Here is a 57351-nt window from a genome sequence, read left to right as displayed (position 1 = left end):
CCGGAGTCGGCCGTCGGCTTGTTGCGCAGGGCGGTGATCAGCAGTCCCACGGCGGCGGTGAGGATCGCCGCGGCGGTCACGGCGCCGAACACCCATCCGGTGGTGAGCATGGTCTGGGCGAACGCCGGCTCCGGGTCGAGCATCTTCAGGATGTAGCCGACGAGCAGGAAGATCGCCGCCGCTGTGCCGGCCAGGACAGGTGCCAGGACCGCGACGACGGCGACGGCGCCCGCGCCGGCGGTCTCGGCGACCTCACCCATGGTGGTGGCGAGCCCCACCGTGCTCGCACCCGGCTCGGACGAGCCGGACTCCCGCACGGACGACGGGGTGGACGGCGCCGGCCGGCGCAGTTCCTCGCGGACCTTGACGTAGTGCTGGTACTCGGTCGCCGCGGCCGCCGTGATGAGCGCGGTGGCGTTCAGCGCCATGGTGCGCAGCTGTTCGGGGTTGAGCCGCTGTCCGACAGCGGCCAGTTCCGGTCGGTGTGGTGCGGAGCGCAGCGCCTCATCGAGGATCCGCTCGAACTCCGGGCGGTCCTCGCTCAGCAGGTGCTGCGGAACGCTGTTCATGTGCATCCCCCGATGCTCCGTAGGGCTTGGGGCTCGGCATGCTGACGAGCCGTCGGGCAGAAACGGAGGGGAGCCTGCTACGGATAAGCCGATGGTAGAGCGGTGACGGCATGCGGTGACAGGGGGTTTGCCGAAATTGGGCCTTGCCCGGCACAGTCCACTGTCGGTGGAACACCTGCTCGCCGAACGTTCACATGTCGAGCGGCAGTTGCTGGACCAGCAGTTTTCCGGCCATGGTCACGCCGCCGTCCATCGCGATGGCGAGTCCGTCGGCGTACACGTGCGGTCCCGCGACGACGGGCCCCGAGCTGTCCTCGCCCTCCTCGGAGCCGACCTCGCCCAGCAGATACGGAATCGGGCTGTGGCCGTGAACGATGCGGGTGCCGCCGTACGTATCCAGCAGTGAGCGCACGGCGTCGGCGCCGCCCTCGTCGCGGAAGGAGAACCGCTTGGTGAACTTGCGGAACAAATCCCACACCTCGTCCGCGTCGTTGCGCGTGAGCGTCTCGCGGACGGTGTCGTTGACCTCTTCGATGGACCGGCCGTAGTCGAGGTAGGCGGTGGTGTCGGAGTGGACCAGCAGGTGCCCGTCGACCTCCTCGAGGGCGTCCAGGCGGGCCATCCACTGCAGGTGGTGGTCCTGGAGGCGGTCCATGTCGGTCTTCTGGCCGCCGTTGAGCAGCCAGGCCGCCTGGAAGGTGGCGGTGCCCGCGCCGGAGTTGACGGGCGTGTCCCCGAACCGCTTGGCGCCGAGCAGCAGCAGCTCGTGGTTGCCCATCAGCGCCTTGCAGTAGCCGCCGGCCGCGGCGGCCTCGGCCGACAGCCGCATCACCAGGTCGATGACGCCGATGCCGTCCGGGCCGCGGTCGGTGAAGTCGCCGAGGAACCACAGCCGCGCGGTGCCCGCGCACCAGTGACCGGCAGCGTCGATCAGGCCCTTCTCCTGCAGGGCGGCCAGCAGCTCGTCGAGGTAGCCGTGCACGTCGCCGACCACGTACAGCGGGCCCGGGCCGTCGGCCGGCTGCGGGGCTGCCACGACAGCCGGGTCGACGGTGACCTGCACCGTGTCGCCGCGGTTGATGACGGGCAGGTCGCGCTCGGTCGGCGTGTACCCCTCCGGGTAGGTCTCCCCGGCGGGCGGGACCACCTCGCCCGGGTGCGTGCTGTGGGCGTACGGACCGGTCTCGTGCACGTACGCGGGCACCCGGAAGTCGCGCAACGTCGCCGTCCGCTCCACCTCGGGTCCCTGACCGGCCCCCTGAGTCATCGACCCCTCCACCATCGCCCGCATCTGCACCGCATCGGACCGCCTGGTCGCAGCAGCCGCCGGTGTCGTGGGCCCATCATAGGAATGCGAATCCCGCCATGTGATGACCCAGGGGTGGTGAATCAGAGCAAGAGTCCAGTTCACCGTGGCTTTCGCCCCGATTGGGCCGGGCTTTGACCACCCTGCGACCGTCCTCACACGCCTGCTCTTCGCGAGACCGGCCCCTCCCCTCCGGGAGACCGGCCCCGGTTCTCCCCAGAAGTGTGGGTCCGTCGCGCACGAGGGCAGGTCCCTCGTCTGCCGGGCGCGCGTGTCGCCGCGCACCGTGCACGGGTCCCCAGCGAGGACCGGTCCCGCGCCCCTCCGAGGACTGGTCCCGGGCTGCCATCCGGTCCCCCGCTCCATCGGAACCGGTGCTACGTCTCGTCGGACGACCGCGGCGGGCTGACCGTGGTACGCGGCGAACGCCGCTGCGACGAGGTGCGCACGATCAGCTCGGTAGGTATCACCTGCTCCACCGGCTGCTCCGACTCGACCCCCTCGATGGCGTCGATGAGGAGCTGCACGACCGCCGTGCCGATCCGGCGAGGCTTCAGCGACAGGGTTGTGATGGGCGGTTCGGTGGTGGCGTACACGGTGGACTCGCTGCAGCAGACCAGAAGCAGGTCGTCCGGTACGCGCAGACCGTAACGACGGGCGGCGGCGAGCAGGTCGGTGCCGTTCGGGTCGAACAGGCCGTAGACCGCGTCGGGCCGGTCCGGGCGGGCGAGCAGCCGGTCGGCCGCGACGGCGCCCGCGCACGGATCGTGCGCCGGATAGGCCTCGTACACCGGGTCCTGGCCGACGCGCTCGCACCAGCGCAGGTAGGCGGTGGTCGACAGGTGGGTGTACGTGTCCGTGCTCGTGCCCGTGAGCAGGCCGATCCGGCGGGCGCCGGCGTCGGCCAGGTGGTCGAGGATGCCGAGGACGGCGGCTTCGTGGTCGTTGTCGACCCAGGCGGTGACGGGGAGCGAGCCGGCCGGGCGGCCGTCGGAGACCACCGGCAACCCCTGCCGGACCAGCTCGCTGACCACCGGGTCCTGGTCGGAGGGGTCGATGACGACCGTGCCGTCCAGGGCGACGTTCGACCACACGTCGTGGCGGGAGGTCGCGGGCAGGATGACGAGGGCGTAGCCGCGGGCCAGCGCGGCTGAGGTGGCGGCCCGTGCCATCTCGGCGAAGTACGCGAACTCCGTGAAGGTGAAAGGTTCATCCCCGTACGTCGTCACGGTCAGGCCGATGAGTCCCGACTTGCCGGTACGGAGTGTCCGGGCGGCGGCCGAGGGGCGATAGCCCAGCCGGTCGGCGACCTCGCGGACATGGCGCCGGGTGGCGTCCGGGAGCCGGCCCTTGCCGTTGAGGGCGTCGGAGACGGTCGTGATGGAGACTCCGGCGGCGGCGGCCACGTCCCTGATGCCCGCCCGGCCCGGCCGGCTGCCTCTGCGTGAGGTTTCCGCGCGGCTCACCTGGTGCTTCCCTGCTGCTGTCATGGCGAGCCGATAGTAGGGCTCATGCGGTGGGGTAGGGCGGACGCATATGCACGCGTTGACAGGCACGTTTCTGCATGATCAGAAATGGTCAATTCCCTTGGAACACCAGGGAGTTGACCGGCCCCATGCCAGGACCTGACTTGTCTGCGGGTGCGGGCCTGTCCCGTGGCCGATGTTGCGAAGAGGTCTCAACTCACCCTCACGGGGGACGCGCGCCACGGCGTGAGACATGGGCGCGTAGATATATGTACGGCGCGCCCCCTGAGTTCGTGCGCCTTCGGACGGTGATGCCCCTGATGCCGTCGGGGTGGGCGGGGCGAGCTCCCGCCTGAGGGAGGAGACAGGTCACACCTATACGCAGCGACGGCGAATCCTCATAAGGTGAGGAGTATTGGATGTCGGCGGCGGTCATGGGCCGCCGGTCTTCGCGAGGAGGACTGCGGTGAGCGAGACGAGCCCGAAGCTGCGCGCCGAGCTGGAGGGTATCCCCACCTACAAGCCGGGCAAGCCCGCCGCGGCCGGCGGTCCGGTGGCGTACAAGCTGTCCTCCAACGAGAACCCCTATCCGCCGCTGCCGGGCGTGATGGAGACGGTGACGGCCGCGGCCTGCAACTTCAACCGCTACCCGGACATGGCCTGTACGGGACTGTTGAACGAGCTGTCCGAGCGGTTCGCCGTCCCCGTTTCCCACGTGTCCACCGGCACCGGCTCGGTGGGTGTCGCCCAGCAGCTGATCCAGGCCACCTCCGGCCCCGGCGACGAGGTGATCTACGCCTGGCGGTCCTTCGAGGCGTACCCGATCATCACGCAGATCAGCGGGGCGCGCTCCGTTCAGGTGCCGCTGACACCCGGTGACGTGCACGACCTTGACGCGATGGCCGACGCGATCACCGACCGGACCCGGATGATCTTCGTCTGCAACCCGAACAACCCGACCGGCACGGTGGTGCGGCGGAGCGAGCTGGAGCGCTTCCTCGACCGGGTGCCCGGCGACATCCTGGTGGTGCTGGACGAGGCCTACCGCGAGTTCATCCGCGACCCCGAGGTACCGGACGGCATCGAGCTGTACCGCGACCGGCCGAACGTCTGTGTGCTGCGGACGTTCTCCAAGGCGTACGGCCTGGCAGGGTTGCGCGTCGGTTTCGCGATCGCCCATGAGCCGGTGGCCGCCGCGCTGCGCAAGACGGCGGTGCCGTTCGGGGTGAGTCAGCTGGCGCAGGACGCGGCGATCGCCTCGCTGCGTGCCGAGGACGAACTGCTCGGCCGCGTCGGCTCATTGGTGTGCGAGCGCACGCGCGTGGTCGACGCGCTGCGCGCCCAGGGCTGGACGGTGCCCGAGACCCAGGCCAACTTCGTGTGGTTGCGGCTGGGCGAGCGTACGGTCGCGTTCGCCGAGGCCTGCGAGCAGGCGGGCGTGGTCATCCGGCCGTTCCCCGGCGAGGGTGTGCGGGTGACGGTCGGGGAGTCCGAGGCGAACGACATCTTCCTGAAGGTGGCGGAGGGCTTCCGCAAGGAGCTCTAGTCACGAGGAGCTCCAGTCACAGGGAGCTCCAGTCACAGGGAGCTCCAGTCACGGGGAGCCCCAGTCACAGGGGGCTTTAGTCACAAGGAGCTCAGTCACTCACCAGTTCCACGCGTACGGGGTCGCCGTTGCGCACGGTCGCCAGGAGGCGGGGGTCGCCGTCGAGGCGGCCCAGGACATTGCACGGGCTCGCGAGGCGGCACTCGTCGCCTCGCGAGATCGGAGTCGGTCCGTAGGGGAGCGCCAGGGCATCGCCATCGGTCCAGAAGGCGACCGTTCCCGGCTCCACGACCTGCCGTGCGTCCGTTTCACGTGAAACGGACACTCCTGTGTCGAAGTACACCTCCTCGCCCCAGGTGCGGGCGGAGGAGGCGAGTGGCAGCGCCGTGATGAGGGCCTGCGTCGTCGGGGTGTCGTCCAGGGTCGCGGTGAGGTGCCCTGAGGGCCAGGAGAGCCGTATCCGGGCCTGTGATGGCTGTGTCTGCATGGCGCGGATTCAACAAGATGTTGAAGTTCCCGCCAAGGGGTTGACGGAAAAGGGACCCCCCGTGCGTGTGCCGAAAATCGGTACGTCATAATGGCTTGTGAATGTGAACGCTTTCACAAGCGCGTCCCGGTTGATCCCGATATGTACGGACAAGCGGGGCGAACTGCCGCTGTGACCACGGCGATGTAAGGAGAGACGACGTGGACCTGGCTCTGGCGCCGGAGACCCTGGCGCGATGGCAGTTCGGCATCACCACCGTCTACCACTTCCTCTTCGTGCCCTTGACGATCTCCCTGGCGGCCCTCACCGCCGGGCTGCAGACCGCCTGGGTGCGCACCGAGAAGGAGAAGTACCTCCGGGCGACGAAGTTCTGGGGGAAGCTCTTCCTGATCAACATCGCGATGGGCGTGGTCACCGGCATCGTGCAGGAGTTCCAGTTCGGCATGAACTGGTCCGACTACTCCCGCTTCGTCGGTGACATCTTCGGCGCACCGCTGGCCTTCGAGGCCCTGATCGCCTTCTTCTTCGAGTCCACCTTCATCGGCCTGTGGATCTTCGGGTGGGACAAGCTGCCCAAGAAGATCCACCTGGCGTGCATCTGGATGGTCTCGATCGGCACGATCCTGTCGGCGTACTTCATCCTCGCGGCCAACTCGTGGATGCAGCACCCGGTGGGCTACCGGATCAACGAGGCGAAGGGGCGGGCCGAGCTCACCGACTTCTGGCTGGTCCTCACGCAGAACACCGCCTTGGCCCAGGCCTTCCACACCCTCTCGGCAGCCTTCCTGACGGGCGGTGCCTTCATGGTCGGCATCGCGGCCTACCACCTGCTCCGCAAGAAGCACATCCGCGAGATGAAGACCTCGTTGCGGCTCGGCCTGGTCACCGTCGCCGTCGGCGGCCTGCTCACCGCGGTCAGCGGTGACGTGCTCGGCAAGATCATGTACGAGCAGCAGCCGATGAAGATGGCCGCGGCCGAGGCGCTGTGGGACGGCGAGAAGCCGGCGCCCTTCTCGGTCTTCGCCGTCGGTGACGTCGACAAGGGCCACAACAAGGTCGCCATCGAGATCCCGGGCCTGCTCTCCTTCCTCGCCAAGGATGACTTCAGCTCGTACGTGCCCGGCATCAACGACGTCAACAAGGCCGAGCAGGAGAAGTACGGTCCAGGGGACTACCGGCCCAACATCCCCGTCGCCTACTGGGGCTTCCGCTGGATGATCGGCTTCGGCATGACGTCCTTCGCGATCGGCCTCGCCGGACTGTGGATGACCCGGAAGAAGTTCCTGCTGCCGCAGCACCTGAGGGTCGGCGAGGACGAGGTCCCGCGCCTCGTGCCGCTGCCCACCAAGGCCCTCGGCCCGAAGCTCACCACCTGGTACTGGCGCATCGCGGTCCTCACCCTGGGCTTCCCCCTGATCGCCAACTCGTGGGGCTGGATCTTCACCGAGATGGGACGCCAGCCGTGGGTCGTCTACGGCCTGTTCCAGACCCGGGACGCGGTCTCCCCCGGCGTCTCCCAGGCCGAGGTCCTCACCTCGATGATCGTCTTCACCACGCTGTACGCGATCCTTGCCGTCATCGAGGTGAAGCTGCTGGTCAAGTACGTCAAGGCCGGGCCGCCCGAGCTCACCGAGGCCGACCTCAACCCGCCCACGAAGATCGGCGGCGACACCCGTGACGCCGACAAGCCGATGGCCTTCTCGTACTAGGCCGAGGGAGCTGCACCGTCATGGAACTGCACGACGTCTGGTTCGTCCTGATCGCCGTCCTGTGGATCGGCTACTTCTTCTTGGAGGGCTTTGACTTCGGGGTCGGCGTCCTCACCAAGCTGCTCGCCCGGAACCGTCCTGAACGGCGGGTGCTGATCAACACGATCGGGCCCGTCTGGGACGGCAACGAGGTGTGGCTGCTCACAGCGGGAGGCGCGACCTTCGCCGCCTTCCCCGAGTGGTACGCCACGCTCTTCTCCGGCTTCTACCTGCCCCTGCTGGTCATCCTGGTCTGCCTGATCGTCCGGGGCGTCGCCTTCGAGTACCGGGTGAAGCGGTCCGAGGAGAACTGGCAGCGCAACTGGGAGACCGCGATCTTCTGGACCTCCCTCATCCCCGCGTTCCTGTGGGGCGTGGCCTTCGCCAACATCGCCCGGGGCGTGAAGATCAACGCCGATCTGGAGTACGTGGGCGGTGTCACGGACCTGTTCAACCCGTACGCGCTGCTCGGTGGCCTGGTCACGCTCTCGCTGTTCACCTTCCACGGCGCGGTGTTCACGGCGCTCAAGACCGTCGGTGACATCCGGGAGCGGGCACGGAAGCTGGCGGGGCGTGTGGGTCTCGTCACGGCCGCGCTGGCGCTGCTGTTCCTGCTGTGGACCCAGGCCGACCACGGGGACGGCAAGAGCCTGGTCGCGCTCGTCGTGGCCGTCGCCGCGCTCGTCGCCGCCCTGGCCGCCAATCAGGCCGGGCGTGAGGGGTGGTCGTTCGCGCTGTCCGGCCTGACCATCGTGGCCGCGGTGGCGATGCTCTTCCTGACGCTGTTCCCGAACGTCATGCCGTCCACGCTCGACCCGGGCTGGAGCCTGACCGTCACCAACGCCTCCTCCAGCCCGTACACCCTGAAGATCATGACCTGGCTCGCGGCGATCGCCACACCGGTGGTCGTGCTCTACCAGGGCTGGACCTACTGGGTGTTCCGCAAGCGGATCGGTACGCAGCACATCGCCGAAACCGTCCACTGAGGTGTGTTTCACGTGAAACCAATCGATCCACGGCTCCTGCGGTACGCCCGTGCCACCCGGCTCTTCCTGGTGGCGATCGTCGGCCTGGGGGCCGTGGGCGCGGGACTGGTCATCGCGCAGGCCATGCTCATCGCCGAGGTGGTGGTCGGTGCCTTCCAGCACAGGATGCCGGTCACCGAACTGCGGACACCCCTGCTGCTGTTGGCCGCGGTGGCGGGCGGACGTGCGGTGGTCGGCTGGCTCACCGAGCTGGCCGCCCACCGGGCGAGCGCGGCGGTGAAGTCCGAGTTGCGCGGGCGGTTGCTGGAGCGGGCGACGGCGCTCGGTCCCGGGTGGCTGAGCGGGCAGCGGACCGGATCGCTGGTCGCCCTGGCCACTCGGGGCGTCGACGCCCTCGACGACTACTTCTCGCGTTATCTGCCGCAGTTGGGACTCGCGGTGGTCGTGCCGTTCGCGGTGCTGGCACGGATCGTCACCGAGGACTGGGTATCGGCGGCCATCATCGTCGGCACACTGCCGCTCATTCCCCTCTTCATGGTCCTGATCGGCTGGGCCACCCAGTCCCGGATGGACCGCCAGTGGCGGCTGCTGTCCCGGCTGTCCGGGCACTTCCTGGACGTCGTCGCGGGACTGCCGACGCTGAAGGTGTTCGGACGCGCCAAGGCGCAGGCCGAGTCGATCAAGCGGATCACCGGTGAGTACCGGCGGGCGACCATGCGCACGCTGCGGATCGCCTTCCTGTCGTCGTTCGCGCTGGAACTGCTCGCGACGATCTCGGTGGCGCTGGTCGCCGTGACGATCGGGATGCGGCTCGTGCACGGCGAGATGGACCTGTACATCGGTCTGGTCATTCTGATCCTCGCGCCCGAGGCATATCTGCCGCTGCGGCAGGTCGGGGCGCAGTACCACGCGGCGGCCGAGGGGCTCGCGGCGGCCGAGGAGATCTTCGAGGTCCTGGAGACGCCGGTGCCGACGACCGGCACCGGCGCCGTCCCGACGGGTGCGGTTGCCTTCGAGGGCGTCACGGTCCGCTACCCGGGGCGGTCGGCGGACGCCGTGTCGGACGTGTCCTTCACCGTCGAGCCGGGGGAGACGGTCGCCCTCATCGGGCCGAGCGGGGCGGGCAAGTCCACGCTGCTCGACGTGCTGCTGGGGTTCGTCCGGCCGACTGACGGGCGGGTGAGCGTGGGGGGAGTCGATCTCGCCGACGTCGATCTGGCGCAGTGGCGGTCGCGGATCGGGTGGGTGCCGCAGCGCCCCCACCTGTACGCAGGGAGTGTCGCCGAGAACGTACGGCTGGCGCGTCCGGAGGCGGACGACGACGCAGTACGGCGGGCGCTGGCCGACGCCGGGGCGCTGGAGTTCGTCGCGGCACTCCCCCACGGCGTCGACACCGTGCTGGGTGAGGACGGGGCCGGGCTGTCCGCCGGGCAGCGGCAGCGGCTCGCGCTGGCCCGGGCGTTCCTCGCGGACCGGCCTGTGCTGCTGCTGGACGAGCCGACGGCCGCTCTGGACGGGGCAACCGAGGCCGAGGTCGTGGCGGCGGTGCGCCGGCTGGCGGCCGGGCGGACCGTGCTGCTGGTGGTGCACCGGCCGGCGCTGCTGGCGGTCGCGGACCGAGTGGTGCGGTTGGAGATGGCCGAGCACCCCGAGCGGGCCGAAGAGCCCAGCCGTCCCGTTCGTGGCGCAGCCGCGGGCTCCGCCGCGCGTGCGGTCGAGGCGGAGCCCGTGCCGGTGGGGACTCCCGCCGAACCCGTCCCGGAGCCCGTGTCGGGCGGCGTCCTGGCCCGGGTCCGCCTTCTGGCCGGTGCCCGGCGCGGCCGGCTCGGTCTCGCGCTGCTGCTCGGAAGCCTGGCGCTGGGAAGCGCCGTCGGGCTCATGGCCACCTCGGGGTGGCTCATCTCGCGGGCCTCGCAGCAGCCGCCCGTGCTGTACCTGATGGTGGCCGTGACGGCGACACGTGCCTTCGGGATCGGGCGGGCCGTCTTCCGGTACGCCGAGCGGCTCGTATCGCACGACGCGGTGCTGCGGATGCTGGCCGACACGAGGGTCGCCGTGTACCGGCGGCTGGAGCGGCTCGCGCCCGCCGGTCTGCGTCACGCCCGCCGGGGCGACCTGCTCTCCCGGCTGGTCGCCGACGTGGACGCGCTGCAGGACTACTGGCTGCGGTGGCTGCTGCCGGCCGGTGCGGCCGTCGTGGTCTCCGCCGTTTCCGTCGGTTTCACGGCATGGCTGCTCCCCGAGGCCGGAGCGGTGCTGGCGGTCGGGCTGCTGGTCGCGGGGGCCGGTGTGCCGCTGGTCACCGGTGCCGTGGCGCGGCGCGCGGAGCGCCGACTGGCCCCCGCTCGCGGGCAGTTGGCGACGCGCGTGACCGACCTGCTCACGGGCACCGCCGAGCTGACCGTCGCCGGTGCCCTGCCCGCCCGAGCCGACGCGGCACGGCGGGCCGACGGCACCCTCACCCGGATCGCCTCGCGCGCCGCCACCGCCACCGCGCTCGGCGACGGCCTCACCGCGCTGATCTCCGGCCTGACCGTCACGGCCGCCGCCCTGGCCGGCGCGCAGGCGGTCGCCGCCGGAAGGCTGGACGGCGTCCTGATGGCCGTCGTCGTCCTCACCCCGTTGGCCGCCTTCGAAGCCGTCCTCGCACTGCCACTGGCCGTGCGGTACCGGCAGCGGGCCCGCAGGAGCGCCGAGCGCGTGTACGAGGTGCTGGACGCGCCCGAGCCGGTGCGGGAACCGGAGCAGGCCCGCCAGGCGCCCGGGTCTCCGTTCCCGCTCGTCGTCCAGGGCCTGGCCGCCCGCCACGCCGGACAGGACCGCGAGGCGCTCACCGCGCTCGACCTGACCCTGGAGCGGGGCCGCCGGATCGCCGTGGTCGGCCCGTCCGGGTCCGGCAAGACGACCCTGACGCAGGTGCTGCTGCGGTTTCTCGACGCGGAGGCGGGCTCGTACACGCTCGCCGGTGTGGACGCCAACGCCCTGGACGGCGACGACGTACGACGGCTCGTCGGGCTGTGCGCGCAGGACGCGCACCTCTTCGACAGTTCGGTGCGCGAGAACCTGTTGCTGGCCAGGCGGGACGCCACCGACCAAGAGCTGCGTGACGCCCTCGCGCGGGCCCGGCTGCTGGAGTGGGCCGACAGTTTGCCCGACGGGCTCGACACGCTGGTCGGTGAACACGGGGCGCGGCTGTCCGGCGGACAGCGGCAACGGCTGGCGCTCGCGCGCGCACTGCTCGCCGACTTCCCCGTCCTGGTCCTCGACGAGCCCGCCGAGCACCTCGACCTGCCGACCGCCGACGCGCTCACCGCCGACCTGCTCGCCGCCACCGAGGGCCGTACGACGCTGCTCATCACCCACCGCCTGACCGGGCTCGAGGCGGTGGACGAGGTGGTCGTGCTGGACGAGGGCCGTGTGGTGCAGCGCGGGCCGTACGCCGAACTGGCCGTGGTGGACGGGCCGCTGCGGGAGATGGTGGAGCGGGAGGCGGAGTCGGAGGAGTTGGTGGGAGCGGCCTGACCGGGCGACGGGCGGACGCCCGGTGATGCCATGTCACCGTGGCTCGGCCAGACGCCCGTTCGGCCGTACAGCTGATCCGTTCGTGGCGTGCGTTCCCCCAGCCGTACGACGTGAGCAGGCCCGTGTACCGGAGCGCGGGCCACGATCGCTGGCATGCGCCTCTCCCGTCGCCGCCCCGTGCTCGTCGCCGTGCTGCTGTGCGCGCTCGCCGTGCTCGCGGCCCGGCCCGCCGAGGGGGACGACCCGCACGGCTCGGACACCGGCTCCGGCATCAGCGCCGAGGTGGCCCGGCTGTACGAGGACGCGGCTGTGGCGACGCGGCGGTACGAGGAGGGGCGGCGGGAGGCCGAGGCGCAGCGGGCGCGGGCGCAGCGGCTGGAGGACCTCCTCGACCGCCGGCGGCGCGAGATCGCGGCGCTGCGCGCGGACATGGGCCGTATCGCCAGCGCCCAGTACCGCAGCGGTGGCGGGCTACCGATCGCCGCCCAGATGATCCTGGCGAAAAACCCCGACGACCTGATGCGCAGTCACCACGTCTTCTCCCAGGCGCATCTCGCCCTGAACAACACGATCGTCAAGAGCCGCCGCGCCGAGGCCCGGCTCGCCGCGGACGAGGCCAGGGCATCGGCGGCGTGGCGGGCGCTGGAGGAGCGCAACGCCGAGCTCGCCGAGGTGAAGCGGGGCATCGAGGCGAAACTGGAACAGGCACGGCAGCAGCTCCAGGGGCAGGCGGACGCCTCGGTCGCGGCGGGCGCCTGCCGGGGGGCCGTCCGCCTCGACCAGCCGGCCATGCGCTTCTCCAAGCCCTGGGTCGCGCCGGTGGAGACCTACCAGCTGTCCGCGTCCTTCGGCAGCGGCGGCGCACGCTGGGTGAACCGGCACACCGGGCAGGACTTCGCGGTGCCGATCGGCACGCCGGTGCGGGCGGTCGGCCAGGGGCGGGTGGTGAAGGTGTCGTGCGGTGGCCCCTTCGGCATCGAGATCGTCCTGGAGCACGCGGGCGGTTACCACACGCAGTACGCGCACCTCGCCGCTGTCGCCGTCGACCAGGGCGAGCACGTCGTCACCGGGCAGTGGATCGGCCAGTCGGGCACGACCGGCAACTCCACCGGACCGCACCTGCACTTCGAGGTACGGGTCACTCCTCAGACGGGCTCGGCGGTTGACCCGGTGCCGTGGCTGGCGGCACGCGGAGTGCCGCTCGGCTAGGACGAGGGCGCACTGGGCCCCGGCCCGGCCACGGCGAGCGCACGACGAGGGTCGGCGAGGGAGCCGGTCGGGCAGCGATCGGGGAGCCGATCAGGCGAAAGAGCCGGTCGCCGAGCGGGCCGGGGAGCCGATCAGAGAACGATCAGGGAGCGCGGCAGCGCTACGCCCGCTCCGCCAGCAGCTGCTCGATCACGACCGCGACCCCGTCGTCGTTGTTGGCCACCGTCCGCCCCGAGGCCGCGGCGACCACGTCCGGGTGCGCGTTGCCCATCGCGAACGACCGGCCCGCCCACGTCAGCATCTCGACGTCGTTCGGCATGTCTCCGAAGGCGACGACCTCCTCGTGCGAGATGCCCCGCTCGGCGCAGCACAGAGCGAGTGTGCTCGCCTTGGACACATCGGGCCCGCTGATCTCCAGCAGGGCGCTGGGGCTCGACCGCGTGACGTTGGCCCGGTCGCCGATGGCGAGCCGGGCCAGGGTGAGGAAGGCGTCGGGATCGATCTCGGGGTGGTAGGCGAGGATCTTCAGCACCGGCTCGGCGGCGGCTGCTCCGTCCTCGGCCAGCAGTTCCTCGGCGGGCGCGAGGCTGTCGGGGATCTCCATGTGCAGCTTCGGGTACGCCGGCTCCTGGTAGAAGCCGTACGTCTGCTCGACCGCGTACACCGTGCCCGGCGCCGCCTCACGCAGCAGCCGTACGGCGTCCAGGGCGTTGTCCCGTGCGAGCTCGCGCACCTTCACGAACCGGTGGGCGCCGGGGCCGCCGTGCAGGTCGACCACGGCGGCGCCGTTGCCGCAGATCGCCAGGCCGTGGCCGTGGACGTGGTCGCTGACGACGTCCATCCAGCGGGCCGGGCGGCCGGTGACGAAGAAGACCTCGATGCCCGCCTCCTCGGCGGCGGCCAGCGCGGCGACCGTGCGTGGGGACACCGACTTGTCGTCGCGCAGCAGGGTGCCGTCGAGGTCGGTGGCGATCAGCCGCGGCGGAAGGGCGGCGGCCGGTATCTCGGGCTGTCGGGTCGCTGAGGTCACCCGGCCATTGTCCCGCATATGCCTGCACGGGCGTGCGGGGGTCCGCACAACTGAGTACCGGCATCCGTATAGACATGCACAGCCGTATCCGCATGCACGGCCGTGCACTGGCGGCTCACAGCCGCGCCGACGCAGCAGGGGCGCTCAGGCCAGCTGGGCCGGAGCCTCCATGGCGATCTGCTCGAAGACCTTCTCGTCCGCCGCGAAGTCCGAGTCGGGGATCGGCCAGTGGATCACGATTTCGGTGAAGCCCAGCTCCTGGTGGCGGCCCGCGAAGTCGACGAACGCGTCCAGTGACCGTAGCGGACGGCCACGGTCCGGGGTGAACCCGGTGAGCAGGACCCGGTCGAGCTCGGTCACGTCCCGGCCCGCCGCGGCGCACGCGTCGGCCAGTTTCTCGGCCTGTCCGCGAAGGGCCTGCACCGACTGCTCGGGCGTGCCGTTCTCGAACAGTTTGGGGTCGCCGGTGGTCACCCACGCCTGCCCGTACCGCGCGGCGAGCCTGAGCCCGCGCGGCCCGGTCGCGGCCACCGCGAACGGCAGCCGGGGACGCTGCACACAGCCGGGGATGTTGCGCGCCTCGTGCGCCGAGTAGAAGTCGCCCTCGTAGGAGACGGAGTCCTCGGTGAGCAGCCGGTGGAGCAGCGGCACGAACTCGGCGAAGCGGTCGGCCCGCTCGCGCGGCGTCCACGGTTCCTGGCCGAGGGCGGTGGCGTCGAAGCCGGTGCCCCCGGCGCCGATGCCCAGCGTGACGCGCCCGCCGGAGATGTCGTCGAGGGAGATCAGCTCCTTGGCCAGGGTCACCGGGTGCCGGAAGTTCGGCGAGGTCACGAGCGTGCCCAGGCGTAGCCGGTCGGTGACGGCGGCCGCCGCCGTCAGCGTGGGCACGGCACCGAACCACGGCCCGTCGCGGAAGCTGCGCCAGGACAGGTGGTCGTAGGTGTACGCGGCGTGGAAGCCGAGCTGCTCGGCACGCGTCCAGGCCGAACGGCCACCTTCGTGCCAGCGGCGGTAGGGCAGGATCACGGTGCTCAGACGCAGACTCATGCCGACGAGCCTAAGCGGCGGGCATGTTTCACGTGAAACGGTCAATGGCTCTGGGGAAAGCGCAGGTACCGCGCCGGTACCGCCCGGGTCAGCCACACCCCGTTCGCGCTCACATGAAAGACGTGGCCGTCGCGGTGCATGGCGCTCGCGTCCACCGTCAGAACGACCGCGCGGCCCCGGCGGGCGCCGACGCGGGTCGCCGTCTCACGGTCGGCCGAGAGGTGCACGTCGTGCCTGTTCATGGGCCGGAGGCCCTCCGTGCGGATCGCGTCCAGGAAGCGGGCCACGGTGCCGTGGTAGAGGTACGGCGGCGGGGGGGGGGGCGGGCGGCAGGCCGAGATCGACCTCGATGCTGTGGCCCTGGCTGGCCCGGATCCTGCTGCCTTCCACCGCGAAGCGCCGCTTGTCGTTCGTGGCCACGACACGGTTGAGTTCCTCGCGCGTGAAGGGGAAGCCGTGGGCGACCGCGGCCGCCATCAGTACGTCGATCTCCACCCAGCCGCTCTCGTCGAGCGTGAGGCCGATCCTCTCCGGCTGGTGGCGCAGATGTTTCGAGAGGTACTTCGACACCTTCACGGTGCGTCTTTCGTCCATGCCACCAGCCTGCCGGGAGAGACAGGAATCACGCGATCGATTTCGCCCAGGAGGTTTGATCCACACCTCTCGGCAGTTATCCACAGGACGGGGAACCGTCGCTGTGGACAACTGGCCTTGACCGCACTGCCGTTGACGTCACAGCGGCGGCCTCATGCGGGCGATCGCCCGCAACGCCCCGGGCGTCAGGCGCGACAGCACCCGCGCGACACGGGCCTCCGGCGTCACCGCGACCACCGCCTCGTCGCGCACCACCGCCCGCAGGACGGCGTCCGCGACCTTCTCCGGCGGGTAGCTGCGCAGGCCGTACAGGCGGGCCGCGCGCTGCTGGCGGCGGCGCTCCTCCGCCGGGTCCACGCCCGCGAAGCGTGCCGTGGAGGTGATGCCGGTGTTGACGAAGCCGGGGCAGACCGCCGTCACGCCGATCCCCTGCCCGGCCAGCTCGGCGCGCAGGCACTCGCTCAGCATGAGCACGGCCGCCTTGCTGGTGCAGTAGGCCGGCAGCGCCCTGGAGGGCTGGTACGCCGCCGCCGATGCCACGTTGACGATGTGGCCGCCCTGCCCGCGTTCGGACATCCGCCGTCCGAAGAGCCGGCAGCCGTGGACGACGCCCCACAGATTGACGTCGAGGACCTTCTTCCAGTCCTCGGCGGTGGTGTCGAAGAAGGAGCCGGACAGGCCGATCCCCGCGTTGTTCACCAGCACGTCCACCACGCCGTACTCGGTGGCGACCTTCTCGGCGAGCTTCTCCATGGCCTGCTCGTCGGATACGTCCACCGTCTCCGCCCAGGCCTCGGGCGCCCCGCTCAGTCGGCACCGTTCGGCGGTGCGGACCGCGGCCTCGGCGTCCCGGTCGACGGCCACCACACGCGCGCCGGACTCGGCGAAGGCGAACGCCGTCGCCCGCCCGATACCGCTGCCCGCGCCGGTGACCAGGACGAGCTGCCCGCCGAACCGGTCGGCGTACGCGCCGGAGGCCGGCGCCGGCGAGCCGCCGCCCTCGACGGACGTCACGAACTGCGTGATCCAGGCCGCCAGCTGGTCGGGCCGGGTGCGGGGGGCCCAGTGCCCGGTCGGCAGCGTCCGGCGGGTGAGCCGCGGAACCCACTCCTCCAACTGGTCGTAGAGCCGCTCCGACAGAAAGCGGTCCCCCAGGGGGGTGATGAGCTGCACGGGCGCGTGCGCGTACGCGTCCGTGCGCGGGCGGCGCAGCCTGGCCCGGACGTTGTCCCGGTACAGCCAGGCGCCGTGCGCCGCGTCCCTCGGCAGCGACGAGCTCGGATAGCCGCCGCCCGGCACCTTCTCGGCGCGCTCCAGGATCCTCGGCCAGCGCCTGCCGAGGGGCCCGCGCCAGGCCAGTTCGGGCAGCACGGGGGTGTGCAGCAGACAGACGTACCAGGACCTGGCGCCCTGGCCGAGGAGCTGGCCGACCCGGCGCGGGGTGGGGCGCCTCAGACGCCGGTCGATCCAGTGGCCGAAGTGGTCCAGGGACGGCCCGGACAGGGACGTGAAGGAGGCGATGCGGCCCTCGGTGCGGGCCGTGGTGACGAACTCCCAGGACTGCACCGAGCCCCAGTCGTGCCCCACCAGGTGCACCGGCCCGTCCGGGCTGACGGCGTCCGCGACGGCCAGGAAGTCGTCCGTCAGCTTCTCCAGCGTGAAGCCGCCCCGCAGCGGCTGCGGGGCCGTGGAGCGGCCGTGGCCCCGCACGTCGTACGCCACCACGTGAAAGCGGTCGGCCAGTCGCGCCGCGACCTCGGACCACACCTCCTTGCTGTCCGGATAGCCGTGCACGAGCACGACCGTCGGCTGCTCAGGGTCCCCCAGCTCCGCTACGCACAGTTCGACCCCGCCCGTGCGCACCCAGCGCTCGCGCGCCTCCTTGAGCACCGTCACTCCTCCTCCGCCCAGCGCCGCGCGTTCCCGCCGACTGCGGTACGTGCCCGTCCCGTGACACCGGCGAATGTGGCACCTTGTTAGAGCTCGCGTCAATAGGGTGGTGCCCGGCCGGGGAGCTCCGCGGTCGACCGACCGTGGTAACTCTCAAGCAGCACATCCCCTACGGGCCCGTACGACTGGAGGGGGACGCCGAGACAGCTCTGCGGTCTGACGACGTGCGTGGTCTGCGTCACTACTGTCGACGACGTGACTGTGATCGCGACCGAAAGCCTGAGCAAGCGGTTCCCCAGGGTGACCGCGCTTGACCGGCTCTCCGTGGACGTCGGGCCCGGTGTGACCGGACTCGTCGGAGCCAACGGTGCCGGCAAGTCGACACTGATCAAGATCCTGCTGGGCCTGTCCCCGGCCACCGAGGGCCGCGCCGAAGTGCTCGGACTCGATGTCGCCACCAAGGGCGCCGCCATCCGTGAGCGGGTCGGCTACATGCCGGAGCACGACTGCCTGCCCCCGGACGTCTCGGCCACCGAGTTCGTCGTCCACATGGCGCGCATGTCCGGCCTGCCGCCCACCGCCGCGCGCGAGCGCACTGCGGACACCCTGCGCCACGTCGGCCTGTACGAGGAGCGCTACCGCCCCATCGGCGGCTACTCGACCGGCATGAAGCAGCGGGTGAAGCTCGCCCAGGCCCTCGTCCACGACCCGCAGCTGGTCTTCCTGGACGAGCCGACCAACGGACTCGACCCGGTCGGCCGCGACGAGATGCTCGGCCTGATCCGCCGCATCCACACCGACTTCGGCATCTCGGTCCTGGTCACCTCCCACCTGCTGGGCGAACTGGAACGCACCTGCGACCACGTCGTCGTCATCGACGGCGGCAAGCTCCTGCGGTCCAGCTCCACCACCGACTTCACGCAGACCACGACCACGCTCGCCATCGAGGTCACCGACACCGACGAGCACCCCGACGGCACCCGCGCGGTCCGCGAGGCGCTGCACGCGCGCGGGGTGACCACCGAGGACGGCAGCGGCCTGCCGGGCTCCGGCCACGTCCTGCTGCTCACCGCGCAGGGCGAGGGGACGTACGACCTGGTCCGGGACGTGATCGCGGACCTGGGCCTGGGCCTGGTGCGCATGGAGCAGCGCCGGCACCACATCTCCGAGGTCTTCACGGCCGGGGAACACAGCAGCGACGAGCAGCGGAAGGAGGCGGTCGGCCATGTCCGTTGAGCAGCCCGTGGCGGCACAGCCGGGTGACCAGACCCGCATCCACAACATCGGCTACCGCACCTACGACGGCCCCCGCCTCGGCCGCGCCTACGCCCGCCGCTCCCTCTACTCGCAGTCCCTGCGCGGCGCCTACGGCCTCGGCCGCTCGGTGAAGTCCAAGGTGCTGCCGATGCTTTTGTTCGTGGTGATGTGCGTGCCCGCGGCCATCATGGTCGCCGTCGCCGTCGCCACCAAGGCGAACGACCTGCCGCTGGACTACACGCGCTACGCGATCGTCATGCAGGCCGTCATCAGCCTGTACATCGCCTCGCAGGCACCCCAGTCCGTCTCGCGCGACCTGCGCTTCAAGACCGTGCCGCTGTACTTCTCACGGCCCATCGAGACGGCCGACTACGTCCGCGCCAAGTACGCGGCGCTGGCCTCGGCACTGTTCATCCTCACCGCCGCCCCGCTGCTGGTGCTGTACGTGGGCGCCCTGCTGGCCAAGCTGGACTTCGCCGACCAGACCAAGGGATTCGCACAGGGACTGGTCTCCGTGGCTCTGCTCTCGCTGCTGTTCGCCGGCCTCGGCCTGGTCATCGCGTCGGTCACCCCGCGCCGCGGCTTCGGCATCGCGGCCGTGATCGCCGTGCTGACCATCACCTACGGGGCGGTCTCCACCCTCCAGGCCATCGCCGACGCACAGGGCAACGCCGACGTCGTGCCGTGGATCGGAATGTTCTCGCCGATCACCCTCATCGACGGCGTGCAGTCCGCCTTCCTGGGCGCGACCTCCGCCTTCCCCGGCGGGGTCGGCCCGAGCAACGCCGAGGGCGCCGTCTACGTCCTCGTCACCCTCGGTCTGATCGCCGCGACCTACGGCCTCCTGATGCGCCGCTACAAGAAGGTGGGACTGTGACCACGCTCTCCCTCGACCACGTATCCCGCTGGTTCGGCAACGTGGTCGCCGTCAACGACATCACCATGACCATCGGCCCGGGCGTCACCGGCCTCCTCGGTCCCAACGGCGCCGGGAAGTCCACCCTCATCAACATGATGGGCGGCTTCCTGGCCCCCTCCACCGGCACCGTCACCCTCGACGGACAGCCCGTCTGGCGCAACGAGGCGATCTACCGGCACATCGGCATCGTCCCCGAGCGGGAGGCGATGTACGACTTCCTCACCGGCCGCGAGTTCGTCGTCGCCAACGCCGAACTGCACGGCCTGGGAGCCAAGGCGGCCCAGAAGGCGCTCGCCACCGTCGAGATGGAGTACGCGCAGGACCGGAAGATCGCCACGTACTCCAAGGGCATGCGGCAGCGCGTGAAGATGGCCTCCGCGCTGGTCCACGACCCTTCCCTGCTCCTGCTGGACGAGCCCTTCAACGGCATGGACCCGCGCCAGCGCATGCAGTTGATGGACCTGCTGCGGCGCATGGGCGACGAGGGCCGCACCGTGCTGTTCTCGTCCCACATCCTCGAAGAGGTCGAGCAACTCGCCTGGCACATCGAGGTCGTCGTCGCGGGACGGCACGCGGCCAGCGGCGACTTCCGCAAGATCCGCCGCCTCATGACCGACCGGCCGCACCGCTATCTGGTGCGCTCCAGCGACGACCGCGCCCTCGCGGCCGCGCTGATCGCCGACCCGTCGACGTCCGGCATCGAGGTCGACCTCACCGAGGGCGCGCTGCGCATCCAGGCCGTCGACTTCGGCCGCTTCACGGCCCTGCTGCCGAGGGTCGCCCGCGACCGCGGCATCCGGCTGCTCACGGTCTCGCCGTCCGACGAGTCCCTCGAGTCCGTCTTCTCGTATCTGGTCGCGGCGTAGGAGGCCGAAAGATGTACGACCCCACAGTCGCCCGGCTCACCTACCGGGCCCTGCTCGGCCGCCGCCGGGCCCTCATCCTCGGCGCGCTGCCCCTGCTGCTCATCGTGATCTCCGTGGCCGTGCGCGGCCTCACCGGGGCCGACGACCAGGTGGCGGCGGACGTCCTCGGCGGGTTCGCGCTCGCCACCATGGTGCCGATCATCGGCGTCATCGCCGGCACGGGTGCGATCGGGCCGGAGATCGACGACGGTTCGGTGGTGTACCTGCTGTCCAAGCCGATCAAGCGGCCGACCATCATCTACACCAAGCTGATCGTCGCCATCGCCGTGACGATGGTCTTCTCCGCCGTGCCGACGCTGATCGCGGGCCTGATCCTGAACGGCAACGGCCAGCAGATCGCCGTCGCCTACACGGTGGCCGCGCTGGTCGCCTCCATCGCGTACGCGGCGCTGTTCCTGCTGCTCGGCACGGTGTCCCGGCACGCTGTGGTCTTCGGACTCGTCTACGCCCTGGTGTGGGAGGCCCTGTTCGGCTCCCTGGTGCCCGGTGCCCGCACGCTCAGCGTCCAGCAGTGGTCGCTGGCCGTGGCCCACAAGGTCGCCGACGGCGGGAGCCTGGTGACCTCGGACGTCGGTCTGCCGACCGCGACGGTGCTGCTGGCGGCGGTCACCGTGCTCGCCACCTGGTACGCCGGGCAGAAGCTGCGGTCCCTGACGCTCGCCGGCGAGGAGTGACGTGTCCCGCTCTTGACGGGGGTTTCACCTCCGTCCGTGCACACTCGGCAAAGGGGAAGCACCGTACGAAGGGGAGGGTGGGGATGGCAGAGGAGACGCCTCAGCACGAGGGGCGCGGACAGCCGGGCCGCCCGGGGCAGCCCGGGCAGACCGGGGACGTCTGGGACGACCTCGTCCTGGACGAGGACTTCGTCCGCGCAGCCGGCACCTCCGAACCCTCCGCCCGCGCCCGGATGCTGGCAGCGCGCTGGCGCCGCGAGGAGCCCGAACCGCAACCGTGGCGCTCCGACGAACCGCCAGCGGGCTGGTTCTTCAGCAAGGCACGCCGCCGCAGATGGCGGCGCCGCTAGACGGCCGGGGGCGACCGCAGATGGCGGCGCCGCTGGACGGCCGGGGGCGCAGGCTGGCCGGAGCGCGGGTTGCTGGTCGGGGGCTGCTGGCTGGCCGAGGCGTCGGGAGCGTCGGGGACGGCGGTGGCGGTCGAGGGTGCGGCCCGGGCTCCGACAGTTGGTCCGGGCCCCAGCCCCCGGCCGACCGTCGGCCCGGGCCCCCAACACCTGCGCCGACCCACGCACCGATTTATTCGGTGGCGCCCAACGCGTCCACCAGTCAGAGTGGTTGTGTTCACGCCGCCGGACCAGGCGTCCGGTGCCACGTTCTGGGAGAGGAGCCGGACGATGTCCATGCACGGCAGTACGTCCAGCTCCCGGCAGGGCAGCCCGCGGCGGGCTCCGGAGTAGTCGCTACCCGCTCCGTCGAGCCCGCCCCGCACGGGGAGCTGCCCGGGGCGGCCGCTTCGAGCACGCGAATCCCACTTCGCGTGGGCCGCCCACCCGGAGGATTGGCCGAGTGGTAAGGCACCGGTTTGCTAAACCGTGGTCGGGCCTGGAAAAGCCCGCGCACGTTCGATCCGTGCATCCTCCGCCACGCACCGCACCGCCCGGCACCGCACCGCACCAACCGAAACGCTCAGCCCAGCAACCGCTCCAGCACCACCGCGATCCCGTCCTCCTCGTTGGAGGACGTCACCTCGTCCGCCACCGCCTTCAGCTCCTCATGGGCGTTGGCCATGGCCACTCCGTAGGACGCCCAGGCGAACATCGGCACGTCGTTCGGCATGTCGCCGAAGGCGATCGTGTCGGCGGCCTTCGCACCGAGACGGCGGGCCGCCAGCGACAGCCCCGTGGCCTTGGACAGACCGAGGGGGAGGAGTTCGACGATGCCCTCGCCCGCCATCGTGACGGTGACGAAACCGCCGGCGGTGCGCGTGGCGACCTCGCACAGCTCGTCGTCCGTGAGCGTCGGATGCTGGATGTACAGCTTGTTCAGGGGCGCGGTCCACAGGTTTGAGGCGTCGGTGAAGGGCGTCGCCGGCAACCGGCCCTGCACCTCGTAGCCCGGCCCGACCAGCACCTCGCCGTCCAGGCCGTCGCGGCTGGCCGCCAGGTACAGCGGACCGGTCTCCGCCTCGATCTTGGCCAGCGCCAGACCGGCCAGCTGCCGGTCCAGCGTCACCGTCGTCAGCAGGCGGTGGGCTCCGGCGTCGTACACCTGGGCGCCCTGCCCGCAAACGGCGAGACCGTCGTAGCCGAGGTCGTCGAGGATGTGCCGGGTCCAGGGGACCGCGCGGCCGGTGACGACGATGTGCGCGGCGCCCGCCGCCGTGGCGGCGGCGAGCGCGTCACGGGTGCGCCGCGTGACCGACTCGTCGGAGCGCAGCAGCGTCCCGTCGAGGTCGGTCGCGATCAGCCGGTACGGAAAACCCCCGGGGGTGGCCGCCTCGCTCACTTGGCGACCGGTTCCAGGATCTCCCGGCCGCCCAGGTACGGACGCAGCACCTCGGGCACGCGCACGGAGCCGTCGGCCTGCTGGTGGTTCTCCAGAATCGCCACGATCGTGCGCGGCACGGCGCACAGCGTGCCGTTGAGCGTGGCCAGCGGCCGTACGGTCTTGCCGTCGCGGACGCGGATCTGCAGGCGGCGGGACTGGAACTCGGTGCAGTCCGAGGTCGAGGTCAGCTCGCGGTACTTGCCCTGGGTCGGGATCCACGCCTCGCAGTCGAACTTGCGGGAGGCCGAGGAACCCAGGTCGGCCGAGGCGACGTCGATCACACGGAACGGCAGTTCAAGCGAGGTCAGCCACTGCTTCTCCCACTCCAGCAGACGCTGGTGCTCCGCCTGCGAGTCCTCGGGAGCGACGTAGGAGAACATCTCCACCTTGTCGAACTGGTGCACGCGGAAGATGCCCCGCGTGTCCTTGCCGTGCGAGCCGGCCTCGCGGCGGAAGCAGGGCGAGAAGCCCGCGTAGCGCAGCGGCAGCCGGTCGGCGTCGATGATCTCGTCCATGTGGTACGCGGCGAGCGGCACCTCGGACGTGCCGACCAGGTACAGGTCGTCCTTGTCGAGGTGGTAGACGTCCTGGGCCGCCTGGCCGAGGAAGCCGGTGCCCGCCATGGACTGGGGGCGGACCAGCGCCGGCGTGAGCATCGGCGTGAAGCCGGCCGCGGTGGCCTGGGCGATCGCCGCGTTGACGAGCGCGAGCTCCAGGAGCGCGCCGACGCCCGTCAGGAAGTAGAAGCGCGAACCCGAGACCTTGGCGCCGCGCTCGACGTCGATCGCGCCGAGCAGCTGGCCGAGCTCCAGGTGGTCCCGGGGCGTGAAGCCCTCGGCGGCGAAGTCGCGGATCTCGCCGTGGGTCTCCAGGGTGACGAAGTCCTCCTCGCCGCCCACGGGCACGTCCGGGTGGACGAGGTTGCCGAGCTGGAGCAGCAGCTCCTGCGTCTCGGCGGCGGCGGCGTCACGGTCCGCGTCGGCCGCCTTGACGTCGGCGGCGAGCTGGCTCGCCTTCTTCAGCAGCTCGGCCTTCTCGTCCCCGCTCGCCTTGGGGATGAGCTTGCCGAGGGCCTTCTGCTCGGCGCGCAGCTCGTCGAAGCGGACGCCGGACGACCTGCGCCGCTCGTCGGCAGACAGGAGGGCGTCGACGAGCGCGACGTCCTCTCCACGGGCGCGCTGCGACGCACGCACACGGTCGGGGTCCTCACGGAGCAGGCGAAGGTCAATCACGCGGTCAAGGCTACCGGTGCGGGGTGAGGACCCACGACACACATTTCCGGTGGCGGCTTACGCTCAGTTATGGGTGAATTGCCCGTTGTGTTCCCACCTGTCAACAAAAGGCGTCTCACTCCCTGGAACGGGTCAGCCGGGCGGCACACCTTTGACTCGATTCCCTTGCGGGGAACGGGACTTGGCGTTTGGTTGTCCACAGGAATCCACACCCCCGGAAGAGTTATCCACAGCCTGTGTGGAAGATCTGTGGACTACGGAATTGATCACTCCGAAACGGACGACCGGCCCTATCGATTCCCGGTGTAAACCCGCCCTATCCTCACTTTCGAGTGGAAAGAGGTCACCCCAAAGAGTTGCGCAAGGGAAAACGGTGGACGAAGGGTGACCTGCGCATCGGTGGACGGAACGGGATCTGCAGGGCGATTTGTCGACCGAGTCGTGCTTCGTTGTCGACTTGTCCCCAGGTCGAGAAGCCCACCTGTGGATAACTCCTGTGGATAACGAAGATACGCAGGTAGCACTGGTTGAAATCCGGCGCTCCGCCCGCTCCGGTCGGGTCAGAACCGGCCGTCCTGGCAGCGCGCCACCCAGTCCGCCGCCGCCGCGAACTCGTCGTCCGAGGTACCGGGCAGCAAAGGCTCCACATCCCCCGGCTTCACATCCGCACGCGGGTACGAGCCGAGGAACCGCACCTGGAGGCAGATCCGCTTGAGCCCCGTCAGGGCCTCGGCCACCCGACGGTCCGAGATATGGCCCTCGGCGTCGATGCAGAAGCAGTAGTTGCCGATGCCCGCGCCGGTCGGCCGGGACTGCAGCAGCATCAGGTTGATGCCCCGGGTGGCGAACTCGCCCAGCAGATCGCGCAGCCCGCCCGGGTGGTCGTCGCGCTGCCACAGCACCACGGAGGTCTTGTCCGCGCCCGTCGGGGCGGCGGGCCGGGCGGGCCGGCCGACCAGCACGAACCGGGTCTGCGCGTTCTCCGCGTCGTGGATCCCGATCTCCAGGGGCTCGAGCCCGTACCGGGCGGCCGCGAACTCGCCGGCGAAGGCGGCGTCGTAGCGGCCCTCCTGCACCAGACGAGCGCCGTCCGCGTTCGAGGCGGCCGACTCCCAGGTCGCGTCCGGGAGGTTCGCCCTGAGCCAGTTGCGCACCTGCGGCTGGGCGGCCGGGTGGGCGGTGACCGTCTTGATGTCCGACAGTGCGGTGCCGGGGCGCACCAGCAGCGCGAAGGTGATCGACAGCAGCACCTCGCGGTAGATCATCAACGGCTCGCCCGCGACCAGCTCGTCCAGGGTGGCGGTGATGCCGCCCTCGACGGAGTTCTCGATCGGCACGAACGCGGCCTCGGCCTCACCGGTCCGCACGGCGTCGAGCGCGGACTGCACGGACACGTACGGGATCAGCTCCCGGGTCGCCGCCTCGGGGAGGGTGCGCAGGGCGACTTCGGTGAAGGTGCCCTCGGGACCGAGATACGCATAGCTCGCTGGCATGACCTCACCCTAATGGGCCCGCGGAAACGGCATCCTCCAAAGCCCACTCACGGGTGACTCTCATCCCTCCAGCAACTTCTGCCCCACGTACTCCCCCTCCGCCGCCCCGCCCGGCACCGCGAACAGCCCGCTCGCCTCGTGCCGGATGAACGACGACAGCGCGTCGCCACGGTCCAGCTTGCGCTGCACCGGCACGAAGCCGCGCAGCGGGTCGGCCTGCCAGCAGATGAACAGCAGGCCCGCGTCGGGCACCCCGTCCGCGTCGATGCCGTCGTGGTACGAGAACGGGCGCCGCAGCATCGCCGCGCCGCCGTTCTGGTCGGGCCGGGTGATGCGCGCGTGGGCGTTGACGGGGACGAGCAGGTTGCCCTCGGAGTCCGTCTTCTCCAGGTCCATCGCGGTCGTCTCGGTGCCTCCGGACAGCGGCGCCCCGTCGGACTTGCGGCGCCCGATGACGTCCTCCTGCTGCTTGACCGAGAGCTTCTCCCAGTCGTCGAGCAGCATGCGGATACGGCGGACGACGGCGTAGGAGCCGTTCGCCATCCATGCCGGCTCACCGTTCTCCGGCACGAAGACGCGCGCGTCGAAGTCGGGCTCGCTCGGCTTCGGGTTGCGGGTGCCGTCGATCTGGCCCATCAGGTTGCGGGCCGTCATGGGATGGGCGGTGGCACCCGGCGAGCGGTTGAAGCCGTTCATCTGCCAGCGGACCCGGGCGGCCGAGCCCGCCTCCTTCTGGATGGCGCGCAGGGCGTGGAAGGCGACGAGGGCGTCGTTGGCGCCGATCTGCACCCACAGGTCGCCGTTGCTGCGTGCCTTGTCGAGGTGGTCGGAGGAGAAGTCGGGCAGCGGGTCCAGGGCGACCGGGCGCTGCTTCTCCAGACCGGTCCTGCCGAAGAAGCTGTGGCCGAACCCGAAGGTGATCGTCAGCGACGACGGTCCGGCGTCCCGTGCCACGTCGGTGTCGCCGTGTGCGCTCGGCTCGCCCGCCATCAGCCGCCGGGCCGTGCCCGACCAGCGGCGCATCAGGGCCGCCGCCTCCTTGCGGCCCGCGCCCGCGGCCAGGTCGAAGGCGACGAGATGGCCACGGGCCTGGAGGCCCTGGAGGATGCCGGGCTGATGTTTCCCGTGAAACATCACCTCTCCGGCGCCCAGCGAGGTGAGCGGCACGGCCTCGGCGGGCCGGGCGGCGTACCCCACGGCCCCGCCCGCGGCACCGAGCACGAGCCCGGTCGCGCCGGCGGTGCCGAGCAGCAGCCGCCGGGAGATGCCCGCCTCGGGGGCGGTGCCGTGGGAGAGGGCCCCCTCGTCGAGGGGGCTACGGGCTTGCGGAATGGACTGGTCAGCCATGGTGCGTTCAGCCGATCTGCGCGTTCTTGGAGACGGTCACCTGGTCGATGTCGGAAGTCCGCACGGTCACGGCGACCTGCCAGTCGCCCGCCATGGGGATCTGCACTCCGTTCGCCGCCCAGTGTCCGGTGGTGATGTGGTCGGGGACGACGGGCAGCGGCCCGATGTCCTTGGCGGCGAGCGTGAAGGCCACCTTCACCTCGGGGACGTCGAAGGCGCGGCCGTTGGGCCGCTCCACGTACAGGTGCATCTCGTTGCCGCCCACCCGTGCGGGGTCGAGGTCGACCGTGACGACGCCCTTGCCGTCCTGGCCGCCGGTGTCGAACGGCATGTTCAGGGTCACCGCGCCCGAGGTTGAGGTCTGCCCGGACGACGACGCCGAGGTGGCCGCTCTGGCCTCCTCCTCCGTACGCCCGGGCTCGGTCTGCGTCAGCACGGTCGTGACGGCGAGCAGGACGACGGCGACCCCCGCCTCGGCGAGCACCGAGCGGCGCAGGCCGAACCGGTGGGGATCGGCGTCCCGCGCCCGCTTCTGCCGGGCGGCCTCGCGCGCGGCCCGCTGCCGGGCGAGTTGCGCGGCCCGTTCGGCGTCGGCCGGCTCCGAGCCGCGCTGTTCGGCGTCGGCCGGTCCGGCGTCGTCCCGCCCGGCCTTCGCCTGCCCGCTGTCGGCTCGGTCGTCGCCGGTACGCGGGGCCTCGCCGGCAGCCGTCCCGGCCGAGACGCGCTCCTTCGCCCGTTCGGCGGGCACCGGCACCGTCTCCGCCAACCGTCCGGTCCAGCGCCGCGAGATCCAGGCGGTTCCGACCAGCACCGCCACCAGACCGATCTTGACGAGCAGCAACTGCCCGTACCGGGTGTCGGTGAACGCCGACCAGGAGCCGAGCTGCCGCCAGGACTGGTAGGCCCCGGTGGCGACCAGGGCGAGCACGCTGCCGAAGGCGACGCGGGAGAAGCGGCGTACGGCGGCGGTGTCGACCGGTGTGTCGGCGGGCGCGCGGTACAGCGCCACGAGCAGGGCGGTCAGCCCGCCGAGCCAGGCGGCGACGGCCAGCAGGTGGACGACGTCGACCGGCATGGCGATGCCCGTCTGGAGCCCCGTCGAGGCGTGCTCGGACATCGCCCAGCTCGCGGCGATACCGGCCGCCACGACACTGCCGCCGACCGCGAGCCCGAAGGTCAGATCCTGCTTCTCCTCGTCCTCGCGCTTGTCATAGGTGCCGAACAGCACGGCGACGAACAGCGCCGCCGCCGCCAGCAGCAGCAGCCGGGACACCAGCGCCGCGCCGGTCTTGGTCTGCAGCACCTGCCCGACCAGGGCCAGGTCGAAGACGTCGCCGATCTTCCCGGAGCCGGTGTAGGAGCCGCGCAGGAGCAGCAGGGCGAGGGTGGCCGCGGTGAGCGCCACCCATCCCGAGACCACGAGCCGCTGCACCGCCCGTACGCCGGAGCCGCGCGGCCAGCAGGCCAGCACGAACGCGGCGCCGCCGGCCATCACGATGAACCCGGCGTACGACACGTACCGCCCGAGGCCGTACAGCCAGCCGACGATCCCGCCGCCCGCCTCCTGCCCGGCGACCGCGACGGAGGTCTTGGACGGGGCGCCGATGGAGAAGGTGTAGGCCCCGGCGACAGGGTGGCTGTCCGCCGACACCACCTGGTAGCTGACGGTGTACGTGCCGTCGGGCAGTCCGCTGTGGAGGTCCACGGCGTACGTGGTGCCGCTGACGTCGAACGGCTTGCCGGTGTCGACCCGCTTGCCCTTGGGGTCGAGCACCCGCAGGGCGTCGTCGGACATGGCGACCTGCTCGGAGAAGGTGAGCGAGATGCGGTCCGGGGCCTTGTCGACCACCGCCCCCTGCCGGGGGTCGCTGCCGGTCAGCGCGGCGTGCGCGGAGGCCGGACCGGCACCGGCGAGCAGCGCGCAGGCCGCCGCCAGGAGCAGCAGCACCAGGGTCCGGACGCGGGGGGCGATGGTCTGCGTCACAGGGGTCCCTCCCTCAGTGTCCGGTCGCCGGGGTGTACGTGGGCGGCTTCACCGGCATCTCCACCGTGACGGGGCCGGAGTGGGCGAAGCGCAGTTCCACGGAGACCGTCTGGCCTTCCTTCGGCTTCCGCTTCAGCTTCTCGAACATCAGATGGTTGCCGCCGCTCTTCAGCACGAGCCGGCCGTGTGCGGGGATCTCCAGGCGGGTGACCTCCTGCATCGCCGAGCCGACCGTCTCGTGCACGGTGACCTGCCCGGCGACATCGCTCGTCACCGAGGTCAGCTCGTCCGCTGCACCGCCCTTGTTGCTGATGGTGAGGAAACCGGCGGCCATCTCGTCGGAGACCGGCTGCGGCATGTAGGCGGAGCCGACGGACAGCTCAGCCTTCCCGCCGCCGGAGCCCGGGCCGGAGTAGGTACCGCAGCCCGCGAGGGCCAGCGCCCCGGCCAGGACGGCGGCCGCCGGGGCGGACCGCCTCACGGGTTCTCCCCCTTGATGATCTCGGGGAGGTCCTTGGTGTAGTCCTCTACCTTGGCGTCCTCGCCGTAGAGCACGTAACCGCCGTTTGTCTTCGGCGAGAAGGCGATGACCTGGGTGCCGTGCTCGGAGACGACCTTGCCGTTCTTGTCCTTGCGCGGCGGGTCGATGGAGATGCCGAGCGTGCGGGCACCGGCCTGGATGGTCGCGAAGTCACCGGTCAGCCCGATGAACTGCGGGTCGATGCCGTTGATCCACTTGCCGAGCTCGGCCGGGGTGTCCCGCTCTGGGTCGGTGGTGACGAACACCACGCGCAGCTGGTCCTGCTCGGCCTTGGGCAGCTGCTTCTTGGCCACGGCGATGTTGTTCATCGTCAGCGGGCAGATGTCGGGGCAGTGGGTGTAGCCGAAGTAGATCAGCGTGGGTTTGCCCGCGGTCTCCTTGCGGAGGTCGTACTTCTTGCCCTGCGTGTCGGTGAGGACCAGGTCCGGCTTCACGAACGGCTTGTCGAGGACGGTGGCGGCCTTGTCGGAGGCGGCCTCCTCGGACACCACGGCGACGGGCTTGTCACCGGGGTCGCCGCTGCCGCAGGCGGTCAGGGTCAGGGAGGCGGCGGCGAGCAGGGCGGCCGCGGCGAAGGTCTTGTAGCGCATAGAAATATGTCCCAGATGTGAGTACTCCGGCGCGCACCGGGGTCGCCCGGATTCGAGGCCCGGACGGACGGCCCGGTGCGCGCCGCGAACAACGACGGCTCAGGCGTTGCCGCGCCGGCGGCCGGCGAGCACGCCGTACGCCACGCCCGCCGCGCCGATCACGATGCCGACGACGCCCAGGACGCGGGCGGTGGTGTCGGTGTCGTCGGAGCCGGAGGAGGCGGCGGGGGCGCTGGCCGAGGCCTTCTCGGCCGACGCGGCGCCGTCGGAGGGCTCGTCGCTCGGGAGGCCGTGGTGGCCGTCCTCGGCGGCGGACAGTTCGAGGACCGGCGCCGGGTTGTCCGGCTCGGCCTGGCCCTTCTGCGGCACCTCGATCCAGCGGACGACCTCCTTGTTGGAGTACGTCTGCAGGGCCTTGAAGACGAGCTGGTCGGTGTCCTCGGGCAGCTGGCCGATGGAGAGCGGGAACTTCTCGAAGTAGCCGGGCTCGATTCCCTTGCCGTCGGCGGTCCAGGTGACCTTGGTGACGGCCTCGGAGATCTTCTCGCCGTGCATCTCGATCGGCTTGTCCAGCTTGGACTTGGTGACCTCGATCTTCCAGCCGGGCATCGGCTCCGGCATCACCGAGGCCAGCGGGTGGTCGGTGGGGAAGGCCACCTCCAGCTTGGTGGTCGAGGCGTTGTCGCGTTCGTTGGGGACCTTGAAGTCGACGACCGCGTAGCCGCCCTTGGCAGCCGTGCCCTCGGGCTGCACGGAGACGTGCGCGACGGCGGGGACGGACAGGGCGAGAACGGCGGCGCCGGCGACGGCACCGGCGGCGGCGATACGGGAAGCCTTCATGGCAGGAGCACTCCGCTTGAGTGAGATGTCGATGAGGAAGAGGCGTACGCGCGCGTGCAGGTGCCGTCGGCCGGACGGCTCCCGGGGCGCGCGGAACACGGACGCACACGCGCGTGGCGCACGACGACGCGTCCTGCCCCGGGTCGAGCGGAGCGGTGGTCGCGTCGTGTCAGGCGGCCGGGGCGGGTGCGGCGGCAGCCGGCGGGCCGCGCCTGATCACCGTGTGCTGGAGTGCGGTGGAACGGAGCTTCGGCAGTTCGAACAGGGCGGTACCCGGCAGGCACGGGCGTACGTCCGGCGCCCCGGGCAGCCCGGCACGCAGGGCGCGTACCAGCGCGAGCGCCGCGCGCAGGGAGCGTACGAGCGCCCCTTCGGCGACTCCGTGCGCCGACTGGGCGGACAGGTCCATCAGCCGCAGCAGGGCCAGATCACCCCGGCGCAGCAGCCAGCCCGCGACCAGCGCCGCGAGGACGTGGCCGAGCAGCATCGGCAGGGACGGCAGCAGCGACGCGGTGGAACCCGCGGCGGTGGACATGGCGTCCGCCGGGTCGTGGGTGTGTACGCCCGGAGCCGGGTAGAGCCGCGCCTCGGTGAGGATGCGCTGGGCCTGGGCGGGGCTGATCGCCGCCGCCGTCGTCCCGCACACCAGCCGCGCGGCCTGCTCGACCAGCGTGGCGTCGGACAGCGACCCGGCAGAGCCCGCGGCCCCCGCCGGGCCCGTCGACGCCCCGTGCTGACCCAGCCCGAACAGCGTGTGCAGCACGGTCTGGCCGATCGCCAGCAGCGCCGCGATCCCCGTCAGGGAGCGATCGCGCCCGGTGAACGGCACGGCGACCGCGACCGTCCCGAGGAATCCGGCCCCCAGCGCCCACGGCGGAATCGCGGCGCACGAGGCGAGCGCGTGACCGGCCCCGGCCAGCACGACACAGACCGCGGCGAACACCGCGGCCCGCAGGATCCGGAGCTCTCCTCCGGAGCGCGCCGTGCGCGGGTGGGGGGCAGACATGGCGGCCTCATCATCGCACTGGCCGCGCCGGCGCCGTACGGCAGGTCCGCAAGATGCCGTACGACCGGAAGGTCACCGTCTGACCGAGCCGCCCCGACTCACCGGCCACCCCGAGTCGGATCGGGCCGCCCCCGATTCCGACCGATCTGCCCCCGAGTCGGATCGGGCCGCCCCCGATTCCGACCGGGCCGCCCCGACTCGGATCGGGCCGCCCCGAATCCGCCCGGGCCGCCCCAAAGGCCCCGCACCCACCGGCCGGGCCGCCCCACATACACCGATCGAGCCGGACGCGCATCCGCCGTATGGGCGGCATCACGTCAACTTCGCGCTTACGCCCGGCAACTGAGGGCAATACGTAACGGTATGTCGAGCCGCGGCCGGGAGGCTGGAGCATGAGCATCTGGTGGTCACTCCATCTGCGGCGTGAAGCTGCGAGCGTGCCGCTCGCCCGGCGCCTGCTGCTCGGCACGATGGAGACCGCGGGCGTCGATCCCGACATCTCCTACGACCTCTCCGTCGCCCTCAGCGAGGCCTGCGCGAACGCCGTGGAGCACGGCGGGGGAACCGCCCAGGGCGGCTCCTCGGAGGCCTACCGGGTGACCGCGTACCTCGACGGCGAGAAGTGCCGTATCGAGGTCGCCGACGCGGGCCCCGGGTTTCCCGGCGCGGCCTCCGGCCGCTCGCGCCCGCCTGCCCGGCCCGCGCCGTCCGACGCGGAGAACGGCCGCGGCCTGTGCCTGATCCAGGAGCTCGCCGACCACGTCCACATCGGCAACAAGCCGGGGCGGGGCGGGGCGGTGGTCAGCTTCGACAAGATCCTGAAGTGGAAGAAGGACGCGCCGCTGATGGCGGTGTAGCCCACGGCGGCAACGCCCTCACGGGTCCTGCGACGGTCCCTCCGACGGCCCGACACGGCCTGCGCAGCGAGGCCCCTGGCCGCCCGCCCCCCGCAGCACCTTGCCCAGCACCTCCAGTGCCTCCGGATACACCCGCTCGCGGGGCGTCCCGTACCCCACCACCAGCCCCTGCGGGCGCCCGTCGCCCGGCGCGTGCCAGTGCTCGCCCAGGCAGCCGACCGCGAGGCCCTCCGCCTGTGCCCGTGCCAGCACCTCCGCCTCGTCGTCGACCTCCACCAGCGCGTGCAGCCCGGCCGCGATGCCGCGGACGCCGCGCTGCGTTCCGAGCTGGTCCAGCAACTGGTCCCGGCGGCGCCGGTACCGCAGGCGGCACGCGCGCACGTGGCGGTCGTAGGCGTGACTGTCGATCAGCTCGGCGAGCGCCAACTGCCCGATGGACTCGGTGTGGTGGTCGCTGTGCAGCTTGGCGTCGGCGACCGCGTCGACGAGGTGCGGCGGCAGCACCATCCAGCCGAGCCGCAGCGCCGGCCCCAGGGTCTTGGAGGCGGTGCCCAGGTAGACGACCTGCCCCGGCGCCATCCCCTGGAGCGCGCCGACGGGCTGCCGGTCGTAGCGGAACTCCCCGTCGTAGTCGTCCTCGACGATCAGCCCGCCACGCGCGCGTGCCCAGTCGGTGAGCGCCCGCCGCCGCTCCGGGTGCAGGGTGACACCCGTCGGGTACTGGTGGGCGGGGGTGACGACGACGGCCCGGGAGTCGCCCAGCCGCTCGGGACGCGCGCCCCGTGCGTCGACCGGCACCGGCACCACGGTCCCGCCGTTGTGCCGCACGACCTCCCGGTGGAACGGCAGCCCGGGGTCCTCCATGGCGATCTCCCCGCCGTCCAGCACCCGCGTCAGCAGCGCCAGCCCCTGCACGTACCCGGAGGTGATCACGATCCGCTCGGGCGGCGCGATCACCCCGCGTGCCCGCCCCAGAGAACCCGACAGCGCGGTCCGCAGCTCGATCCTGCCGCGCGGATCGCCGTAGTCGTACGCCAGGGAGGGCGCCGTCGCGATCGCCCGGCGCAGCGCCCGCAGCCAGGCCGCCGCCGGGAACGTCCCGACGTCCGGGCTGCCGGGCCGCAGGTCGAAGCGCGGCACACGCGCGCGTGCCGGAACGTTCGGCTGCTCGTCGCGGACGGACGGCAGCTCGGCGACCCGGGTGCCCGACCCCTGCCGAGCCGTCAGGTACCCCTCGGCGACCAGCTGGTCGTACGCCGCCTTCGCCGTGCCCCGCGAGATGCCGAGCTCGGCCGTGAGCCGCCGGGTCGCCGGCAGCCGGGTCCCGGGCGCCAGCCGTCCGTCCCGCACGGCGTCCCGCAGCGCCCGCTCCAGCCCCGCTCTTCGACCGTCCCCCGAGTCCGGCTCCAGGTGCAGGTCCACCCCGACACCGGACCAGAAGTCGTTCACTGAGAACCCCCGTTCAGTGCGGCATGCCTGAAAGGGCGCCCGAAGCGGTGCCGCAAGCGACTCCGCCGTGTGGGCGCGACCAGCCCTCTCCTACCCGCACACCGCGACAAAAGGCCGGGCACCCCCTGGGTGCCCGGCCGTGAAGACCAACGTCAGCCCTTCAACGAGGCCATCCAGTCCTCGACCTCGCCCGACCGCCGGGGCAGCGCGGCGCTCAGGTTCCGGTTGCCGTCCTCGGTGACCAGGATGTCGTCCTCGATGCGCACCCCGATGCCCCGGTACTCCTCCGGCACGGTCAGGTCGTCGGCCTGGAAGTACAGCCCCGGCTCGACCGTCAGCACCATGCCCGGCTCCAGGACACCGTCCACGTACGTCTCCGTCCGCGCGGCCGCGCAGTCGTGCACGTCCATGCCGAGCATGTGGCCGGTGCCGTGCAGCGTCCAGCGGCGCTGCAGACCCAGTTCCAGCACCCGCTCCACCGGCCCCTCGATCAGGCCCCACTCGACCAGCTTCGCGGCCAGCACCCGCTGCGCTGCGTCGTGGAAGTCGCGGTACTTGGCGCCCGGCTTCACGGCCGCGATCCCGGCCTCCTGGGCCTCGTACACGGCGTCGTAGATCTTCTTCTGCAGCGCGCTGAAGCGGCCGTTGATCGGCAGCGTGCGCGTGACGTCGGCGGTGTAGTACGTGTGCGTCTCCACGCCCGCGTCCAGCAGGAGCAGGTCGCCGGAGCGGACCGGGCCGTCGTTGCGCACCCAGTGCAGTGTGCAGGCGTGCGGACCGGCGGCGGCGATGGTGCCGTAGCCGACGTCGTTGCCCTCCACGCGCGCGCGGAGGAAGAACGTGCCCTCGATGTAGCGCTCGGACGTCGACTCCGCCTTGTCCAGCACACGGACGACGTCCTCGAAGCCGCGGACCGTCGAGTCGACCGCCTTCTGCAGCTCGCCGATCTCGAAGTCGTCCTTGACCAGCCGCATCTCGGAGAGGAAGACGCGCAGTTCCTCGTCGCGCTCGGCGGTGACCTTGTCGTTCAGCGCGGCTTCGACGCCGGCGTCGTAGCCACGCACGACCCGCACCGGACCGGTCGCCTCGCGCAGCTTGCCGGCCAGCTCGCGCACGTCGGAGGCCGGGATGCCGTACAACTGCTCGGCCTCGGTGAGGGAATGGCGGCGGCCCACCCACAGCTCGCCCTGGCCGTCCAGCCAGAACTCGCCGTTGTCACGGTCGGAGCGGGGCAGCAGGTAGAGCGTCGCCCGGTGGCCGTCGGCCGTGGGCTCCAGCACCAGGACGCCGTCCTCGGTCTGGTTGCCGGTGAGGTACGCGTACTCGACCGACGCCCGGAAGGGGTAGTCGGTGTCGTTCGAGCGGGTCTTCAGGTTGCCCGCGGGGACGACCAGGCGCTCGCCCGGGAAGCGGGCGGAGAGCCTGGCGCGGCGGGCGGCGGTCTCGGCGGCCTGGGGGATCGGCCGCAGATCGCGCAGCTCGGTGTCGGCCCAGCCGGTCCTCATGTTCTCCGCGAGCTCGTCGGACACGCCCGGGTACAGTCCGTTCTTCCGCTGTTTGATCGGCTCTTCGCTCTCGTCCGGGCCCGCTGCGTCGGCAGCAGGATCAGCTGCTGCCGGGGTGAGCTCCTCCGCCACGGTCATCCTCCTCGATACGGCGCTGGACCCCCTCCACTGTACGGCCGTACGTAAGGGGGCCCAGGGGCCGGTGACGAGGCGCGTTACTCGAACCTCGCCGCCAGCAGGACGACGTCCTCCTCGCTGTCGGCGGACCGGCCCTCGGGGAGCGCGGACCGCAGGACGTGGTCGGCGATCGCGCCCGGGTCGCCGCGCAGTGCCCTGGGCACCCCGGCCGCCGCCGCGTGCAGTCGGGCGAAGGCGCGGTCGGTGGGGTCGCCGGTGCGGTGCAGCAGCCCGTCGGTGTACAGCAGAATCGTCTCTCCGGGCTCCGCGTGGATCTCCACGCTGGGCGCCTCCCAGCAGGCGAGCATGCCCAGGGGAGCCGAGACCGAGGTCTCCACGAACTCGGTGCGCCGCGCGCCGATCAGCAGCGGCGGACTGTGCCCGGCGCCGGCCAGTGTGATCTTGCGGGCCGCCGGCTCGCAGTAGCCGAACAGCGCGGTGGCCGAGCGGGCGGGCTCGGTCAGCCTGAGCAGCAGCTCCAGGTCGGACAGGACGGCGACCGGGTCCTCGCCCTCCATCACCGCGTACGCCCGCAGGGACGCCCGCAGCCGCCCCATCGCGGCGACCGCGCTGGGCCCCGACCCGGTGACGGACCCGACGGCGAGGCCGAGCGCGGCCTCGGGCAGCGGCAGCGCGTCGTACCAGTCGCCGCCGCCGCGCGGGCCGGTGCGGTGCCGGGCGGCCAGCTGCATACCGGGGACGCGCGGCAGGCGCGAGGGGAGCAGTTCCTCCGAGATCGTCGCCATGCACGCGCGCGTGCGCTCGACTTCCACGAGCCGGGCGAGGTGCTCGGTGGCGTAGCGGGCGTACAGGCCGACGAGGTGACGCCGGCGCTCGGACGGCTCGGCGGGCTCGTCGTAGAGCCACACTGCGGCGCCCAGGCGGCCGGCGGCCTCGGTGGTCAGGGGAAGGGCGTAGCTCGCCGCGTAGCCGAGGCGGGCGGCGACCTCGCGGTGGCGGGGGTCGAGCCCCTCCGCGGCGAGCAGGTCGGGCTCGGCGATCTCGCGGTCGCCGCCCGGCAGGCCGTCGAGGATCCTGCCGTACGACAGGGAACCGCGCGGCACGGTCTCGATGTGGCCGAGATCGGAACGGCTCAGGCCGAGGCCGATGGTGGTGTCCGGGCCGACGCCGTCGGCGGGCTCCAGCACGACGAGACCGCGCCGGGCGCCCACCAGGGCGGCTCCGGCGCGCAGGAGTTCCTCGAGCGCCTCGCCGAGCGCGCCCGTGCGGGCCAGGCGTTCGGTGAGTTCGTGGAGGGTGGTCAGGTCGGAGACCCAGCCGGCGAGGCGGTCCTGCAGGACCGCACCGGGTGCGCTCAGGGGGTTCGGCGGGGTGGTCGGGGAGGAACCCGCCGCGGCGGACGCGACAGTGTGTGCGGGGGCCGGAACCGTTGAATCGATTCCAGCCACTTTCGGAGGGTGCGGGGCGTTCATGGCGTCCGGCTTTCCGGCCGGTGCGTACTGCTCCAAAGCATCGCAAACCCCCATGTCATTCTGCGTCGCCAGCAGTGTCTCCACATGTACACGCACTCGTGAGGAGATGTCCAGCATTGTCCTGCTGGTATTCCTGGTGTCCATGAGGCTCGAGGGGCCTCGTCGTCAACTCCTTACAGAAGGGCAAAGTTGGCTTAAAACAGCCGCAGCCAACGGCATATTGCGGTCGACTGGGCTTGCTCGACGGAGCGTCACAGCGGTCGTGATGGGTACGTACTCGGTGAAGGCCAGGGGTGGTCGGGAACCACCCGGAACCTGGTGACGGACCCGGGCGTCTTAACCACCGACGACCGTGCCCCATCCTCCCGTGGTGGAGGCGGAGAGAAATACGCGCGACGGCAAAACGCCAGACTTCGCCACCCCACGCCAGGCCCATGCTTGTGACAGACGCGGTATGGGCGCAGCGGCCGCGGATGCAGCCAGTGCTCGACCCATAGGGGTTTCCCTTGCCTCCGGCTGGGGTGTGATGCGCCAACAGGTACGCACAGTGAAGTGATCGACACATGATGTGATGTGGACCACGGTGTTGCCATGCGTGCAACGGAAAGGAACGAGCGCTCATGCGCGAGATCCTCGGAAGGCGACGCAGGCTCCTGTCCCAGCGGAAGGACGGGAGGCCTGATGTGATCAGCGCGGCCCTGACCTTCGCGACGGAATGGCAGTGGCCCGTACTCCCGGGCGTGGCGGCGGACCCGCAGGACGGCTCCCGCTGCGGCTGCCCCGACCCGGACTGCACGGTGCCCGGCGCGCATCCCTTCGACCCCGGGCTCCTCGCGGCCACGACCGACGCGCGCATGGTGCGCTGGTGGTGGGCCAACCGGCCGGGCGCGCCGATCATCCTGGCCACCGGTGGCAAGGCCCCCTGCGCGGTGTCGCTGCCCGCGCTGCCGGCCGCCCGCGCCCTGGACGCGCTCGACCGGCTCGGCATGCGGCTCGGCCCGGTCGTGGCCTCGCCGACCCGCTGGTCGATCCTGGTGAAGCCGTACTCGATGGAACAGCTGGGCGAGCTGCTGTACGCCAAGGACTTCGTGCCCGGCTCCCTGCGCTTCCACGGCGAGGGCGGCTACCTGGCGCTGCCCCCGTCCGAGACCTGCCACGGCGAGGTCCGCTGGGAGCGCGCGCCGCTGCCCGGCTCCGCCTCACCGTGGGTGCCCGATGTCGAGGCCGTGGTGGACGCCGTGGTCGAGGCCCTCACTCGTACGGGTGTGAGCGCGCCCGAGCTCTGAGGGTGTCGGGCGCGCCCGAGCCCGGCGCCCGCCCCGGGGCGTTATCTTCCGGGTCCATGCCGCGTCATGCCGGGGGACGATCCCGGGACCCCCGAAGAGTCCGTCTGCTCGCCCTCGCGGGCGCCGTGACGGCGTGCGCGGTCGCCCTGCCCCTGGCAGTGGCGTCCGAGGGTTCCGTGCGCCAGGGGAACGGCGCGGCGGTACGTCAGGCCGCGGAACGCGGGGCCGCGGTAGGTGAGCCCGTACGCACCTCCCCGTACGACGACGGCAAGGCGCCCTCCGCCGCACCCGCCGGGTCCCCGCTGCCGTTCGATGCCGACCTGGCCACCGCCGTGCGCTGCGGGCCCGCCCTCACCTCCCCCGACGGCATCGAGGCGCAGACCTGTGTGATGGCGCAGGCCCAGGACGTCTGGGCGCGCACCTACTACCGCAACCTCACCGGCGACGCGCTGGAGGCCGCCCTCAGTCTCATGGGACCGGGCGGGCGCAGTCTGCGGATGCACTGCGCCGTGGGAGCCGGGGACGAGCCGGGGATGTGCGAGACGCCCCGGGAGCGCACCCGGGGTGAGCCGGCGGCCTACACCGCTGTCGCGGAGTTCGCGGACCGGGCCGGACGGGGCCCGCTGCGGCTGCGGTCCGGAAGCGACGGCGGCGACCGGAACGACGGCGACGACGGGAGCGACGCGACCAACTCGGCGGCGCGGCCGGGTAGTTGACGCGCGGCTGCGGTGGGTGAGCGACGCCGCCAACAGAAGGGCCCGGTTGCTGGCGACGGGGGATGCACCAGCAACCGGGCTACTGGAACGGTAACAAGAGATCGGCGGTTCGCAAATTCGATCTCGACCTTTCCGGTCACGGACTGGCTTGTGTCCGGGGGGAGTTGTGAGGGCAGTCACCCGCGTGGAGCCACGCTGGTCCGGCTGACCGGTCGGTCAGCCGGACCGGGGGTGCGGCCGTCTCTCAGCTCAGTGTGACCTGGCGGTTGGTCAGGCCACCGCGGGCCCGGCGTTCGTCGGCGGTGAGCGGCGCGTCCTCGGCCAGGGCCTCGGCGAGGCGCTCGGCGAACTCGGCGGCCGGCTTCTCCACGTCCTGCGCGCCGACCCCGCTCGGCAGGTCCCACACGGGCACGGTAAGCCCGTGAGCGCGGAAGGAGCCCACCAGGCGGGTGCCGTCGCCGAGGCTGGAGCGGCCCGCCGCGTGCAGCCGCGCGAGGGCGTCCAGAAGTTGCTCCTCGGGGTGCGGCATGACCCAGCGCAGGTGGTTCTTCTCCGGCGTCTCGCACCAGTACGCGGCGTCCACGCCGTGCAGCCGGGCGGTCGGGATCGCCGCCGCGTTGGCCCGCTCCAGGGACGCGGTGACCTCCGCGGTGGCGTTCTCCGGGTCCGGGACCCAGAACTCGAAGCCGCTGTGCACAACTGGCTCGAACGCGCCTTCCGGGTCGAGCAGGTCCTGCAGCCGTGGACCGTCGGCCGGGGCGCGGCGGCCCTGCACCGGCGTGCCGGGCTGCGCCTCCAGGGCACGCAGCAGCGTGTCGGCGAGGTCGCGGCTGATGTCGCCGGAGGCGGTGTCGTTCTGCAGGCCCAGCAGCACCGAGCCGTCCTCGCGGCGCAGGGCGGGCCAGGCCATCGGCAGAACCGTGGCCAGCGTGACCGACGGGACGCCCTCGGGCAGACCGTCCTTTAGCGTCAGCTCGACGGTGGCCGCGGGCACCAGTTCGCGCAGCGCCACCCAGTCGCACTCGCCCGGCAGGCCCTCGAAGGGCCGGTGCACCAGCTCGGTCACGGCCTGCGCGGCGGCCCGGCCGTGGCAGGCCTTGTAACGGCGGCCGCTGCCGCAGGGGCAGGGCTCGCGGGCGCCGACGACCGGGATCTCTCCGTCCGTGAGCTGCGGGCGCTTGGCCTTCGTCTGAGGTCGCTTCTTGGCCATCGTGGGTGTCTCCCGGTTACGGCTCGTCTCGTACGGGCGGGAGCCTAGCCGTTCGCGCCCGCAGCGACGGGGTCCTGTGGACAACGGGGAGTCTGTGGACAACGCGTCCGGCGGGCGGCCTCACCGGTCGTCGTCGGTGGGGAATCCGCGGCGAGGCCCCCTGGAAGGAGGCTGCGTCTCAGTCCACGCCCTGAGGCCAGGACACGTCTCGGTACGTGTCTCGGTCCGCTCGGTACGTGTCTCGGTCCGCTCGGTACGTGTCTCGGTCCGCTCGGTACGCGTCTCAGTCCATGTCCTCGAGCCAACACATGTCTTGGTCCGCTGGGTACGCGTCTCAGTCCACGTCCTCGAACGCGTCCGCGAAGTCGAGCCCGGGTATGTCGGACACCGCCGGGGCCGTGACCCGAGTCGCGAAGTCGTCGCGGCGGTGGCCGGCGTCCGGGTCGTACACGTCGTCGTGGACGACCACCCACACCGTGACCTCGCCCCGCACGTCGTCCCGTACGCCCCAGTCGTCGGCCAGCGCGGTGATGATGTTCAGCCCGCGGCCGCCGTGCGCGGTGACCGACGGGGTGGCCGGCGCCGGGCGGGTCGGGCCGCCGCCGTCCGTGACCTCGACGATGAGCCGACCGGTCGGGTCCACGCGCCACGCGGCGCGCACGTCGCCGTCCCCGGCCAGGGCGTCCCCCAGCGGCCTGCCGTGCTTGCAGGCGTTGCTGAGCAGTTCGGAAAGGATCAGTACGGCATCGTCGATGACCGAATCCGCCACGCCACCTCTGCGCAATTGATCACGCATACGGTGCCTGGCTTCCCCCACGCCCGCAGGGCCATGGGGTACGGCCATGCTCGACGACGTGGGCACCTCCTGTGCCACCACCAACGCCACCCCCGAGACCTCCTTTGCCCCACGCCACGGTGTGGATGCCCCATTGGCCTGTACCGGAAACCGGCCAATCGCCGTCCGGAGACGCATTCGCGACGATCGAACACGGAACGAACGCGCCGGAGCACACCCTGTAATCGTGTGGCTGAATTTCGTCGGTGTGGCCGAGACGTGAGGATGCTGGCCGCTTGGGGTGGGGGTCAAGAGGCTTGCGGTAAATGTGGGGCACGTGTGATCTCTGTGGCGATCACCGGCCGAGCTGGTCGAGGACCGCGCGCGGGCGGTTGGTGATGATGGCGTCGACGCCGAGGCCGACGCACAGCCGCACGTCCTCCGGTTCGTTCACCGTCCACACGTGCACCTGGTGACCGGCCCGCTTCAGGCGCTCGACGAACACCGGGTGGCTGCGCACGATGCGGATCGAGGGGCCCGCGATCCCGACGCCCAGGGGCAGCCGTCCGTCGCGCAGCCGGGGGGAGACGAACTGCATCAGGTAGACCGTCGGCAGCGTCGGCGAGGCGGCACGCACGCGGTGCAGCGAGCGCGCCGAGAAGCTCATCACGCGCACCGGGGACTCCTCAGGCGAGGCCGGGGCGTCGAGGCCGAACCTCTTCAGCAGCACCAGCAGCCGTTCCTCGACCTGGCCCGCCCAGCGCGTGGGGTGCTTGGTCTCGATGGCCAGCTCCACCCGGCGCCCGGCGTCGGCGACGAGTTCGAGGAGCCGCTCCAGGGTGAGGACGGAGGTCGCCTCGCGGTCCTCCGGGCGGTGCTCCCAGTCGGGCTCCTCGTCACGGCCCCGGAAGCCGTCCCGCGTCTTCCAGGAACCGAAGTCCAGGGCGGCGAGGTCCGAGAGCTCCAGCGCCGAGACCGCTCCGCGGCCGTTGGACGTACGGTTGACACGTCGGTCGTGGACGCACACGAGGTGCCCGTCGGCCGTCAGGCGCACATCGCACTCGAGGGCGTCGGCGCCGTCCTCGATGGCCTTCCGGTACGCGGCCAGGGTGTGCTCCGGGGCGTCCTCGGAGGCCCCGCGGTGGGCGACGACTTGAATCGGGTGCTGCCGTGCGTGGGTCACCGCGTCATGGTGCCACCACGTGCGGGTAGACGTCCGGTCGGACGGATTCGGCGGATGCGGCGGTCCGGACGGAGGCACTGTGATTGCGTCCTTTCCGTGAAGAATGCCCTATATAAAGAATGGCCTCGGACCCACAGCCACCGCTTATGGTGCCCTGACGGCCCATGGGAAAAGCTGACGGCATACAAAAGGACATGCGCAGCTGCATCGCGCCGGACCGTCGACCAGCGTGAACGAGCGTGAGTGAGTGCGACCGAGTGCGATTGAGGACAACAGCCGTGGATCGAGGAGAGAAGCTGTGAGCACCGAGAACGAGGGCACCGCGGTACCCCCGGCCCCGTCCGCACCCCCCGTGCCGGTGGATGCTCCCGCTGCTCAGCCGTCCCAGGAGGGCACGGCTCCGGCCGCAGGCACCGGCAGCACGCCTCCGGTCCCCCCGGCTCCGGCGAGCGCACCCGGCGCACAGGCGCAGGGCACCCCGGACCAGGCGGGCCACGGCTCGGCGCCCGGGCCGATGCCCGGCGGTTCCGGTTCGGCCCCCGACCCCTCCTGGCCGCCGCCCCCGCCGCCGGCCACCCCGTCGTACGGCGACGGCGGCGCCGGTGGCGGCGCGGGCGGCTGGGGATCCTCGTACCAGCCGCCGGAGCCGAAGCCCGGTCGCCGGCGCGGTGGCCTCGTGGCCGCGACCTTGGTGGCCGCGCTGGTCGCGGGCGGCCTGGGCGGCGGCCTCGGCTACACGCTGGCCAGGAACAACGACGACACGTCCGGCTCGACGACCGTGTCCGCCTCCACCAGCGGCGGCGACGTCAAGCGCGACCCGGGCACGGTCGCCGCCGTGGCCGCCAGGGCGCTGCCCAGCACGGTCACCATCGAGGCCGAGAGCGACAGCGGCGAGGGCGGCACCGGCACCGGCTTCGTCTTCGACAAGCAGGGCCACATCGTCACCAACAACCATGTGGTGGCGGGCGCCGTCGACGGCGGCAAGCTCACCGCGACCTTCCCCAACGGCAAGAAGTACGACGCCGAGGTGGTCGGCAACGCGCAGGGTTACGACGTCGCGGTCATCAAGCTCAAGAACGCCCCGTCCGACCTCCAGCCGCTCACCCTGGGCGACTCCGACAAGGTGGCCGTCGGCGACTCGACGATCGCGATCGGCGCCCCCTTCGGCCTGTCCAACACGGTCACCACGGGCATCATCAGCGCCAAGAACCGTCCGGTGGCCTCCAGCGACGGCACCGGCAGCCAGGCCTCGTACATGAGCGCCCTGCAGACCGACGCGTCGATCAACCCGGGCAACTCCGGCGGGCCGCTGCTGGACGCGCAGGGCAACGTCATCGGTATCAACTCCGCGATCCAGTCCACCGGCAACGGCGGCTTCGGGACCGGCCAGTCCGGTTCGATCGGCCTGGGCTTCGCCATCCCGATCAACCAGGCGAAGTACGTCGCCCAGCAGCTGATCAAGACGGGCAAGCCGGTGTACGCGAAGATCGGCGCGTCCGTCTCCCTGGAGGAGGGCTCCCAGGGCGCGCAGATCACCGACCAGGGCGCCGGCGGCTCCGAGGCGGTGGAGCCGGGTGGCCCCGCCGACAAGGCCGGCCTCAGGCCCGGCGACGTCATCACCAAGCTCGACGACCGGGTGATCGACTCCGGCCCGACCCTGATCGGCGAGATCTGGACCCACAAGCCCGGCGACAAGGTCACGATCACCTACGAGCGCGGCGGCAAGGAGCACACGGTCGAACTGACCCTGGGCTCCCGCGTGGGCGACAACTGACCCACGCACGCGCGTGTGGACCCGTTACCCTTGTCCCCGCGCCGCCGATCACGGCAGGCGCGGGGAGGCGTGCCCGAGCGGCCGAAGGGAACGGTCTTGAAAACCGTCGTGGCAGCGATGTCACCGTGGGTTCAAATCCCACCGCCTCCGCGCTGAGAGCAGTGAGAACGGCCCCTGACCTGGGTGTTAGGTCAGGGGCCGTTCTCTTGCTCGGCTACCATCACTGCCCGCTGTTCCCCGTGGTCTCCCGCTCGATCGGGTACGGCTGGGGCGGTCGCCCGATCACCGGACGGTTCCGATGGGAGCGGCGCGTCTGAGTAGCTGTGCTCATGTGCAATGCCTGCCACACCAGCATGCTGGGCGGCATGCGGTCAACGGGATGTCACCAGCAGCCGGAACGGTGGTGGGTATGAGGCCCGGAGGTGCGCCGTCGACCGGTGAGCAGATCGGTGTCAGCGTGGCGCTTCTCGTCATCGACCTGATGGTCATCGCTTATTTGCTGTTCATCCGCTACGGGATGACTGGCTGGGCTGACGCCTATGACAGCGACAATCCGCCCGATGCGCCCAGGGAGGCGTTGCGGGGAATGTGGCTCCTGGTCGGCGGCGCAGTCGTCACAGGCGGTGGTCTTCTTGTCCTGGGATGGCGGATTCCGGGCGTCGTGCAACTGATTGTCCTGGGAGTCGGAGCAGGGCTGCTCGCATGCTTCGCCGCCCGTGGATAGCGTGCGTCTGCCAAGCCACCTCGACCCACCACTCTCCCCAGCTCCCATCCCGTCTGCCGTCGACCTACACACCGCTCTGCCTGGGCGATGGCAGGCGGGATGGGAGCTCCCCGCGCACGCCACTGCTTGGGGGGTCGCCCTGGCCGCTTCCTCCCTCAGGGCCGATGGCCCGTCATCCGCGCTGCCGACGTGATCGTCGCGCGCGCCTCGCGTTCGGAGAGGCCGGTGTTGAGGGCCGCGTCGACCAGCGGTTCGACGAGGGCGGGGCCGATGCCGTCCTCGTAGGCGCGGCAGGCCGCCCAGAACAGGCGGGTGTTGCGCTGGCCCTCGTGCGCCGCGAGGACGAACTGGACCAGGCCCTGGCCGTGGCCGTTCATCGACGGGGGCGCGGAGTGGTGCTCGGGGTGGGGCGCGCGGGGCGGCGGGAGGAGCAGGCGCAGGAGGGCCGACGGGCAGGCGGCGGGGGGCAGATGCGCGGTGCCGGGGGCGGCGGCGTACGCGCCGTGGTCCGTACGGGACCCCGGGCCGACGAGGTAGCCGCCGGCGCCACGGATGTCGATGCCGGGGGCGAGGCGGCCCGCGGAGTTGGGGACGACGACGTCGGGCGGACCGCTCAGCCACAGGTGACGGCCGCCGGAGGGGGTCACCACGACCACGGTGGGCGGGATCGTGAACAGGTGCCGCAGGGCCAGTTCGCGCAGCGCCGCCGAGGAGTCCGTGCCCGTCTTCACGTCCAGGTCGATGCCGATCAGGTGGTGCGGGGGCAGTCCGCAGGCGATGCCGTAGCCGGTCGCCCACGGGGCGGCGGCGAACAGTTCGCGGATGCGGGCGGGGTCGGTGGAGGCGTCGTAGACGCCGTGGCCGAAGCGGCCGCACTCGCCGTGGCAGGGCCGGCCCACCGGGTCCGCGTCATCGCGGTGCGGGGAGCGCAGGGCCGGGAGCTTCGTCCGGGACAGGGGGAGGACGGCCAGTCCGCGTTCGGCGGCTGACAGGGCGTGCGCGAGGGCCAGCGTCGTGGCCTGCCGGTTGGTGGTGGCCATGACTTCATTTTCGTACGTACGTTCGAAAAAGGGAAGGGGGTGGGGTGCGGCGCGTCCGCGTGAGAGGTCGGGCGGGAAGTGTGCCGGAACGCTTCGTCTGTTGCGGCGCCTGGGATCGAACCATCCCTGGGGCTCCCTGTTGGGGCACAAGGGGTGCAAAGGGGTTTATCGACATGTCCTCACGCTTGCGTGCGAATCGAGGCTTCCAAGGTGGTTCGCCGGAATTCGGTGGGCAAGTCTGATCTCGCGACATCGTGCACAGCACCGGGGCGGTCGGCCAACTGCCCTGGTGGAAGCCGTACTCCACGCACTCACGGCCACACATGCCCATAGGGAACCTGGTTCTGGAGGACAGACATTGACAGACATCCATACCGCCCGTCTCATCGCCGCGGTCTGCGCCCTTCCACTCGCGGCCGCCCTGTTCGCCGGTGCCGCGGCGGCGGACAACGGCGCGATCGCGGACGACGGAGCCGGCGCGGCCGTCACGAACGCCGTGGCGGGCGTCGCCGGCAGTGGCGTCGGCGGTGACAACTTCGGCACCTCCGCCACGACCCAGCAGCAGGCCGTCGGTTCCGGCGCCTCGAACGAAAGCAAGACCACCCAGGTAAACGGCTCCACGTTCACGGCCGTCAACCAGGGCCACGACAACGTGGCCGTCAGCTTCACACCGCTGTGGTGACGAGCTGACGGGGCCGGTGCGGCGGCGCCGGCTCCCGACTTCTGTGGATGTGCTTTCAAGGGTGAGATCGCCTGCGCGGCGGTACTTCGGTGCCGCCGCGCAGGCGTTCTTCGTGTGTGCGGTGAGGGGGTTCTCCCGTGCGTGTGTTCCCTGCGGGCGCCCTGCTCGCACCTTGACAGCTCAAGCCGTCTGGCGGAGAGTCAGAAATCTGACGCATAGTCAGAAACTCTCGTCGAGGTCGTGGGAACCGGATCGGGGGTCGCGGTGTACCAGAAGTGTCAACGCGATGCGGACGGGACGACGAGGGGGAAGCGTGAACGGTGAGCCGGAGGTGAGCGAGGAGCTCACCAGGCGGCTGAAGGCCTACGAGGGGCGGGCGGCGACGGTCGCCGCGGTGGGCAGGGATCCCGTCAACGAGCCCATGATCCGGCACTGGTGCGAGGCGATGGATGACAGCAATCCCGCGTACCAGGGGCCACGAGCCGTCGCTCCGCCGACCATGCTCCAGGTGTGGACGATGGGCGGCCTCTCCGGCCACACGGGCCGGACGGACGCGTACGACGAGCTGCTCGGCCTCCTCGACGAGGCGGGGTGCACGGCGGTCGTCGCCACCGACTGCGAGCAGGAGTACGTGCGGCCCCTGCGACCCGGCGACGAGATCACCTTCGACGCGGTCGTCGAGTCGGTGTCGGACCGCAAGAGCACCAAGCTGGGGACGGGATACTTCGTCACCACCCGCACCGACATCCGGGCCGGAGGCGAACTCGCGGGCACCCACCGCTTCCGCATCCTCAAGTACGCCCCTGCCCGGGCGCCTGCTCGCGCCTCCGCCCGCGCCCCAGCCCTCGCGACTGTCCCCACTTCCGACCGCCGTCGGGAAGCACCGGAGGAACGACGGCCCCGCCCCGTCGTCAACCGGGACAACGCCGGCTTCTGGGAGGGCGTGGACCGGCACGAGCTGCTGATCCAGCGGTGCACCGGCTGCGGCTCGCTGCGCTTCCCCTGGCTGCCGGGCTGCAGCGCCTGCGGCTGCCCGGAGTGGGACACGGTCGAGGCGAGCGGCGAGGGCAGGGTCTTCTCCTACGTGGTGGTGCACCATCCGCCCTTCCCGGCTTTCGCCCCTCCCTACTCCGTGGCCCTGATCGAACTCGCGGAGGGGGTGCGGATCATCAGCAACGTCGTGGGGGTGCCGTACGACAAGGTGCGCATCGGCATGCCGGTACGGCTCCGATTCCGCCGGTACGACGACGAGTCGGTGCTGCCGGTGTTCCAGGGGGTGAGCCCATGACCGCCGGCGGCGAGCCGGCCTCTTCGGCACCGGCCGGGCTGCGCGTCGGCGACCACCTCCCGCCCCTGGAGATCCCGATCACCCGCACGCTGATCGTGGCGGGGGCGATCGCCTCCCGGGACTTCCAGGACGTGCACCACGACGCCGAGCTGGCCCGGCAGAAGGGCTCCCCCGACATCTTCATGAACATCCTGACGACGAACGGCTTGGTCGGCCGCTACATCACGGACCACCTCGGCCCCCGGGCCGTGCTGCGACGGGTGGCCATACGGCTGGGCGCCCCCAACTACCCCGGCGACACCCTGGTGCTGACGGGGACGGTCGAGGACATCGCCGGAGACACGGCGACGGTGCGGGTCCTCGGGTCGAACGGCATCGGCCGCCACGTCACCGGGACGGTGACGGTGACCCTCCCGCCGACGGCCGCTGCCCCGACAACCGCCGCTGCCCCGACAACCGCCGCCGCGCCGACGGCCGCTGCCCCACCGACCTGTGCCGCCCCGACGGCTGCCGCACCGACGGAAGGCCGCCCTCCCGCCGAGAGCCACCGTCCCGCCGACGACCGCCACTCCACCGCACAGCCGCTCCACCACACAACCAGGCACCCCCACAGGAGCCCGCCATGACCCTGCACACCCGTGACAGGCTCGGCGGCCGTGCGGCGATCGTCGGGATCGGGGCCACGGAGTTCTCCAGGAACTCGGGGCGCAGCGAGCTGCGGCTGGCCGTGGAGGCGGTGCGTGCCGCGCTGGACGACGCCGGTCTGGCACCGGCCGACGTGGACGGGATGGTCACGTTCACCATGGACACCAGCCCGGAGATCACCGTGGCTCAGGCGGCGGGGATCGGCGAGCTGTCCTTCTTCTCCCGCGTCCACTACGGCGGCGGTGCGGCCTGCGCGACCGTCCAGCAGGCCGCGCTCGCGATAGCCGCGGGCATCGCGGAGGTGGTCGTCTGCTACCGCGCGTTCAACGAGCGGTCGGGTCGGCGCTTCGGCTCCGGGGTCCGGCAGCGGGAACCGTCGGCGGAGGGCGCGGCGCTCGGCTGGTCGCTGCCGTTCGGTCTGCTCACCCCGGCCTCGTGGGTGGCGATGGCGGCCCAGCGGTACCTGCACGCGCACGGGCTGACGCCGGAGGCGTTCGGGCAGGTGGCCGTGGTGAACCGCGCGTACGCGGCGACCAACCCGGCGGCGTACTTCCACGGCAGACCCATCACCCTCGCCGACCACGCCGCCTCCCGGTGGATCGTCGAGCCGCTGCGGCTGCTGGACTGCTGCCAGGAGACGGACGGCGGACAGGCGCTCGTCGTCACGTCCCTGGAGCGGGCCTGTGACCTGCCGCATCCGCCCGCCGTGGTCGCGGCGGCCGCCCAGGGCGCGGGACGCGCGCAGGAGCAGATGACGAGCTTCTACCGCGACGACCTGACAGGCCTGCCCGAGAGCCGCGTGGTGGCCCGGCAGCTGTGGCGGACGGCGGGGCTGGGGCCGCAGGACATCGACGTGGGGATCCTGTACGACCACTTCACCCCGTTCGTGCTGATGCAGCTGGAGGAGTTCGGCTTCTGCGCGCCCGGCGAGGCGGCGGACTTCGTGGCCGAGGGGCGGCTTCCGCTCAACACGCACGGGGGACAGCTCGGGGAGGCCTACCTGCACGGAATGAACGGCATCGCGGAGGCGGTCCGGCAGATCAGGGGGACCGCGGTGAACCGGATACCGGAGGCCCGGCGCGTCCTGGTGACTGCGGGCACGGGCGTACCGACATCTGGTGTGGTGCTCACGGCGGACGACTGAGGCCAGGCAGGGACCTCGGCGGCCGCGCACCCGCCACGACCTCCCGAGCGGTCGCTCCCGTGCCAGTCCTCCTGCGCGCTTCCTCCCTCACCTCCCGAGGCGAATCACCGAGCGAAACCCACGGCGCGAACCCCCAGGGGCCGAACCCCCAGGGGTGAACCCGCAGTAGGCATCCCCCTCCCGTCCACCTTCAGGAGGTGCGGCCGGCCCTGCCCCTACAACCTGAGGGGGACTCGTCTTCGGCACCTGCGGCCGATCCGCCGGAGACCCTCCCGCTCATAGCGTTGAGCCATGACCACACCCGTCTGCACCAGCGCTTCGAAGGCCGCCGCACCGGCGACGGCCCCGGCACCGGCGACGGCCGCGGCACCAGTGACGCACACCCTCCCCTACCCGTCGTTCACGTCGTACGTGAGGGCCCGGCAGCCGGTGTTGCTGCGTACCGCCAGGTCGCTGACCGGGAACCCGTGCGACGCGGAGGACCTGCTGCAGACCGCGCTCACCAAGACGTACGTCGCCTGGGAGCGCATCGAGGACCACCGCGCGCTCGACGGCTACGTGCGCCGCGCGCTGCTGAACACGCGGACGTCGCAGTGGCGCAAGCGCAAGGTCGACGAGTTCGCGACCGACGAGCTGCCCGAACCGGAGCCCCTGCCCGGACACGACGACGACCCGGCGGAGCGGCAGGCGCTCCGCGACGCGATGTGGCGGGCGATCATGCGGCTGCCGGCGCGGCAGCGGGCGATGGTCGTCCTGAGGTACTACGAGGACCTCAGCGAGGCCCAGACCGCCGAGGTGCTCGGCGTCTCCGTCGGCACGGTGAAGTCGGCCGTGTCGCGGGCGCTGGGCAAGCTGCGGGACGATCCTGAGCTGGGGCTTGTTCGGTAGTGCGCCGAAACGTCGGGCGACGGTGCGCCGGAGCGTGGCGTAACGTCACCTGATCGATCACCCGGGAGTAGTGACATACCGCGCGGTATGTGCGCAGAATCAGCGCAACCCTTACCGCCGCGTAGGCGATGTCGCCATCCGGGAGGACGCCGTGCTGAGCACCATGCAGGACGTACCGCTGCTGATCTCGAGGATTCTGACCCACGGGTCGACGATCCACGGGTCATCGCGGGTGACCACCTGGACCGGTGAGGGCGAGCCGCACCGCCGCTCCTACGCCGAGATCGGCTCCCGCGCGGCCCAGCTGGCGCACGCGCTGCGCGAGGACCTCGGGGTGGCCGACGACGACCGTGTGGCCACGCTCATGTGGAACAACGCCGAGCACGTGGAGGCCTACTTCGCGATCCCCTCCATGGGCGCGGTCCTGCACACCCTCAACCTGCGCCTGCCGGCCGAGCAGCTGGCCTGGATCGTCAACCACGCGGCCGACCGGGTGATCATCGCCAACGGTTCGCTGCTGCCCCTGCTCGCCCCGCTGCTGCCGCACCTGAGGACGGTGGAGCACGTGGTGGTCTCCGGGCCGGGCGACCGTTCCCTGCTCGCGGACGCGACCGCGCGGGTGCACGAATACGAGGACCTCGTCGCGGGGAAGCCGACCACGTACGACTGGCCGCAGCTGGACGAGCGCCAGGCGGCCGCCATGTGCTACACCTCCGGCACCACCGGTGACCCGAAGGGCGTCGTCTACAGCCACCGGTCCATCTACCTGCACTCCATGCAGGTCAACATGGCCCAGTCCATGGGGCTGACGGACCAGGACACCTCGCTGGTCGTGGTCCCGCAGTTCCACGTCAACGCCTGGGGGCTGCCGCACGCGACCTTCATGACCGGCGTGAACCTGCTGATGCCGGACCGCTTCCTCCAGCCGGCGCCCCTCGCCGAGATGATCGAGACCGAGAAGCCGACGCACGCGGCGGCCGTCCCCACCATCTGGCAGGGTCTGCTCGCCGAGCTGACCGCCAAGCCCAGGGACGTCTCCTCCCTCACCCAGGTCACCATCGGCGGCTCCGCCTGTCCGCCCGCCCTGATGGAGGCGTTCGACAAGCTGGGCATGCGCGTCTGCCACGCCTGGGGCATGACGGAGACCTCCCCGCTGGGCACGGTCGCCCGTCCCCCGGCCCAGGCGGTCGGCACCGAGAAGGAGTTCGCCTACCGCCTCACCCAGGGCCGTTTCCCGGCCGGCGTCGAGGCCCGCCTGACCGGCCCGGGCGGCGAGCGCCTCCCCTGGGACGGCGAGTCCGCCGGCGAGCTGGAGGTCCGCGGCCCGTGGATCGCCGGCGCCTACTACAACGGCCCCGACGGCGAACCCCTGCGCCCGGCCGACAAGTTCAGCGAGGACGGCTGGCTGAAGACCGGCGACGTCGGCACGATCTCCGCCGACGGCTTCCTCACCCTCACCGACCGCGCCAAGGACGTCATCAAGTCGGGCGGCGAGTGGATCTCCTCGGTGGAGCTGGAGAACGCCCTGATGTCCCACCCGGACGTCGCCGAGGCGGCGGTCGTCGCCGTCCCCGACGACAAGTGGGGCGAGCGCCCGCTGGCCACGGTCGTCCTCAAGGAGGGCGCGACCGCCGACTTCGAGACGCTGCGCGCCTTCCTCGCCGACGAGGGGAAGATCGCCAAGTGGCAGCTCCCGGAGCGCTGGACGATCATCGAGTCGGTGCCGAAGACGAGCGTCGGCAAGTTCGACAAGAAGGTGCTGCGCAGGCAGTACGCACAGGGCGAGCTGGACGTCACCAAGCTCTGAAACCGGCGGGGCGTCGCGAGTCGGGCCTTCGAGGCCGGGCTGGGGCGTCGCCCCTACGCGCGCAGTCCGGCCGAGGGCGTCCCACTCATCGGCCGGGGGGTTTCGCGCCGTGCGGCCCGGGGCCTCACCGCCGTACAGCCCGGGGGCAGACCCGGTAGGCCGTGCCGTCACCGCCGTACGGCTGAAGGCCTCGCCGCCGTGCGGCCGGGGCATCACAGTGCCGGGCCCGTGCCTGAACCCGCTACGGCTGAAGGCCTCGCCGCCGTGCGGCCGGGGCATCACCATCGCCCGGCCCGTGCGATCACCCTTGAACGGGCCGGGGTGTCACCCCCGGCCCGTGCCGTCACCCTCCAACGGCCGGGCGTCACCAGCCGCCCCGCCAGGGCGTCCCGGCCCGTGCCCTCACCGCCGCCCAGCCGTCGCCCCCCACCCCAGCACCAGCCACACCCCGGCCACCGCGCACACCCCGCCCCAGCCGGCGTGGCTGAAGGCGTACCCCGCGAGGGCCGAGGCGGCGGCGCCGCCGGCGAAGCCCGCGACGACGTACGCGGTGTTGGCGGTGGCCGGGGTGGACGTCGTGGTCAGGGCCAGCGTCTGGTTGGCGACATGCGAGGCGACGAGGGCCGCGTGGATCGCGATGGCGGCGACGAACAGGGCCGCGATCACCTGCCCGCCCAGCCAGAACAGCGGCACGGACACGGCCGCGAGCAGATACGCCGACCGAACGACCTCGGCGGCGCCGAACCGGTCGACCAGGCCGCCCGCCAGCGGTGCCACCGCGCTGGCCGTCAGCCCGAACAGGCCGAAGAGCCCGGCGGTGGCGGTGGACAGGCCGTAGGCGGGTCCCGTCAGCAGCAGCGCGAGCGAGGTCCACAGCGCGCTCCACGCCCCGAACATCCCGGCCTGCCGCACGCACGCGCGCCACAGGTCGGGCGAGCGGCGGACGAGACCGGGCAGGGTGGCCAGGGCCGAGAGCAGGGAGCCGTCCCGCCGCCGCTCTGAGGGCAGGACGTACGCGGTCGCCAGTCCCAGTACGGCGGTCAGCACGGCCGCGCCCGCGAACACCCACCGCCAGCCGAAGGCCTGACCGGCCAGTCCGCCGAGCACACGGGCCGCGACGATGCCCGTGAACAGCCCGGCGATCACGGTCGCGACATGGCGGGCGCGCCGGTCGGCGGGGGCGCATTCGGCGACGAGCGGGACGAGCAGCTGCGGGACGACGGTCGCGGCCGAGGCGACGAACACGGCGGCGGCCAGCGCGGTCGCCCCGGGTGCCGCCGCGCTGGCGACCAGACCGGCCGCGGTGACCAGGGTGAGGGCGCCGACGAGGCGACGGCGGTTGGCGCTGTCGCCGAGCGGGGCGAAGAGGAGCAGGCCGACGGCGTAGCCGAGCTGCGCGATCGAGGCGATCCAGGCCACGGCCGAGGGCGTGGAACCGAAGTCGCGGGCCATCAGGGAGAGCAGCGGGGCGGCGAGGTAGATGTTGGCCGCCGTGACCGCGCTGCACACCGCGAGGAGGGTGAGGAAGACGGCCGGGGGCGGGGTGCGGCGCGGCGTGGGGGCGGAGGCCGGGCGGACGGTCGTTGCTGAGGACATGAGCGGGGGACTCCTTCGAGCCTTGCTCGGGGACGGTTGGAGCCAACTCCAACAACCAACCAGTTGGTTGGCTGAAGGGTTGAACAGTCCCGGCGCCCCGGGCATTCCCTGTCAACCAAATGGTTGGTTACCTGCCGCGCTACCCTGGCCCCATGGCAGCAAGGGACCCCGAGGCCACCAGGGCCCGGATCTTCGAGGCGGCGACCGCCGAGTTCGCCCGCCACGGCATCGCCGGCGCCCGCATCGACCGCATCGCGACCGAGGCGAAGGCCAACAAGCAGCTGATCTACGCCTACTTCGGCAACAAGGCGGAGCTGTTCGCCCGGGTCCTGGAGAAGTCCATGCTCGACCTGGCCGTCGCCGTGCCCGTCGACCCGGACGACATCGAGAACTGGATCGACCGGGTCATGGACTACCACGCCGCCCACCCCGAGGTGCTGCGCCTGCTCATCTGGGAGGGCCTGGAGTACGGCAGCGCACACGAGCTGCCCGACGAGGCCGAACGCCAGGAGCACTACCGCAGCAAGATCGCAGCCCTCCGCGACGGCCAGGACCGGGGCGTGATCACCGACGCGATCCCGGCCCGCGATCTGCTCTTCCTGCTCATCGCACTGGCCAACTGGGCCGCCGTGGTCCCGCAGATGCGCCGCATCGTCGCGGGCACCGACGACACCGACCGCGACCGCCTGCGCGCCTCGGTCAGGGAGGCGGCCCGCCGACTGGTCGCCCGCTGAGCGGCGCGGCACGCCGACCGGTCTGTTGATCGCTCACCCTGCCGGACCGGCGCCGACGAGTCGAGACGAGGTGCTCGGCTGCGTACGGCGGTCGGTCAGTTGATCAGTTGACGCAGGACGGTAGATCGGTCGGTCAGTCGACGCACGACGGTGCATCAGCTGACCGGCTGACGCACGACGGTCGTCGGTTGACCAGTCACGACGCACGACGGTCGGTCAGTTGATCCCGATCCGGGCCAGCAGGTCGACGATCCGTACCTGCACCTCGCTGCTGGTGGACCGCTCCGCGAGGAACAGCACCGTCTCGCCCGAGGCCAGCCGCGGCAGGTCGGCCTGGTCGACGGCGGCGGTGTAGACGACGAGCGGGGTGCGGTTGAGCTGCCCGTTCGCGCGCAGCCAGTCGACGATCCCTGCCCTGCGCCGATGCACCTGCATCAGGTCCATCACCACGAGGTTCGGCCGGAACTGCCCTGCCAGCGTCACCGCGTCCGCGTCGCTCGCGGCCCGCGCCACCTGCATCCCGCGCCGCTCCAGCGTCGCGGTCAGCGCCAGCGCTATCTCCGCGTGTTCCTCGATCAGCAGCACGCGCGGCGGGTGCTGCTCACTGTCCCGCGGCGCCAGCGCCTTCAGCAGGACGGCGGGATCGGCGCCGTACGCCGCATCCCGTGAGGCCTGCCCCAGACCGGCCGTGACCAGCACCGGCACCTCGGCCGCCACCGCCGCCTGGCGCAGCGACTGAAGCGCGGTCCGCGTGATCGGCCCGGTCAGCGGGTCGACGAAGAGCGCGGCGGGGAAGGCCGCGATCTGCGCGTCGACCTCCTCGCGGGAGTGCACGATGACGGGCCGGTAACCACGGTCGCTCAGCGCCTGCTGCGTGCTGACGTCCGGCGCGGGCCACACCAGCAGCCGACGAGGGTTGTCCAGCGGCTCCGGCGGCAGTTCGTCGTCCATCGGCTGCGGCCGCGGCGGATCGGCCACCTCGACGGCCCCGCCGGGACCGTCCAGCGGCTCGGGCCCCTCAGCGGCGTTCTCGTCCGGCGCGCCGATCGCGTACGACCGTCCGGCGCCCTCGGTCCCCGGCGCGAGCCGGGACTGCCCCGCCATCGAGTGCTGCGGCTGCGGCTGGGCGGGCGCCTGCGCGGGCTGCTCGGCCGGCGGGTGCGGGCGGGCGGCCTGCTCCGGCCGCGTGGCCGGGTCGGGAGGCGTACCGAGCTTGCGACGACGACCCGAGCCACCCGGCTGGTGCGGCGGAGGCGTGGCCGAGGGCTGCTGCACCTGGGCCGCCTGCCGGTTGAACGGTACGCCCTGCCCCAGCGTCCGCACGCTGATCGCCCGGCCCTGCGTCGAGTTCGGATCACCCGGCGCCGCGGCCTCCGCGGGCAACGGCTGAGCCACCCGCTGCGCCTGAGCGGCACCTTCGGGCGGCAGGGGGGCGCCGGGCGCGGGCGCGCCCTGCTGCTGAGCCGGGGCCGGAACCGGGGCCTGCACCTGGGCCGGGGCGGCGGCGCCGTTCGCGGACACGGCGCTCGGCGGGGTCGCGTTCGGTGGTGGTACGGGGGTCGGCGTGCTCCCGTGGGGCGGTACGGGGTTCCCGGCCGGGGCCGGGTTGGGCGGCATGGGCGTGCCCGCGCCGGAGGTGTCGGCGGCCGCGGGCCACTGCTGCGGGGCGGGAGTGCCCTGGGCCGGGGTGCCCTGACCCGGGGCCGCCTCCGCGGGGAGCGCCTGGTCGGCAGCGGCCTGTTCCGCCGCGGCTGCCGTGCCCGGGTGCGCGGGAACGGGTTCCGGCGCGACGGCGCCCTGACCCGCCGGTGCCTGTCCCGGCACGGCTTGCTGCGGCAGCGGCTGACCGGCGGCGACGGCCTGCTGGGCGGGCAGCCCGGCGTACCCGGACGGATCCTGCGCCGGCCCCGGCTGGTGGACCTGCGGCACCTGCGGCTGGAGGGCCGGCCCGACCCCGGCGGCCTGCACGCCCTGACCGGCGGCAACGCCCTGAACGGGCACGGCGGCGCCCTGCGGCGGCACGGAGGCCCCCTGAACCGGCAGGCCCACACCGGGCGGCGGCACGGTCACCCCATGCGGGGGCACCGCGACCCCCTGCGGCGGGACAGCGACCCCCTGCGGCGGGACGGCCGCACCCTGCGGGGGAACGGTGTTGCCGTGTGGCAGGGCGGGGACGCCCTGGGCGGGCACCGGGCCACCCTGAGCGGGCCCCGAAGCGCCCTGAGCAACCCCTTGAGCGGGAACGGGAGCCCCCTGAGGTGGGACGGGCGCACCCTGCGGGGGAACGGTGTTGCCGTGTGGCAGGGCGGGGACGCCCTGGGCGGGCACCGGGCCACCCTGAGCGGGCCCCGAAGCGCCCTGAGCAACCCCTTGAGCGGGAACGGGAGCCCCCTGAGGTG

45 protein-coding genes, 2 tRNA genes and 3 pseudogenes (1 of these 50 running past the window's edge) are annotated in these 57351 nt (G+C 71.9%); 24 read left to right on the top strand and 26 right to left on the bottom strand.

The annotated features are described in order from the left end of the window. The 3 genes from ACFPZJ_RS08925 to ACFPZJ_RS08915 all read right to left on the bottom strand — a co-directional run. Nucleotides 1-575, bottom strand: partial view of a hypothetical protein gene (locus ACFPZJ_RS08925; RefSeq protein ID WP_381019334.1) — the 5' portion only. 295 nt of this gene lie to the left of the window's left edge; 575 of the gene's 870 nt are visible here — the first part of the coding sequence; its start codon is at nt 573-575; its stop codon lies beyond the left edge, outside the window. 184 nt (nt 576-759) lie between these two features. Beyond that, nucleotides 760-1851: a metallophosphoesterase family protein gene (locus ACFPZJ_RS08920; protein WP_381019332.1), complete on the bottom strand. Its 1092-nt coding sequence runs from the start codon at nt 1849-1851 to the stop codon at nt 760-762. A gap of 401 nt (nt 1852-2252) precedes the next feature. Then, nucleotides 2253-3365 (bottom strand): LacI family DNA-binding transcriptional regulator, encoded by a 1113-nt coding sequence (locus ACFPZJ_RS08915; protein ID WP_381019330.1) that lies wholly within the window; start codon nt 3363-3365, stop codon nt 2253-2255. A 442-nt stretch (nt 3366-3807) separates the two neighbouring features. On the opposite strand from ACFPZJ_RS08915, the gene hisC reads away from it, so the two are divergent. Then, nucleotides 3808-4887, top strand: coding sequence for a histidinol-phosphate transaminase (gene hisC, locus ACFPZJ_RS08910; protein WP_381019328.1), 1080 nt, complete (start codon nt 3808-3810; stop codon nt 4885-4887). A gap of 91 nt (nt 4888-4978) precedes the next feature. On the opposite strand, the gene ACFPZJ_RS08905 is transcribed toward hisC, so the two are convergent. After that, the gene (locus ACFPZJ_RS08905; RefSeq protein WP_381019326.1) at nt 4979-5374 is read right to left on the bottom strand and encodes a cyclophilin-like fold protein; all 396 of its coding nucleotides are present in this window, start codon (nt 5372-5374) and stop codon (nt 4979-4981) included. A gap of 200 nt (nt 5375-5574) precedes the next feature. Here ACFPZJ_RS08905 and ACFPZJ_RS08900 point away from each other — a divergent pair, with 200 nt between their 5' ends. The 4 genes from ACFPZJ_RS08900 (at nt 5575) to ACFPZJ_RS08885 (ending at nt 12839) form a co-directional block, all read left to right on the top strand. Next, nucleotides 5575-7083, top strand: a complete 1509-nt coding sequence (locus ACFPZJ_RS08900) for a cytochrome ubiquinol oxidase subunit I (protein WP_381019324.1) — start codon at nt 5575-5577, stop codon at nt 7081-7083. A gap of 20 nt (nt 7084-7103) precedes the next feature. Then, on the top strand, nt 7104-8108 hold the full coding sequence (gene cydB / locus ACFPZJ_RS08895) for a cytochrome d ubiquinol oxidase subunit II (RefSeq protein WP_381019322.1): 1005 nt from the start codon (nt 7104-7106) through the stop codon (nt 8106-8108). Between the two features lie 12 nt (nt 8109-8120). Continuing rightward, complete coding sequence (cydD, locus tag ACFPZJ_RS08890; RefSeq protein WP_381019320.1) at nt 8121-11630, top strand: thiol reductant ABC exporter subunit CydD; 3510 nt, start codon at nt 8121-8123, stop codon at nt 11628-11630. A 153-nt stretch (nt 11631-11783) separates the two neighbouring features. Further along, a complete protein-coding gene (locus tag ACFPZJ_RS08885; RefSeq protein WP_381019318.1) occupies nt 11784-12839 on the top strand; it encodes a M23 family metallopeptidase in 1056 nt (351 codons plus the stop codon). Nucleotides 12840-12999: 160 nt separating this feature from the next. Here the strand turns inward: ACFPZJ_RS08885 and ACFPZJ_RS08880 are convergent, their stop codons facing one another. From ACFPZJ_RS08880 to ACFPZJ_RS08865, 4 genes and pseudogenes are all read right to left on the bottom strand, one after another. Beyond that, on the bottom strand, nt 13000-13887 hold the full coding sequence (locus ACFPZJ_RS08880; protein WP_381019316.1) for a Cof-type HAD-IIB family hydrolase: 888 nt from the start codon (nt 13885-13887) through the stop codon (nt 13000-13002). Between the two features lie 126 nt (nt 13888-14013). Continuing rightward, the gene (locus tag ACFPZJ_RS08875; protein ID WP_381019314.1) at nt 14014-14916 is read right to left on the bottom strand and encodes an LLM class flavin-dependent oxidoreductase; all 903 of its coding nucleotides are present in this window, start codon (nt 14914-14916) and stop codon (nt 14014-14016) included. A 41-nt stretch (nt 14917-14957) separates the two neighbouring features. Then, nucleotides 14958-15510 (bottom strand): annotated as a pseudogene (locus tag ACFPZJ_RS08870) (RNA 2'-phosphotransferase). Between the two features lie 138 nt (nt 15511-15648). After that, the gene (locus tag ACFPZJ_RS08865) at nt 15649-17406 is read right to left on the bottom strand and encodes an SDR family oxidoreductase (RefSeq protein WP_381019312.1); all 1758 of its coding nucleotides are present in this window, start codon (nt 17404-17406) and stop codon (nt 15649-15651) included. Nucleotides 17407-17616: 210 nt separating this feature from the next. Between ACFPZJ_RS08865 and ACFPZJ_RS08860 the strand changes: the two genes are divergently transcribed. The 6 genes from ACFPZJ_RS08860 to ACFPZJ_RS08835 all read left to right on the top strand — a co-directional run bounded on the left by ACFPZJ_RS08860 (nt 17617) and on the right by ACFPZJ_RS08835 (nt 22103). After that, on the top strand, nt 17617-18636 hold the full coding sequence (locus ACFPZJ_RS08860; protein ID WP_381020134.1) for an ABC transporter ATP-binding protein: 1020 nt from the start codon (nt 17617-17619) through the stop codon (nt 18634-18636). After that, a complete protein-coding gene (locus ACFPZJ_RS08855; RefSeq protein ID WP_381019310.1) occupies nt 18626-19534 on the top strand; it encodes an ABC transporter permease in 909 nt (302 codons plus the stop codon). The genes ACFPZJ_RS08860 and ACFPZJ_RS08855 overlap by 11 nt, the downstream gene beginning before the upstream one ends. Next, complete coding sequence (locus tag ACFPZJ_RS08850; RefSeq protein ID WP_381019308.1) at nt 19531-20442, top strand: ABC transporter ATP-binding protein; 912 nt, start codon at nt 19531-19533, stop codon at nt 20440-20442. Before ACFPZJ_RS08855 ends, ACFPZJ_RS08850 begins: the two co-directional genes overlap by 4 nt. An 11-nt stretch (nt 20443-20453) precedes the next feature. After that, nucleotides 20454-21176 (top strand): ABC transporter permease subunit, encoded by a 723-nt coding sequence (locus ACFPZJ_RS08845; protein WP_381019306.1) that lies wholly within the window; start codon nt 20454-20456, stop codon nt 21174-21176. 83 nt (nt 21177-21259) lie between these two features. Next, nucleotides 21260-21526, top strand: coding sequence for an SGM_3592 family protein (locus ACFPZJ_RS08840; RefSeq protein WP_381019305.1), 267 nt, complete (start codon nt 21260-21262; stop codon nt 21524-21526). Between the two features lie 485 nt (nt 21527-22011). After that, nucleotides 22012-22103, top strand: a tRNA-Ser gene (locus ACFPZJ_RS08835). 42 nt (nt 22104-22145) lie between these two features. Here the strand turns inward: ACFPZJ_RS08835 and ACFPZJ_RS08830 are convergent. The 9 genes from ACFPZJ_RS08830 to ACFPZJ_RS08790 form a co-directional block, all read right to left on the bottom strand. Next, entirely contained in the window at nt 22146-22964 is an 819-nt protein-coding gene (locus ACFPZJ_RS08830) for an HAD family hydrolase (RefSeq protein WP_381019303.1), read from the bottom strand. Next, nucleotides 22961-24238, bottom strand: coding sequence for a serine--tRNA ligase (serS, locus tag ACFPZJ_RS08825; protein WP_381019301.1), 1278 nt, complete (start codon nt 24236-24238; stop codon nt 22961-22963). The genes ACFPZJ_RS08830 and serS overlap by 4 nt, the downstream gene beginning before the upstream one ends. A 560-nt stretch (nt 24239-24798) precedes the next feature. Beyond that, entirely contained in the window at nt 24799-25731 is a 933-nt protein-coding gene (pheA, locus tag ACFPZJ_RS08820) for a prephenate dehydratase (RefSeq protein ID WP_381019299.1), read from the bottom strand. Nucleotides 25732-25791: 60 nt separating this feature from the next. Beyond that, entirely contained in the window at nt 25792-27078 is a 1287-nt protein-coding gene (gene efeB, locus ACFPZJ_RS08815) for an iron uptake transporter deferrochelatase/peroxidase subunit (protein WP_381019297.1), read from the bottom strand. A gap of 7 nt (nt 27079-27085) precedes the next feature. Then, nucleotides 27086-29062 (bottom strand): copper resistance CopC/CopD family protein, encoded by a 1977-nt coding sequence (locus ACFPZJ_RS08810; RefSeq protein WP_381019295.1) that lies wholly within the window; start codon nt 29060-29062, stop codon nt 27086-27088. 13 nt (nt 29063-29075) lie between these two features. Continuing rightward, complete coding sequence (locus ACFPZJ_RS08805) at nt 29076-29543, bottom strand: copper chaperone PCu(A)C (protein ID WP_381019293.1); 468 nt, start codon at nt 29541-29543, stop codon at nt 29076-29078. Beyond that, the gene (locus tag ACFPZJ_RS08800) at nt 29540-30193 is read right to left on the bottom strand and encodes an SCO family protein (protein WP_381019292.1); all 654 of its coding nucleotides are present in this window, start codon (nt 30191-30193) and stop codon (nt 29540-29542) included. Before ACFPZJ_RS08800 ends, ACFPZJ_RS08805 begins: the two co-directional genes overlap by 4 nt. A gap of 99 nt (nt 30194-30292) precedes the next feature. Further along, nucleotides 30293-31033 carry a YcnI family copper-binding membrane protein gene (locus ACFPZJ_RS08795; protein ID WP_381019291.1) on the bottom strand — a complete coding sequence of 247 codons (741 nt, stop codon included), beginning with the start codon at nt 31031-31033 and terminating at the stop codon, nt 30293-30295. Nucleotides 31034-31202: 169 nt separating this feature from the next. Next, nucleotides 31203-32039: a hypothetical protein gene (locus ACFPZJ_RS08790; RefSeq protein WP_381019290.1), complete on the bottom strand. Its 837-nt coding sequence runs from the start codon at nt 32037-32039 to the stop codon at nt 31203-31205. 392 nt (nt 32040-32431) lie between these two features. Between ACFPZJ_RS08790 and ACFPZJ_RS08785 the strand changes: the two genes are divergently transcribed. Next, the gene (locus ACFPZJ_RS08785) at nt 32432-32896 is read left to right on the top strand and encodes an ATP-binding protein (protein ID WP_381019288.1); all 465 of its coding nucleotides are present in this window, start codon (nt 32432-32434) and stop codon (nt 32894-32896) included. A gap of 18 nt (nt 32897-32914) precedes the next feature. Here ACFPZJ_RS08785 and pdxR read toward each other — a convergent pair whose 3' ends face one another. The 3 genes from pdxR to ACFPZJ_RS08770 form a co-directional block, all read right to left on the bottom strand. Beyond that, the gene (gene pdxR / locus ACFPZJ_RS08780) at nt 32915-34345 is read right to left on the bottom strand and encodes a MocR-like pyridoxine biosynthesis transcription factor PdxR (protein ID WP_381019287.1); all 1431 of its coding nucleotides are present in this window, start codon (nt 34343-34345) and stop codon (nt 32915-32917) included. Between the two features lie 152 nt (nt 34346-34497). Next, nucleotides 34498-35988 (bottom strand): aminopeptidase P family protein, encoded by a 1491-nt coding sequence (locus tag ACFPZJ_RS08775; RefSeq protein WP_381019285.1) that lies wholly within the window; start codon nt 35986-35988, stop codon nt 34498-34500. A gap of 77 nt (nt 35989-36065) precedes the next feature. Next, nucleotides 36066-37577 carry a PP2C family protein-serine/threonine phosphatase gene (locus ACFPZJ_RS08770; RefSeq protein ID WP_381019284.1) on the bottom strand — a complete coding sequence of 504 codons (1512 nt, stop codon included), beginning with the start codon at nt 37575-37577 and terminating at the stop codon, nt 36066-36068. Nucleotides 37578-38080: 503 nt separating this feature from the next. Here ACFPZJ_RS08770 and ACFPZJ_RS08765 point away from each other — a divergent pair. Beyond that, nucleotides 38081-38746: a bifunctional DNA primase/polymerase gene (locus ACFPZJ_RS08765; RefSeq protein WP_381019282.1), complete on the top strand. Its 666-nt coding sequence runs from the start codon at nt 38081-38083 to the stop codon at nt 38744-38746. A gap of 56 nt (nt 38747-38802) precedes the next feature. Next, nucleotides 38803-39462 carry a hypothetical protein gene (locus ACFPZJ_RS08760; RefSeq protein ID WP_381019281.1) on the top strand — a complete coding sequence of 220 codons (660 nt, stop codon included), beginning with the start codon at nt 38803-38805 and terminating at the stop codon, nt 39460-39462. 244 nt (nt 39463-39706) lie between these two features. Here the strand turns inward: ACFPZJ_RS08760 and ACFPZJ_RS08755 are convergent, their stop codons facing one another. From ACFPZJ_RS08755 to ACFPZJ_RS08745, 3 genes are all read right to left on the bottom strand, one after another. Beyond that, nucleotides 39707-40672, bottom strand: coding sequence for a DUF5926 family protein (locus tag ACFPZJ_RS08755; protein ID WP_381019279.1), 966 nt, complete (start codon nt 40670-40672; stop codon nt 39707-39709). A 334-nt stretch (nt 40673-41006) separates the two neighbouring features. Then, nucleotides 41007-41645, bottom strand: coding sequence for an ATP-binding protein (locus ACFPZJ_RS08750; RefSeq protein ID WP_381020132.1), 639 nt, complete (start codon nt 41643-41645; stop codon nt 41007-41009). Between the two features lie 157 nt (nt 41646-41802). Then, entirely contained in the window at nt 41803-42630 is an 828-nt protein-coding gene (locus ACFPZJ_RS08745) for a glycerophosphodiester phosphodiesterase (RefSeq protein WP_381019277.1), read from the bottom strand. Nucleotides 42631-42928: 298 nt separating this feature from the next. On the opposite strand from ACFPZJ_RS08745, the gene ACFPZJ_RS08740 reads away from it, so the two are divergent. From ACFPZJ_RS08740 to ACFPZJ_RS08730, 3 genes are all read left to right on the top strand, one after another. Further along, entirely contained in the window at nt 42929-44404 is a 1476-nt protein-coding gene (locus ACFPZJ_RS08740) for a S1C family serine protease (RefSeq protein WP_381019275.1), read from the top strand. 63 nt (nt 44405-44467) lie between these two features. Beyond that, nucleotides 44468-44554: transfer RNA gene (locus ACFPZJ_RS08735), tRNA-Ser, on the top strand. A 229-nt stretch (nt 44555-44783) separates the two neighbouring features. Beyond that, the gene (locus ACFPZJ_RS08730) at nt 44784-45128 is read left to right on the top strand and encodes a DUF6234 family protein (RefSeq protein WP_381019273.1); all 345 of its coding nucleotides are present in this window, start codon (nt 44784-44786) and stop codon (nt 45126-45128) included. A 155-nt stretch (nt 45129-45283) separates the two neighbouring features. Here ACFPZJ_RS08730 and ACFPZJ_RS08725 read toward each other — a convergent pair whose 3' ends face one another. Further along, entirely contained in the window at nt 45284-46168 is an 885-nt protein-coding gene (locus ACFPZJ_RS08725) for a bifunctional DNA primase/polymerase (protein WP_381019272.1), read from the bottom strand. Between the two features lie 358 nt (nt 46169-46526). On the opposite strand from ACFPZJ_RS08725, the gene ACFPZJ_RS08720 reads away from it, so the two are divergent. The 6 genes and pseudogenes from ACFPZJ_RS08720 to ACFPZJ_RS08695 all read left to right on the top strand — a co-directional run bounded on the left by ACFPZJ_RS08720 (nt 46527) and on the right by ACFPZJ_RS08695 (nt 52622). Beyond that, the gene (locus ACFPZJ_RS08720; protein WP_381019270.1) at nt 46527-46850 is read left to right on the top strand and encodes a hypothetical protein; all 324 of its coding nucleotides are present in this window, start codon (nt 46527-46529) and stop codon (nt 46848-46850) included. A 286-nt stretch (nt 46851-47136) separates the two neighbouring features. Further along, on the top strand, nt 47137-48138 hold the full coding sequence (locus ACFPZJ_RS08715; RefSeq protein ID WP_381019268.1) for a bifunctional MaoC family dehydratase N-terminal/OB-fold nucleic acid binding domain-containing protein: 1002 nt from the start codon (nt 47137-47139) through the stop codon (nt 48136-48138). Between the two features lie 38 nt (nt 48139-48176). Continuing rightward, nucleotides 48177-48554, top strand: a pseudogene (locus tag ACFPZJ_RS08710) (MaoC family dehydratase); the annotation flags it as partial. A 206-nt stretch (nt 48555-48760) separates the two neighbouring features. Further along, nucleotides 48761-49927 carry a lipid-transfer protein gene (locus tag ACFPZJ_RS08705; RefSeq protein ID WP_381019266.1) on the top strand — a complete coding sequence of 389 codons (1167 nt, stop codon included), beginning with the start codon at nt 48761-48763 and terminating at the stop codon, nt 49925-49927. 291 nt (nt 49928-50218) lie between these two features. Next, entirely contained in the window at nt 50219-50815 is a 597-nt protein-coding gene (locus tag ACFPZJ_RS08700) for a SigE family RNA polymerase sigma factor (protein ID WP_381019264.1), read from the top strand. A gap of 163 nt (nt 50816-50978) precedes the next feature. Next, nucleotides 50979-52622, top strand: coding sequence for a long-chain fatty acid--CoA ligase (locus tag ACFPZJ_RS08695; RefSeq protein ID WP_381020130.1), 1644 nt, complete (start codon nt 50979-50981; stop codon nt 52620-52622). 402 nt (nt 52623-53024) lie between these two features. Here the strand turns inward: ACFPZJ_RS08695 and ACFPZJ_RS08690 are convergent, their stop codons facing one another. Further along, a complete protein-coding gene (locus ACFPZJ_RS08690; RefSeq protein WP_381019263.1) occupies nt 53025-54218 on the bottom strand; it encodes an MFS transporter in 1194 nt (397 codons plus the stop codon). Nucleotides 54219-54370: 152 nt separating this feature from the next. On the opposite strand from ACFPZJ_RS08690, the gene ACFPZJ_RS08685 reads away from it, so the two are divergent. Further along, nucleotides 54371-54952, top strand: coding sequence for a TetR/AcrR family transcriptional regulator (locus ACFPZJ_RS08685; RefSeq protein ID WP_381019261.1), 582 nt, complete (start codon nt 54371-54373; stop codon nt 54950-54952). Nucleotides 54953-55168: 216 nt separating this feature from the next. Here the strand turns inward: ACFPZJ_RS08685 and ACFPZJ_RS08680 are convergent. Next, nucleotides 55169-57351 (bottom strand): annotated as a pseudogene (locus ACFPZJ_RS08680) (nickel transporter); the annotation flags it as partial.

It is taken from the genome of Streptomyces bullii, from assembly GCF_042657145.1.
Lineage (GTDB): Bacteria > Actinomycetota > Actinomycetes > Streptomycetales > Streptomycetaceae > Streptomyces > Streptomyces bullii.
This window is presented reverse-complemented; position numbering and strand designations above follow the sequence as displayed.

Excerpts from the sequence above, each read along its gene's own strand:
- ACFPZJ_RS08920 (WP_381019332.1), bottom strand. The coding sequence starts at position 1,851 with ATGGTGGAGGGGTCGATGACTCAGGGGGCCGGTCAGGGACCCGAGGTG.
- ACFPZJ_RS08915 (WP_381019330.1), bottom strand. The coding sequence starts at position 3,365 with ATGACAGCAGCAGGGAAGCACCAGGTGAGCCGCGCGGAAACCTCACGC.
- ACFPZJ_RS08905 (WP_381019326.1), bottom strand. The coding sequence starts at position 5,374 with ATGCAGACACAGCCATCACAGGCCCGGATACGGCTCTCCTGGCCCTCA.
- cydB (WP_381019322.1), top strand. The coding sequence starts at position 7,104 with ATGGAACTGCACGACGTCTGGTTCGTCCTGATCGCCGTCCTGTGGATC.
- ACFPZJ_RS08885 (WP_381019318.1), top strand. The coding sequence starts at position 11,784 with ATGCGCCTCTCCCGTCGCCGCCCCGTGCTCGTCGCCGTGCTGCTGTGC.
- ACFPZJ_RS08880 (WP_381019316.1), bottom strand. The coding sequence starts at position 13,887 with ATGCGGGACAATGGCCGGGTGACCTCAGCGACCCGACAGCCCGAGATA.
- ACFPZJ_RS08875 (WP_381019314.1), bottom strand. The coding sequence starts at position 14,916 with ATGAGTCTGCGTCTGAGCACCGTGATCCTGCCCTACCGCCGCTGGCAC.
- ACFPZJ_RS08855 (WP_381019310.1), top strand. The coding sequence starts at position 18,626 with ATGTCCGTTGAGCAGCCCGTGGCGGCACAGCCGGGTGACCAGACCCGC.
- ACFPZJ_RS08845 (WP_381019306.1), top strand. The coding sequence starts at position 20,454 with ATGTACGACCCCACAGTCGCCCGGCTCACCTACCGGGCCCTGCTCGGC.
- ACFPZJ_RS08840 (WP_381019305.1), top strand. The coding sequence starts at position 21,260 with ATGGCAGAGGAGACGCCTCAGCACGAGGGGCGCGGACAGCCGGGCCGC.
- pheA (WP_381019299.1), bottom strand. The coding sequence starts at position 25,731 with ATGCCAGCGAGCTATGCGTATCTCGGTCCCGAGGGCACCTTCACCGAA.
- efeB (WP_381019297.1), bottom strand. The coding sequence starts at position 27,078 with ATGGCTGACCAGTCCATTCCGCAAGCCCGTAGCCCCCTCGACGAGGGG.
- ACFPZJ_RS08800 (WP_381019292.1), bottom strand. The coding sequence starts at position 30,193 with ATGCGCTACAAGACCTTCGCCGCGGCCGCCCTGCTCGCCGCCGCCTCC.
- ACFPZJ_RS08795 (WP_381019291.1), bottom strand. The coding sequence starts at position 31,033 with ATGAAGGCTTCCCGTATCGCCGCCGCCGGTGCCGTCGCCGGCGCCGCC.
- ACFPZJ_RS08790 (WP_381019290.1), bottom strand. The coding sequence starts at position 32,039 with ATGTCTGCCCCCCACCCGCGCACGGCGCGCTCCGGAGGAGAGCTCCGG.
- ACFPZJ_RS08785 (WP_381019288.1), top strand. The coding sequence starts at position 32,432 with ATGAGCATCTGGTGGTCACTCCATCTGCGGCGTGAAGCTGCGAGCGTG.
- ACFPZJ_RS08775 (WP_381019285.1), bottom strand. The coding sequence starts at position 35,988 with ATGACCGTGGCGGAGGAGCTCACCCCGGCAGCAGCTGATCCTGCTGCC.
- ACFPZJ_RS08770 (WP_381019284.1), bottom strand. The coding sequence starts at position 37,577 with ATGCTGGACATCTCCTCACGAGTGCGTGTACATGTGGAGACACTGCTG.
- ACFPZJ_RS08765 (WP_381019282.1), top strand. The coding sequence starts at position 38,081 with ATGCGCGAGATCCTCGGAAGGCGACGCAGGCTCCTGTCCCAGCGGAAG.
- ACFPZJ_RS08760 (WP_381019281.1), top strand. The coding sequence starts at position 38,803 with ATGCCGCGTCATGCCGGGGGACGATCCCGGGACCCCCGAAGAGTCCGT.
- ACFPZJ_RS08755 (WP_381019279.1), bottom strand. The coding sequence starts at position 40,672 with ATGGCCAAGAAGCGACCTCAGACGAAGGCCAAGCGCCCGCAGCTCACG.
- ACFPZJ_RS08750 (WP_381020132.1), bottom strand. The coding sequence starts at position 41,645 with ATGCGTCTCCGGACGGCGATTGGCCGGTTTCCGGTACAGGCCAATGGG.
- ACFPZJ_RS08730 (WP_381019273.1), top strand. The coding sequence starts at position 44,784 with ATGTCACCAGCAGCCGGAACGGTGGTGGGTATGAGGCCCGGAGGTGCG.
- ACFPZJ_RS08725 (WP_381019272.1), bottom strand. The coding sequence starts at position 46,168 with ATGGCCACCACCAACCGGCAGGCCACGACGCTGGCCCTCGCGCACGCC.
- ACFPZJ_RS08715 (WP_381019268.1), top strand. The coding sequence starts at position 47,137 with ATGCGGACGGGACGACGAGGGGGAAGCGTGAACGGTGAGCCGGAGGTG.
- ACFPZJ_RS08705 (WP_381019266.1), top strand. The coding sequence starts at position 48,761 with ATGACCCTGCACACCCGTGACAGGCTCGGCGGCCGTGCGGCGATCGTC.
- ACFPZJ_RS08700 (WP_381019264.1), top strand. The coding sequence starts at position 50,219 with ATGACCACACCCGTCTGCACCAGCGCTTCGAAGGCCGCCGCACCGGCG.
- ACFPZJ_RS08695 (WP_381020130.1), top strand. The coding sequence starts at position 50,979 with ATGCAGGACGTACCGCTGCTGATCTCGAGGATTCTGACCCACGGGTCG.
- ACFPZJ_RS08690 (WP_381019263.1), bottom strand. The coding sequence starts at position 54,218 with ATGTCCTCAGCAACGACCGTCCGCCCGGCCTCCGCCCCCACGCCGCGC.
- ACFPZJ_RS08685 (WP_381019261.1), top strand. The coding sequence starts at position 54,371 with ATGGCAGCAAGGGACCCCGAGGCCACCAGGGCCCGGATCTTCGAGGCG.